This is a genomic window from Bradyrhizobium sp. BR 10289 (genome assembly GCF_019455385.1).
GTDB lineage: Bacteria > Pseudomonadota > Alphaproteobacteria > Rhizobiales > Xanthobacteraceae > Bradyrhizobium.
In genome coordinates this window covers 111,238-164,246 of the sequence record NZ_JACOFR010000017.1, presented here as the reverse complement: position 1 = coordinate 164,246, position 53,009 = coordinate 111,238, and the positions used below count along the sequence as shown (strand labels likewise).

The window sequence follows — 53,009 nt, the reverse complement described above, 5'->3', positions numbered from 1 at the left end:
CCCCGGCTCTGCAGCGCACCGCTGAAGAAGCGCTGCGCTGCGTCCGGGGCACGAGGGGAGAGAGCGGTGCAGCCCTACAAAAAGCTCTGCGGATCGACGTCGACTTCGAGCTTCTGGTTGCCTTTCGGCTTCGGGCACACCGCGAGCCAGTTGCGTAAGTAATCCGAGAGGTCAAAACCGCGCGCCGATTTCACCAGGATGCGGAAGCGGTAGCGGCCCTTGATGACGGCGAGCGGGGCTTCGGCGGGGCCGAGCACCACGACGCGCTCGTCGCGCGGGGCGCGTGCCACGAGCTGGCGGCCGAGGCCCTCTGCGCTCGGACGATCGCCGGCGGAAATGATCAGGCTCGCGAGGCGGCCGAATGGCGGATAGAGCGTGCGTTCACGCAGGTCGATCTCGCTGTCGTAAAAAGCCTCGCGGTCGCAGGCGATCAGCGCCTTCATCACGGGGTGATCGGGCTGGTGGGTCTGGAGATAGCCGACGCCGCGGCCCTGCTCGCGGCCGGCGCGGCCTATCACCTGATTGAGCAATTGCCAGGTACGTTCCGCCGCGCGCGGATCGCCATTGGACAGGCCGAGATCCGCGTCGACCACACCGACCAGATTGAGTCGCGGAAAATTGTGGCCTTTTGCCACCAGCTGCGTGCCGATGATGACGTCGACGCGCCCCTCCGCGATCTCGTTGAGCTCGCTGCGCATCGTCTCGATGGAGGTGATGAGGTCGCTCGACAGCACCATGGTGCGCGCATCCGGGAACAGCGCCGCGGCCTCCTCCTGCAAGCGCTCGACGCCGGGGCCGACGGCGACCAGCGATTCCTCCGCTGCGCAATGCGGGCAAGTCGGCGGGCGCGGCATCGAGAAGCCGCAATGGTGGCAGACGAGGCGCTGGCGAAAGCGATGATCGACCAGCCAGGCATCGCAGATGGTGCAGGCGAAGCGGTGGCCGCAGGCCCGGCATAGCGTCAGCGGCGCATAGCCGCGGCGGTTGAGGAACAGCAGCGCCTGCTCGCGCTTCTCGATCGCCTTTCTGATCTCGCCTGCGAGCCGCGGCGAGATATAGCGGCCGCGCGCCGGCGGCTCGCGGCGCAGGTCAATGGCTTCGATATGCGGCATGTGCTGGCCGCCGAAGCGCGAGGGCAGCGCGATGCGCTGATAGCGGTTCTTTCGCGCGTTGACTTCGGACTCCACCGACGGCGTTGCGGAGGCCAGCACGATCGGAATCTTGGCGATATGCGCACGCACCACCGCCATGTCGCGGGCGTGGTAATGCACGCCCTCGTCCTGCTTGTAGGCCTGGTCGTGCTCTTCATCGACGACGATGAGGCCGAGATTGGCGTAAGGGAGAAACAGCGCCGAACGCGCGCCGACCACGACGGGCGCGGTGCCCTCGGAGATCGCGGCCCAATTGCGCGCGCGGGTGCGCGGTGTCAGCTCCGAATGCCATTCGATCGGCCGCACGCCGAAGCGTTGCGCGAAGCGATCGAGGAACTGGCCGGTGAGCGCGATCTCCGGCATCAGGATCAGCGATTGCCTGCCGCGACGGATCGTCTCCGCAACGGCCTCGAAATAGACCTCGGTCTTGCCCGAGCCGGTGACGCCGTCGAGCAGCGCGACGTGAAACGTGCCGTTGGCAGCGAGCGCGCGCATGGCATCGACGCCGGCGCGCTGCAGCGGCGAAAAATCCGGCCGGCCGAATTCCGGATCGGGCGCGGGCGGCGGCGGAGGCGGCGGCATCGGCTCGACCGTGAGCGTGCCTTCGTCGACGAGGCCGTCGATCACCCCTGCGGAGACGCCGGCTTCCTTCGCCGCCTCGGACTTGCCGTGCAGCAGCCGGTCCGACAACACCTCGATTACGCGCGCCCGCGCCGGCGTCAGCCGTTTGGGAGGATCGCCTGTCAGCCGCACGCCGGGACGGACCCGCTCGGGGCCGAGATTCTCGCCCATCCGCAGGCACATGCGCAGCACCATGCCGCGCGGGCTCAGCGTGTAATTGGCGACCCAGTCGACGACGGAGCGCAGGTCCGGCTTCAGCGGGGCAACGTCGAGCTTCTCGCTGACTTCCTTGAGACGGTTGTGCAGGCGCGGATCGGGATTGGCGTTTTCGCCCCAGACCACGGCGAGGACCTCGCGGGGCCCGAGCGGCACACCGACGAGATCGCCCGCCTTCAACTCCATCCCGCGCGGCACCTTGTAGGAATAGGTCTGGTCGAGCGCGACCGGCACCAGCACGTCGACCATGCGGGTCGCGTTGGCGGGGGCGGTCGTGCTGCGCGACGAATGATCCATGAGGGGAGAATCGGAACCTTGGGCGTTCAGGCTAGCGCGCGAAGGCGCCTTAGCGAACAGTAAACCGGTCTGATGCGATATACTGAGCGGAATCATTCCGTCCAGAGCGCATGAGCAAAGCGGCCGTTCCACAAATCGAGCTCGCCAGCGCCGATCCCTCGATCGCGCAGGAGATGACGCGCTGGCTTTCGCATCTCGGCGCCGAGCGGCGGCTGTCGCCGAAGACGCTGGAAGCCTATGCCCGCGACCTCAGGCAGTGCCTGGATTTCCTCTGCGCCCATTGGGGCGAGCGCGTGACGCTGGCACGGTTCTCCGCGTTAGAGGCCACCGACGTGCGCGCCTTCATGGCGATGCGCCGCGCCGACGACATTGCCGGCCGCTCCCTGATGCGCGCGCTGGCGGGCCTGCGCTCATTCGGCCGCTTCCTCGAACGCGAGGGCAAGGGCAAGGTCGGGGCCTTGTCCGCCATTCGCGCGCCAAAGGTGGCGAAGAGCCTGCCGAAGCCGCTGCCGATGGCCTCGGCAAAGCGTCTGGCCGATGCCGACGAGCGCGCCGGCGAAGAGCGAGAGAGCTGGGTGCTCGCGCGCGACGCCGCGGTGATGGCGCTGCTCTATGGCTCGGGCCTGCGCATCTCCGAAGCGCTGGGATTGAAGCGCCGCGAGGTGCCGCGGCCCGGCGAAGGCGACGTGCTGGTGGTGACCGGCAAAGGCAACAAGACCCGCATGGTGCCGGTGCTGCAGAACGTGCTCCAGCTCGTTCAGGACTACGTGTCGATGTGCCCCTATCCGCTGCCGGCGGAGGGTCCGATCTTCGTCGGCGCGCGCGGCGGCCCCTTGAGCCCGCGCATCATCCAGCTCGCGATGGAGCGGTTGCGCGGCGCGCTTGGGCTACCCGACAGTGCCACGCCGCATGCGCTCAGGCATTCCTTTGCCACGCATCTGCTTTCACGCGGCGGGGACTTGCGCGCGATCCAGGAATTGCTCGGCCATTCCTCGCTCTCGACCACGCAGATCTATACCGGCATCGATTCCGAGCGGCTGCTGGAAGTCTATGCGAGCGCGCATCCAAGGCGCTGACGAGCCGCAAGCGGGGCCCAATCCTGACATCAAGCTGTCATGCCGTGCATGCCTCTTGCGCGGCAGCAGCGGTTCGGTCAATCGTTGCGGAACCGAACCGGAGGGGAATCATGAGCGCACATGAAAGCATGGAGCATGCCGAGCACGCCGAACACGCGTCCGGCTCGAACAAGAAGATCGCCCTGCTGATTGCGGTGCTGGCGCTGTTCCTGGCGATCTCCGAGACGCTCGGCAAGGGCGCGCAGACTGAATCGATCAGCAAGAACGTCGAGGCCGCCAATCTCTGGGCGTTCTTTCAGGCCAAGAGCATCCGCCGCACCGTGGTGCTGACCGCGTCCGAACAGGGCAAGCTGACGCTCGCCGGCACCGCCGACGACGCGCAGAAGGCGCTCGTGCAGAAGCAGGTCGACGACTGGACCAAGACCGCGGCGCGCTATCGCTCCGAGCCCGAGACCGGCGAAGGCACCGAGCAGCTCGCCGAGAAGGCCAAGCATGCCGAGCACGAGCGCGACGAGGCGACCGCGAAGTATCATCATTTCGAGCTGGCCTCGGCCGCCTTCCAGATCGGTATCGTGCTGGCCTCGGCCACCATCATCACCGGCATGTTCGCGCTGGCCTATGTCAGCGGCATCCTGACGCTCGCCGGCCTTCTCATGACCGCGCTCGGCCTGTGGTGGCCGCATCTGGTGCATTTGCATTAATCGGCGTTCACAACGCCGCGCTCTTTATCCCGTCATCCTGAGGTGCGAGGCGCGCGAGGCGGAGCATCGCGCGCGGAGCCTCGAAGGATGAACGGCCGATCTGCCGTCACGCGGAGACAGCCGGGCCGTCGCCCTTCGAGGGCCGCTGAAGAAGCGGCCACCTCAGGGTGACGGGAAAGACATGGTGGCAGCGTTCACCGCGCTTCGTGCACGCTCTTCCTGAAGCGCTGGATCAGACGCAGCGTGCGTGACGACCAGCCTTCGCCGTTGCCGGCGATGAGCTCGCGGATGCGGCGCTTGATGGGATCGACCAGCTCCGCGGCTTTTGCACGCAGCCGCATCACGAGGGCGTAGAGCCGCTCGAACCAGCCCATCTCCATCAGCTTGTCGCGCGTCACGTCGAAGACGAAGGCGGTGACGCCGACGCCGAGCAGCTTTGCGAACAGGAACGTGGAGACGCCGGTCAGCCAGTATTCATGCGTGAGCAGATAGAGGCCGATCAGCTTGAGCGGAAACAGCGGGATGATCGGCACCACGAACACGATCAGCGTCATCGCCGGCGGCAGCGCGTCGACGCGCTCCGTCAGCCATTGCTTGAAACGTGCGAGCGGGATGGCTGCGACAACCCGCGCGACGATCGGTTCGAGATGGTCCCACAGCCAGGCTTCGATCAGGAAGATGATCGCCAGCAGGACCCAGACCGGTTGAAGTAGGCGGCGCAGCATGTGTTGTCCCGCCCGATTCGTCTCGGGCCGAGACTACATATGGATGGCCCGCTTGCCGACCGCAAGCGCGGCTTCCTTGACGGCCTCGGACCGGGTCGGATGGGCGTGGCAGGTGCGCGCGAGATCTTCCGCACTTCCGCCGAATTCCATGAGAACGCAGGCTTCATGGATCATTTCGCCGGCCTCGATGCCGATGATGTGCACGCCGAGCACGCGATCGGTCTTCGCATCTGCGAGAATCTTCACGAACCCATCAGTCGTTTGGTTGACCTTGGAGCGGCCGTTGGCGGTAAAGGGAAATTTCCCGACGGTGTAGGCGACGCCGGCCTGCTTCAGCTCTTCCTCGGTCTTGCCGACGGAGGACACTTCCGGCGTGGTATACACGACGCCCGGGATCACATCGTAGTTCACGTGGCCGGCCTGGCCTGCGATGATCTCCGCGACAGCCACGCCCTCGTCCTCGGCCTTGTGCGCGAGCATCGGGCCTGCGACGACGTCGCCAATCGCATAGACACCCTTGAGGCTGGTGGCGAAGTGCGGATCGATCTGCACGCGGCCGCGCGGATCGAGCGCGACGCCGGCCTCCTTCAACCCGAGCCCATCGGTGTAGGGCACGCGGCCGATGGCGACGAGCACGACGTCGGCCTCTAACGTCTCGGCCGTGCCGCCAGCAGCGGGCTCGACCGTCGCCTTCAGCGTCTTGCCCGACGTATCAATGCCGGTAACCTTGGCGCCGAGCTTGAACGCAAAACCCTGCTTCTCGAGGATGCGCTGGAATTGCTTGGCGATCTCGCCGTCCATGCCGGGCAGGATGCGATCCAGGAATTCGACGACGACGACTTCGGCGCCGAGGCGCTTCCAGACCGAGCCGAGCTCGAGGCCGATCACGCCGGCACCGACGATCAGGAGCTTGCCGGGGACCTTGTCCAGCGCCAGCGCGCCGGTGGACGAGACGATACGCTTCTCGTCGATCTCGATGCCCTTGAGGCGCGCGATGTCCGAGCCGGTCGCGATGACGATGTTCTTGGTTTCGATCACCTGCGACTTGCCGTCGGCGGAGACTTCGACCTTGCCGGACCCGAGGATCTTGCCGGTGCCCTTGAGCACGTCGACCTTGTTCTTCTTCATCAGGAACTCGACGCCCTTGACGTTGCCGTCGATGCCCTGCTGCTTGAAGTTCATCATCGAGGGCAGATCGAGGGTGGGCGCGGAGACCTTGACGCCCATCTTGGCGAAGGAATGTCCGGCCTCCTCGAACATTTCGGAGGCGTGCAGCAGCGCCTTGGACGGCATGCAGCCGACATTGAGGCAGGTGCCGCCGAGGGTGGCGTTCTTCTCGACCACGGCGACTTTCATGCCGAGCTGGCTGGCGCGCACCGCGCAGACATAACCGCCAGGTCCGGTGCCGATGACGACGAGATCGTAGGTAGCCATGAGAGAAAGTCCCGTGAGTTTAGCGTTGTGTGGATGTGTCAGCGTCCGCGCGGCGCGTCAGCGTCCGCCGGACACATCGAGTGTTGCTGCGGTGATGTAGGACGCCTCGTCCGACATCAACCAGATGATGGCGTTGGCGATCTCGTCGGCGGTGCCGACGCGCTTCATCGGCACCATATGGGCGAGACGATGGTGCCGGTCGGGCTCGCCGCCCGAGGCGTGAATTTCCGTATCGATCAGGCCGGGGCGAATACCCGCGACGCGAATGCCTTCACCGGCGACCTCATAGCCGAGGCCGGTGGTGAAGGAGTCGATCGCGCCCTTGGACGCGGCATAATCGACATAAGTGTTGGGCGCGCCGAGCTTGGCCGCGACCGACGACAGGTTGACGATGACACCGCCCTGGCCGCCGTGCCTGGTCGACATCCGCTTGACTGCCTCGCGCGCGCAAAGGATCGAGCCGGTGACATTCACGGCCAGCACGCGCTGGATGCGCTCGGCCGACATCTCGTCGACGCGCACGCCGCTGGTGCCGACGATGCCGCCATTGTTGACGAGCGCGCCAAGCGTGCCGAACTTGTCGGCCTCCTTGAAGAGGTCGATGATGTCGCGCTCCTCCGCGACATCGCATTTCACCGCGATGGCCTTGCCGTTGCTGGCCTCGATCTGGCTGACCACCTCGTCGGCGGCCTTCTTGTTGCTGGCGTAACCGACGACGACGCGATAGCCGCGCGCGGCCGCCGCAAGCGCGGTCGCCCGCCCGATGCCGCGGCTGCCGCCGGTGATGACAACGACTTTATCGGTCACATCCGCCTCCATCATTCGACAAACGCCGTCGCCCATGCAGGCAACGGCGTTTTCAAAGCATTGGGGATCAGAGATCGAGCACCAGGCGCGCCGGATCTTCCAGGCTCTCCTTGACGCGCACCAGGAAGGTGACGGCTTCCTTGCCGTCGATGACGCGGTGATCGTAGGACAGCGCCAGATACATCATCGGGCGGACCTCGATTTTGCCGCCGACGACCATCGGCCGCTCCTGGATCTTGTGCATGCCCAAAATGCCGGACTGCGGCGCGTTCAGGATCGGGGTCGACATCAGCGAGCCGTAGATGCCGCCATTGGTGATGGTGAAGGTGCCGCCCTGCATCTCGTCGATCTTGAGCTGGCCGTCACGGGCGCGCCGGCCGAAGTCGGCGATGCCCTTCTCGATGTCGGCGATCGACTTGTGGTCGCAGTCGCGGACAACAGGCACGACGAGGCCCTTGTCGGTGCCGACGGCAACGCCGATGTGGTAGTAGTTCTTGTAGATCAGGTCGGTGCCGTCGATCTCGGCGTTGACGGCCGGAATGTCCTTCAGCGCCTGCACGACGGCCTTGGTGAAGAAGCCCATGAAGCCGAGCTTGGAGCCGTGCTTCTTCTCGAACGCATCCTTGTAGTGGGCGCGCAGCGCCATCACGTTGGTCATGTCGACCTCGTTGAAGGTCGTGAGCATGGCGGCGGTGTTCTGCACGTCCTTGAGGCGGCGCGCGATGGTCTGGCGCAGGCGGGTCATCTTGACGCGCTCTTCGCGGGCGGCGTCATCGGCCGGCGACGGCGCGCGCACCTGCACGGCGGCGGCGGGCTGGTTGACCGGGGTCGGCGCCGAAGCCGCACGCTCGATCGCAGCCAGCATGTCGCCCTTGGTGACGCGGCCGTCCTTGCCGGAGCCCGGAACGGTCGAGGCGTCGATGCCACTCTCGGCCGAGATCTTGCGCACGGACGGGGCGAGCGGCGCATCGGCCGGTGGCGCCTTCGCGGCCGGGGCCGGCGCGGGAGCAGCAGCCGCGGGCGCCGGAGCAGCAGCGGGCTTGGCGGGGGCGGCGGCGGGCTTGGCAGCGCCGGCACCGTCGGTGATCTGGCCGAGCAGCGCGCCGACCGCGACGGTCGCACCATCGGCGGCGATGATCTCGCTCAGCGTGCCGGCGGAGGGCGCCGGGACCTCGATGGTCACCTTGTCGGTCTCGAGCTCCACCAAGGGCTCGTCGACGGCGACGGCATCGCCGGCCTTCTTGAACCAGCGGCCGATGGTGGCCTCGGTGACGGATTCGCCGAGCGTCGGCACACGAATTTCAGTCATGGTCTTTTCCTTAAGGGATCGCCGGTGCGGTCATGAATTCCAGATGTCAGGCCCGCATAAAAGCAGGCCATCCAGGACACCGGGACGTTTCGCATTCACGAGAACGCCACGATGGACTGGATGCCCCGCCTCATCGACGGGGCATGACGCAGTTCAAAAAGTTCAGCTCAGTGCTTCGTCCAGGAACGCCTTCAACTGCGCCTGATGCTTGGACATCAGACCAGTCGCGGTCGCAGCGGAAGCGGCGCGGCCGACATAACGCGGACGCCGGCTCGCACCGTTCACCTGGTTGAGCACCCATTCCAGATAGGGCTCGATGAAGTGCCAGGCACCCATGTTGCGGGGCTCTTCCTGGCACCACACCACTTCAGCCTTCTTGAAGCGCGACAGCTCGGCCACCAGCGCCTTCAGCGGCACCGGATAGAGCTGCTCGACGCGCATCAGATAGATGTCGTCGATGCCGCGCTTCTCGCGCTCCTCGTAGAGGTCGTAATAGACCTTGCCGGAGCACAGCACGATGCGGCGGACCTTCTCGTCGGGGACGAGCTTGATCGCCTCGTTCGGCAGCATCTGGGCGTCATCGTAGAGGATGCGATGGAACGTGGTGCCCTTCGCGAGCTCCTCGAGACGCGAGACGGCCCGCTTATGGCGCAGCAGCGACTTCGGCGTCATCAGGATCAGCGGCTTGCGGATCTCGCGATGCAGCTGGCGGCGCAGCACGTGGAAGTAATTCGCCGGCGTGGTCGGATAGACCACCTGCATGTTGTCTTCCGCGCACATCTGCAGGTAACGCTCGAGACGCGCCGAAGAGTGCTCCGGACCCTGGCCCTCATAGCCATGCGGCAAGAGGCAGACGAGACCGGACATGCGCAGCCATTTGCGTTCGCCCGAGGAGATGAACTGGTCGAACACGACCTGCGCACCGTTGGCGAAGTCGCCGAACTGCGCTTCCCACAGAGTCAGCGTGTTCGGCTCGGCCAGCGAGTAGCCGTATTCGAAACCGAGCACGGCTTCTTCCGACAGCAGCGAGTTGATGACCTCGTAATGGCCCTGCTCGCTGCCGAGATGGTTGAACGGGGTGTAGCGGCTCTCGTCCTCCTGGTCGATCAGGACCGAGTGACGCTGCGAGAAGGTGCCTCGCTCCGAATCCTGTCCTGAGAGCCGGACGTGGTGGTTTTCGTTGAGCAGCGTGCAGAACGCCAACGCTTCGCCGGTCGCCCAGTCGATGCCGGTGCCGCCGTCGATCGCCTTGGCGCGGTTTTCCAGGAAGCGCTGGATGGTGCGGTGAACGCGGAAACCGTCCGGCACCTTGGTGATCTTCCGGCCGATGTCCTTCAGGATCGGAAGGTCGACGCCGGTGACGCCGCGACGCGCGTCCTCTTCCTGGTCGGCGATCTTGAAGCCCGCCCATTTGCCGTCGAGCCAGTCGGCCTTGTTCGGCTTGTAGGAGGTGCCGGCCTCGAACTCGGCATCGAGCCGGGCGCGCCAGTCGGCCTTGGCCTTGTCGACCTCGCCCTGGGTCATCACGCCTTCGCTGATGAGGCGGCGGGCGTAGAGCTCGAGCGTGGACGGATGCGCCGCGATCCGCTTGTACATCACCGGCTGGGTGAACGCCGGCTCGTCGCCTTCGTTATGGCCATGCCTGCGGTAGCAGAACATGTCGATGACGACGGGCTTGTGGAACTTCTGGCGGAATTCGGTCGCGACCTTGGCCGCGAACACAACCGCTTCCGGATCGTCGCCGTTCACGTGGAAGATCGGCGCGTCGATCATCTTCGCCACATCCGATGGATAGGGCGAGGAGCGCGAGTAACGCGGATAGGTGGTGAAGCCGATCTGGTTGTTGACGATGAAGTGCACGGAGCCGCCGGTGCGGTAGCCCTTCAGGTCGGAGAGGCCGAAGCACTCTGCAACGACGCCCTGGCCGGCGAACGCCGCGTCGCCATGCATCAGCAGCGGCATGACGGAGATGCGCATATCAGGCGGATCGCCGTGCTGATCCTGCTTGGCGCGCACCTTGCCGAGCACGACGGGATCGACGATCTCGAGATGCGAGGGATTGGCGGTCAGCGACAGATGGATGCGGTTGCCGTCGAACTCGCGGTCCGAGGAGGCGCCGAGATGATACTTGACGTCGCCGGAGCCTTCGACCGCGTCGGGATTGGCCGAGCCGCCCTTGAACTCGTGGAACAGCGCGCGGTGCGCCTTGCCCATCACCTGGGTCAGCACGTTGAGGCGGCCGCGATGCGGCATGCCCAGCACGATTTCCTTCACGCCCAGATTGCCGCCACGCTTGATGATCTGTTCCAGCGCGGGGATCAGCGACTCGCCGCCGTCGAGGCCGAAGCGCTTGGTGCCGGTGAACTTGGTGTCGCAGAATTTTTCGAAGCCCTCGGCTTCGACCAGCTTCTGAAGGATGGCTCTACGGCCTTCACGGGTGAAGGAGATTTCCTTGTCGGGCCCCTCGATGCGCTCCTGGATCCAGGCCTTCTGCGCGGCATTGCTGATATGCATGAACTCGACGCCGAGCGTCTGGCAGTAGGTACGCTCGCAGATCGCGGTGATCTCGCGCAGCGTGCCGTATTCGAGGCCGAGCACGTGATCGAGGAAGATCTTGCGGTCGAAATCGGCTTCGGTGAAGCCGTAGGTGCGCGGATCGAGCTCTTCGCGGTTGCGCGGGGCTTCGATGCCGAGCGGATCGAGCTTGGCGTGGAAATGACCGCGCATGCGGTAGGAGCGGATCAGCATCAAGGCGCGGACGGAGTCGCGCGTCGCCTGGAGCAGATCGGCGGAGGAGATGTCGGCGCCCTTGTCGCCTCCCTTGGCCTGCGCCTTGGCGGCGATCTTGGCACCGACCGCCTTCTCGACCTCGGCCCAATTGCCGTCGAGGGCGGAGGTGAGGTCGTCCTTCGGGGTCAGCGGCCAGTTGTCGCGCTCCCAGGACGGCCCTTCCGCGTTCTTGCGGACGTCAGCGGGCTGGTCGTTGAGGCTCTTGAAGAACTCCTGCCATTCGGCGTCGACCGAAGACGGGTCCTTCTCGTAGCGGGCGTAGATTTCGTCGATATAGGTGGCGTTGGTGCCCTGCAAAAAGGATGACAGGGCAAAGGCTGCGTTCGCGTCCTGGCGAGACATACTTGAGTTCCTGGCGATTTCGGTTCGCGCATAACAAACGGCGCTGGCGCCGAGCTCCCCGGCAGAGGCTCGGCGCGACAGGCACCCTTTACCCTATTTGCTGCGAAACTTCGCCCGGAAAAGCACGAAGAACTGAATTAGCCCTTCAATTTTTCGGCAAGCGTGTGGCCGAGGCGGGCGGGAGACGGGGATACTGTAATCCCTGCGGATTTCATCGCCTCGGTCTTGGAACCGGCGTCGCCCTTGCCGCCCGAGATGATCGCGCCAGCATGGCCCATGCGACGGCCGGGAGGAGCGGTGACGCCGGCGATGAAACCGACCATCGGCTTCTTGCGGCCGCGCTTGGCTTCGTCCTTGAGGAACTGGGCGGCGTCTTCCTCGGCGGAACCGCCGATCTCGCCGATCATGATGATCGATTCGGTCTTGGGGTCGCCGAGCAGCATTTCGAGGACGTCGATGAATTCGGTGCCCTTGACCGGATCGCCGCCGATGCCGACCGCGGTGGTCTGGCCGAGGCCTTCCTGGGAGGTCTGGAACACGGCTTCATAGGTCAGCGTGCCCGAGCGGGAGACGATGCCGACCGAGCCGGTCTTGAAGATATTGGCGGGCATAATGCCGATCTTGCACTCGCCGGCGGTCATGACGCCCGGGCAGTTCGGCCCGATCAGACGCGACTTGGACCCGGCCAGCGAGCGCTTCACGCGCACCATGTCGAGGACGGGAATGCCCTCAGTGATGCAGACGATCAGCGGGATCTCGGCGTCGATGGCTTCGCAGATCGCATCGGCCGCGCCCGGCGGCGGCACGTAGATCACCGAGGCGTCGGCACCGGTTTTCTCGCGCGCCTCGCGCACGGTGTCGAACACCGGCAGGTTCAGGTGGGTCGAGCCGCCTTTGCCCGGCGAGGTGCCGCCGACCATCTTGGTGCCATAAGCAATCGCAGCCTCGGAATGGAAGGTGCCGTTCTTGCCGGTGAAGCCCTGGCAGATGACCTTGGTGTTCTTGTCGATCAGGATGGACATGAGGTCTGCTTTCGCGAAACTAACGGAGTGAGAGGTCAGTGGATGCGGTGGTAGACGCCGGTGAGCACGTCGGCCCAGCCTTCCGCATCCGGCGAGAACTGAATCTTCAACGAGTAGGAATCCTCATTGATGATCTCGTAGACGTGGCGCGCATTGCCGCGGAGCGAGCCGCGCACCAGCGTCAGGGTCTTGCCGACCCACCCGCCGGAAGCAGGCGAGGGCGGCGTGTAGCCGAGCGAGTCGTACCAGAACAATTTGTAGGTCCGGTCGTCGCGGTCGTAGGTGAAGATGCCATGGGTGGCGAAGGCCTGCTTGCCGTCGCGCATCTGGACGCTGTCCTGGATCAGATAGAATCCATTGAGGTCCATGCGCGCGACGGTGCGCGAGGTCGCCGGCCCGCCTTCCGTCCAGCGGGACGGAAAGACCATCTCTTCGCCATTCCATTCGCCGGCGAACGCGGCGAGACGCGCGTGCTCGGCAAGCGGGGATGATGCGGAAAGATGGTCCTGGGTCATGGCCTCAGCCTCCCTTGACGGCCTTCACGATCTTCTGCGCGGCGTCGTCGAGATTGTCCGCCGGCACCACGTTGAGGCCGGATTCACGGATGATCTTCTTGCCGAGCTCGACATTGGTACCTTCGAGGCGAACCACCAGCGGCACGCTGAGGCCGACTTCGCGAACCGCCGCCGTGACGCCCTCGGCGATCACGTCGCACTTCATGATGCCGCCGAAGATGTTGACCAGGATGCCCTTCACATTGGGATCGGCGGTGATGATCTTGAAGGCGGCCGCCACCTTCTCCTTGCTGGCGCTGCCGCCGACGTCGAGGAAGTTCGCCGGTGCCATGCCGTAGAGCTTGATGATGTCCATCGTCGCCATGGCAAGGCCGGCGCCGTTGACCATGCAGCCGATGTTGCCGTCGAGGGTGACGTAGTTGAGGTCGTATTTCGACGCCTCGATTTCCTTGGCGTCTTCCTCAGTCTCGTCACGCAGCGCGAGCACTTCGGGGTGACGGAACAGCGCATTGTCGTCGAACGACACCTTGGCGTCGAGCACGCGGAGCTGGCCCTGCTTGGTCACGACCAGCGGGTTGATTTCCAGCATGGCCATGTCCTTGGCGATGAACGCCGCGTAGAGCTGCGCGGTGAGCTTTTCCGCCTGCTTGGCGAGATCGCCCGAGAGTTTCAGCGCGTTGGCGACGGTGCGTCCGTGATGGCCCATGATGCCGGTGGCGGGATCGACCGAGAAGGTCACGATCTTCTCAGGGGTGTTGTGCGCGACGTCCTCGATGTTGACGCCGCCTTCGGTCGAGACGACGAAGGAGACGCGCGAGGTCTCGCGATCAACGAGAAGCGAGAGATAGAACTCCTTGTCGATGTCGGAGCCGTCTTCGATGTACAGGCGGTTGACCTGCTTGCCGGCGGGACCGGTCTGGATCGTCACGAGGGTGGCGCCCAGCATCTGCTTGGCGAACTCGGTGACCTCGGTGGCCGACTTGGCGATGCGGACACCACCCTTGTCGCCGGCGGAGGCTTCCTTGAACTTGCCCTTGCCGCGGCCGCCGGCATGGATCTGGCTCTTCACCACATAGACCGGACCCGGCAGCGCCTTGGCGGCGGCTTCCGCGTCTGCAGCCTTGAGAACCGGGACGCCCTTGGAGATCGGCACGCCGAACTCACCCAGCAGCGCCTTGGCCTGATATTCATGGATATTCATATGGTCGCTCCCTGAACCCGCGGGCGGTGACCTCTCAGGCCCACCTCAGTCTTGTGGCTGGCATACCATATACCACAGGAACTGCAACCCGGATTCTCTGACATCGATCTCTGGATTAGCGAGCCGGACCCCCATCCCGGTCAGGGGGTGCCGGAAGTGAAACCGCCGAAGACCGGGTTTCGGTCTTCGGCGGGGATTGGTTTGCCTTAGCGGCCGAGAAGATCGGGTGCGATCTTCTTGCAGGCGTCGACCAGGCCCTGCACTGCGCCGACCGACTTGTCGAAGGCTTCGCGGTCCTTGCCGGCGAGCTCGATCTCGACGACGCGCTCGACGCCCTTGGAGCCGATCACAACGGGCACGCCGACATACATGTCCTTCACGCCGTATTCGCCGTTCAGGTACGCAGCCGACGGCAGCACGCGCTTCTTGTCACGCAGATAGCTCTCGGCCATCGCAATGGCGGAGGCAGCCGGGGCGTAGAAGGCCGAGCCAGTCTTGAGCAGGTTGACGATCTCGGCGCCGCCGTTGCGGGTGCGGTCTACGATCTCGTCGAGGCGGGCCTGCGAGGTCCAGCCCATCTTGACGAGGTCGGGCAGCGGGATGCCGGCAACGGTGGAGTACTTCACCAGCGGCACCATGGTGTCGCCATGGCCGCCGAGCACAAAGGCGGTGACGTCTTCGACCGAGACGTTGAACTCGTCGGCCAGGAAGTAGCGGAAGCGCGCGGAGTCGAGCACGCCGGCCATGCCGACGACCTTCTTGTGCGGCAGGCCGGAAGCCTTCTGCAGCGCCCAGACCATCGCGTCGAGCGGGTTGGTGATGCAGATAACGAAGGCGTCGGGAGCGTACTTCTTGATACCGGCACCGACCTGCTCCATGACCTTGAGGTTGATGGAGAGGAGGTCGTCGCGGCTCATGCCGGGCTTGCGCGGCACGCCGGCGGTGACGATGCAGACCTTTGCGTTGTCGAGCGCCTCATAGGAGTTGGCGCCGGTGTAGTGGGCGTCGAAGCCATCGACCGGCGAGGACTGCGCGATGTCGAGCGCCTTGCCTTGTGGCACGCCTTCGGCGATGTCGAACATCACGACGTCGCCCAGTTCCTTCAGGCCGATGAGGTGAGCCAGCGTTCCGCCGATCTGACCGGAGCCAATCAAAGCAATCTTGTCGCGCGCCATGTGAACCTGTCCTTTAGACATCCGAAGGAGGGAAAACTGATAGGGTGGTTATCCCTTTCGCTTTCCCCGTTCAAGTCGGTGGATGCCCAATTGTCGGGCTTGGCGCCGCCTCGGGCAAGCAGCCCTGTCATTCCGGGGCGCGACGAAAGTCGCGAGCCCGGAATCCATCGGGCGGCAGCGCGCGCCGATAGATGGATTCCGGGCTCGCGCTCCGCGCGCCCCGGAATGACAGCGCATAGGACTTAAGTCTCGACCAGGCCCTTGGTGGAGCCGCTGGCGGTGGAATCCTTGCGGCCGTGGGGCAGCGCCAGATAGGATTCCGAGCTCATCTCGATCAGGCGCGAGGCTGTCCGCTTGAACTCCATGGCCTCGGTGCCCTCGTGGGCGAGGTAGAGCGAGATCGGGTTGGCGTCGGCCGAAGCCATCAGCTTCACGGCATTGTCATAGAGCGTGTCGATCAGCGTGATGAAACGTTTGGCGGCGTTGCGCTGGGGGAAGTCCATCACTGGAATATGGTCGACCAGGATGGTGTGGTAGTCATGCGCCAGCCTGAGGTAGTCGGATGCGCCCAACGGTTTCTCGCAGAGATCGGCGAAGCCGAAGCGTGCGACGCCATGGGCCGAGCACGGCACGTGCAGGGTGCGCCCCTTGATCTGGATGTGGCGCGACTTGCACGCGGCATTGCCGGTCATTTTCGACCAGGCGCGGTTGAGCGCTTCATCGGCATCGCCATCCGCCGGCGTCAGCCACATCGGCACGCCCTGCAGCTTTTCCAAACGGAAATCGGTGCGCGCATCGAGCCGCGCGACGTCCATGTGGTCGGTGATCTGCTTGATGAAGGGCAGGAACAGCGAACGGTTGAGGCCGCCCTTGTAGAGATCGTCGGGCGCCACGTTGGAGGTTGCAACCACGACGGTGCCGAGCTCGAACAGCTTTGCGAACAGGCGTCCGAGGATCATCGCATCCGCGATGTCGGTGACGTGGAATTCGTCGAAGCAGAGCAGCCAGCTCTCCTCGAAGATCGCCTGCGCGGTCAGCGCGATGACGTCGCCGTCCGGAATCTGCCCGCGCGCGATGCTCTGGCGATAATCGTAGATGCGCTCGTGCACATCGGCCATGAATTCGTGGAAATGCGCACGGCGCTTGTGTTCGACGTCGGAGTGCTGAAAGAACAGGTCCATCAGCATGGTCTTGCCGCGGCCGACCTCGCCATGGATGTAGAGCCCGTGCGGCGCCTCGTCCTTGTCGCTGCTGAACAGGCGCGCGAGCAGGCCCTGCTTGCGCCTCGGGCTGTAGTTCGCAAGCCGCAGGTCCAGCGCCGAATAGGCTTCGGCAACTTCGGCCTGCGCAGCATCGGCCTCGATCGCGCCGGACGCGATCTGGGCCTGATAGGCTTCGCTGAAGGAGGAATTTTGGGTGGAGAGCATGGCTCTTTACCGCCAGAGACCGGCGGAAATTGCAAGCCGTGAATTGGTGCGGGGCGCTATGCGTTCCGTGTCCCGGGCGCGCTACAGCGCGAACGCTGCTGCGCAGAACCGGGACCCACTGTTTCGTTCATTACTCGGGGCGAACTGGGCCCCGGCTCTGCAGCGCACCGCTACGCGCTGCGCTGCGTCCGGGGCACGAGAGCAGTGTCACTCACACAGCTCGTAGGCGTCCTCGACCACATACGGGCCGCCGCCGGTGGAGGCGCGCGACGAGAACAGCACGAAACGCTCCGCCATGAACGCCTTGCTGGGAAAATAGCCGCGGATCGAGAGATAGTCGGCGACGTCGCGGTCGGTGGCGTCGTGCAGGCGGGCGAGCGTGACATGCGGGATGAACTTGCGCCCTTCGGGATCGAGGCCGATCCGCTGCATCATGCGTTCGAGCTCGGCCTGCAACTCCATCAACGGCTTGCTCGGTGCAATCGTCGCAACGACCGCCCGCGGTTTGCGGCCGCCGAAACTGGTCAGCCCCTGCACCTTCACCTCGAACGGCTTGCGGTCGACGCGAAACAGCATCGAGGCGATCTCGTTGGCGGAGGCGCCGTCGATATCGCCGATGAAGCGTAAGGTGACGTGATAATTTTCGGGATCGATCCACCGGGCGCCGGGAAGGCCACCCCTAAGATTGGAAAGCGACTGGCCGATCTCGGCCGGAATTTCCAGACCAGTGAACAAACGCGGCATCGTTTCGCACTCCCGATGCTTGGGTACAGTCCTCGCGACGAAGACCATATCCAAATTAGAGCCGGCGACGAATCACCGGTACAATGATTCCTATCGCAGTTGTGTGACTCTGCGAAGCAGTGCGCGCCCTCCCCCGGGAAAACCCTGGGAATTAGGGTTAGCGCTGCCTGCTTTTCAACGTCGCTGCTCGCTTATGTTGCGCAAGAATGCCTCCACTGTGGGCATGATGTTGCCGACGATGATGTCGACGCCTTCCGCAGTCGGATGAATGCCGTCGGCCTGGTTGAGTTTGGCATCGGCCGCGACGCCGTCAAGGAAGAACGGATACAGCGGCACGTCGAATTTTTTCGCAAGATCCGGATAAATCGAATTGAAGCGCGCAGCATAGTCGGCGCCGTAATTCGGCGGCGCCAGCATGCCGCACAGCATCACCGGAATCTGGCGCGCCTTGAGACGCTGCACGATCTCGGTAAGCGCTGCGCGCGTCAGATCAGGATCGATGCCGCGCAGCGCGTCGTTGGCGCCGAGCTCGACGATCACGCCTTCGGTTCCATCGGGCACCGACCAGTCGAGCCGGTCGCGGCCGCCGGAGGAGGTATCGCCGGACACCCCGGCATTGGTCATGTCGATCTCTATGCCCTTGGCCTGCAAGGCTTTTTGGAGCTTGGCGGGGAACGCCTGCTGGGCCGGGAGGCCAAGGCCGGCACTCAAGGAATCGCCGAGAACGACAAGCTTGATCGGTTTTGTCGCCTCCGCCCAAGCCGGGTTCGCGACCGTCATCAAAACGAGCATCAACACGGCTATGTGCATGAACAATCCGTAACGCCTCTCGACCGGGCGTGCGGAGTTGCCATATGACCGGACCATGGACACTCGCATCGATCCCTCTTCGCTCACCGCCGCGGCGGATACCATCGCCATCTCCAACGTCAATCTGTCATTGGGCACGGGAGCGGCACGCGTTCACATCCTCAAGGATATCAGCTTGCGGGTCGCCTCCGGCGAGACGATTGGCCTGATCGGCCCGTCAGGCTCGGGCAAATCCACGCTGCTGATGGTGATGGCGGGGCTGGAGCGTCCTGATAGCGGAGAGGTGGTGGTGTCGGGCACCGCTTTCAATGCCCTCGACGAGGACGCGCTGGCCCGCTTCCGCGGCCGTCAGGTCGGCATCGTCTTCCAGTCGTTCCACCTGATCCCGACCATGACGGCGCTGGAGAATGTCGCGGTGCCGCTCGAGCTCGCCGGCAATCCCGATGCTGCGAAGCGCGCCGCGCAGGAGCTGCAATCGGTCGGGCTCGGCGACCGCCTGCATCATTATCCGACGCAGCTCTCCGGCGGCGAGCAGCAGCGCGTCGCGCTTGCCCGCGCGCTGGCGCCCGATCCCGCCATCCTCGTTGCCGACGAGCCGACCGGCAATCTCGACGAGGCTACCGGCAAGCAGATCGTCGACCTGCTCTTCACCAAGCATGCCGAGCGCGGCATGACGCTTGTGCTGGTGACGCACGATTCCTCGCTCGCGCATCGCTGCGATCGCGTCATCCGCCTGCGTTCGGGCCGTATCGACACCCAGTCCGCGCCCGCATGAGCATCGCTGTCGAGCCGTTCGCGAAGCCGAACGCCGCCGCGCTGTCGCTGCGTTACGCGCTGCGCGAATTGCGTGGAGGCCTCCGCGGCTTCTACGTCTTCATCGCCTGCATCGCGCTCGGCGTCATGGCGATCGCCGGCGTCGGCTCGGTGTCGGCGAGCCTCTCCGACGGTCTCGCCCGCGAGGGCCGCACGCTGCTCGGCGGCGATGTGTCGTTCGTCTTGTTTCAGCGCGAGGCCAGGCCGGAAGAGATCGCCTTCCTGCGCTCGCGTGGCACCGTCTCGACCGCCGCCACCCTGCGCGGCATGGCGCGCTCGGCCGACGGCCAGCTCGCGCTGGTCGAGATGAAGGCGGTCGACGACACCTATCCGATGCTCGGCCAATTGACGCTGGCGCCGCCACTGCCGATGTCCGAGCTGCTCGCGGAGCGAGACGGCGCGTTCGGCGCCGCCGCCGATCCGGCGCTGCTGGCGCGGATGTCGCTGAAGACCGGCGACCGCGTCACCATCGGCTCCGCAACGTTCCAGATCCGCTCGACCGTCGAAGCCGAGCCCGACAAGCTCGCCGGCGGCATCGGCTTCGGGCCGCGCTTCCTGATCAGCGAGGCCGGCCTGAAGGCCACCGGCCTGATCCAGCCCGGCAGCCTGGTGCGCTGGGTCTACCGGGTCAAGCTGCCCGACACCGGCAACAGCGAGCGCGCCACCGACGCCTTCATCGCGGATGCGCGCAGCGCCGCGCCGCAGGCCGGCTGGGAGATCCGCAGCCGCTCCAACGCCTCGCCACAGCTCGAGCGCAATATCAACCGCTTCACGCAATTCCTGACGCTGGTTGGCCTCGCCGCGCTGCTGGTCGGCGGCGTCGGCGTCGCCAACGCCGTGAAGAGCCACATCGACCGCAAGCTCGAAGTGATCGCGGCCTTCAAGGCCGTCGGCGCGACGGGGCGCGACGTGTTCGGAATTTACCTCGCCCAGGTCCTGCTGCTCGCCGCGATCGGCTCGGTGATCGGGCTCGCACTTGGCGCCGCCATGCCGTTCGCCATCGTCGGCCTGTTCGGAAAACTGCTGCCGCTGCCGGTGGTGCCGGCGGTGCATGTCGACGAGCTGGCGCTGGCCTTCGTCTACGGCCTGCTCACCGCGCTGGCTTTCGGCCTGTGGCCGCTCGGCCGGGTGCATGACGTGCCGGTCGCCGCGCTGTTCCGCGACACCATCAGCTCGGAATGGCACCGTCCGCGCCCCGGCTATCTCGTGTTCATGGGCGTGGTGGTCGCGCTGCTGATCGCGGTGGTGATCGGGCTCTCCTTCGACAAGCGGATCGCCGCGGTGTTCGTGGCCTCCTCAATCGTCGTGTTCGCGCTGCTGCGCGGCATCGCCGCGCTGCTGATGACGATCGCACGGCGGCTGCCGCGCTCGCGCCTGCCGATGCTGCGGCTGGCGGTCGCCAACATCCACCGGCCGGGCGCGCTGACGCCCTCCGTCGTGCTGTCGCTCGGTCTGGGCCTGGCCGTGCTCGTCACCATCACCCAGATCGACGGCAATCTGCGCCGGCAGTTCCTGGCGGCCCTGCCCGACCGCGCGCCGTCGTTCTTCTTCATCGACATCCCGAGCACGCAGGCCGAACAGTTCGACGCCTACCTCCGCAAGATCGCGCCCGAGGCCAAGGTCGACGACGTGCCGATGCTGCGCGGGCGCATCGTCGGCGCCCGCGGCGTACGCGCCGAGGACCTCAAGCCCACCACCGATTCCGAATGGGTGCTGCAGAGCGACCGCGGCCTGACCTACACCGCGGATCTGCCGAAGGGCTCCAAGGTGGTCGAGGGCGAGTGGTGGAAGGCGGATTATTCCGGCCCGCCATTGGTCTCGATGGAGAAGAAGATCGCCGACGGGCTGGACCTCAAGCTCGGCGACGAAATCGTGGTCAACGTGCTCGGCCGCGACATCCCGGCCAGGATCGGCAATCTGCGCACCATCGACTGGCAGGGCATGGGCATCAATTTCGTGCTGGTGTTCTCGCCGAACGCCTTCAAGGGCGCGCCGCACACCCACATCGCGACGCTGACCGAAAGCGGCGGCAGCGCCGAGGCCGACGGCAGGATCATCAAGCAGGTCGCCGACGCCTACCCGATGGTGACCAGCGTACGCGTGCGCGAGGTGATGGAGACAGTCGGCTCGGTCGTGACCAACCTGGCCCTCGCGATCCGCGGCGCCAGCGCCATCACGCTGATCTCGGCGGTCCTGGTGCTGGGCGGCGCGCTCGCCGCCGGCCATCGCCATCGCGTCTATGATGCCGTGATCCTGAAGACGCTCGGCGCGACGCGGCTGCGGCTGCTTGGCGCCTATGCCCTCGAGTACCTCCTCATTGGCCTTGCCACCGCGGTGTTCGGGGTGATCGCCGGCAGCTTAGCTGCCTGGATGATCGTGACGCGGCTGATGACCTTGAGCTTCGTCTGGCAGGCCGGCAGCGCGGCCGGGGTGGTCGTGGCCGCGCTGATCGTCACCGTCGGGCTGGGGCTCGCTGGAACGCTTCTGGCGTTGAACAAAAAGCCCGCCACGGTGTTGCGGAATTTGTGACAAATGGTAGCGGCTGCCGGTGCGGGAGCGAAATCGCACGATTCCTGCGATTAACCACGTCTGCGCGTCTGAATTGCCGGTAAGGGCGACATTCAGCCGCGCGTGGACGGTTGCAGCGAATGTGTTAGTTTCCCACATATCGAGTGGGTTCGGAGCCCCGATTGTGAGCCAGAATTTAGTCGGCAGACATCGGTATCCGAGATAGAATTTGACGAACCGGCGGCATGGCGACCCTCGTGCCGGACCGGACCAACCAACGGGAATTCGACCATGTCGGACCTAGACCGTAACTACGCTTCTCCTTTCGGCAGGGCCGCCGGGCGTGTTGACGCCGCGACGGTCGACGCCGGCCTGCGCGCCTACATGCTGCGCATCTACAACTACATGAGCATCGGCCTTGCCATCACCGGCCTTGCCGCGCTCGGCGTCTACATGGCCGCCGTGACCGACGTCCCGACGGCGGATGCCGTTCGGGTCGGCAAGATCTTCCTGACGCCGTTCGGCTACGCGATGTTCGTCAGCCCCCTGAAGTGGCTGTTCATGCTCGCGCCGCTCGCCATGGTGTTCGTGATCTCGGCGGGCATCAACCGTCTCGCCCCCTCGACCGCCCAGATCCTGTTCTGGGTGTTCTCGGCGCTGATGGGCATCTCGCTGTCGTCTATCTTCCTGGTGTTCACCCACACCTCGATCGTGCGGGTGTTCTTCATCACCGCGGCGACCTTCGGTGCGCTCAGCCTCTACGGCTACACCACCAGGCGTGACCTGACCGGCATGGGCTCGTTCCTGTTCATGGGCCTGATCGGCATCATCATCGCGAGCCTGGTGAACCTGTTCCTGGCGAGCTCGATGCTGCAGTTCATCGTGTCGGTGGTCGGCGTGCTGGTGTTCGCGGGCCTCACCGCCTGGGATACGCAGCGCCTGAAGAACGACTACATCTACGGCTACGCGTCGGCCGGCGGTGACATCGCGGAGCGTGCGGCCATCACCGGCGCCCTGTCGCTGTACCTGAACTTCATCAACCTGTTCACGCTGCTGCTGCAGCTCCTCGGCCAGCGCGATTAAGCGATAGCCCAGAGTGAACGACACGAACCCCGGCTGAGAGGCCGGGGTTTTTGTTTGAGCCCTGCCCCCACATACTCGCGGTCATCGCCCGCCTTGTGCGCAATTGCGCACTGGGGCAGGCGATCCAGTATTCCAGAGGCAGTCCTGATGGACCGAAAGGCCGCGGCGTATTGGATTCCCCGCCTTCGCGGGGAATGACAGTGGAGAAAATGGAGGCTCCTCGCAATGACGGAGGATGTGGGATGCGCCGGGGCCCCTTCCGGCGGCCGTAGGAACGCTCTAATCTTCTCCCATGTCCGCACCCGAAATCAGGCCCACCACCGAGGCCGACCTCCCCGCCATCACCGCCATCTATCAGCAGGCCGTCCGCGAGGGCACGGCTACGTTCGAGCTGGATCCGCCTGACCTTGCAGAGATGACGCGCCGCTACCGCGCGCTGGTCGATGGCGGCTATCCCTATTTCGTCGCGATCGTCGAGGGACGCGTCGCCGGCTATGCCTATGCCGGGGCCTACCGGCCGCGGCCAGCCTATCGCTTCACGGTCGAGAACTCGATCTATCTCGATCCCTCGTTCCACCGTCGCGGCATCGGCTCACTGCTGCTGGACCGACTGATCACCGAATGCGAGGCGCGCGGCTTTCGCCAGATGGTTGCTGTGATCGGCGATTCCGCCAATGCCGGCTCGATCGGCGTGCACACCCGAGGCGGCTTCAAAATGATCGGCACGCATCCCAATGTCGGCCTGAAATTCGGCCGCTGGCTGGATACGGTGATGATGCAGCGCGACCTCGGCGAAGGCGCGAAGACGGTGCCGACAAAATAGGTGCCGTAGGGTGGGCAAAGCGAAGCGTGCCCACGCATTTGTTGCGATCGAGAAAGAACGTGGGCACGGCGCAAAGGCGCCTTTGCCCACCCTACGGCACCGTTCGTTTCGTCAGACCACCGCCAATTTCCGATCGATCACCAGCAGCACGCGCTCGAGCTCGTGGCCGCGGCGCAGGATCAGGCCGGTGGCCGAGATCACGCTGTACATGCCCTGTTTGCGCGCGAGGCGCGGGTCCTTCTCGATGCGATAGATCGGCACTTCCGAGGCACGGCGGAAGACCGAGAACACGGCGCGGTCCTTCAGGAAGTCGATGGCATAATCGCGCCACTCGCCGTCGGCGACCATGCGGCCATAGAGATTGAGAATTCGGTGCAGCTCGATTCGGTTGAACGTCACCCGGTTCGGCTGGACATTCGCAGCGGCGGAGTGCGCCACTGCGCGCTGCCCGCTCGGATCGGCATCCTCCGGCGTCAAACTCATGGCAAGCGCCTCCTGTCGCACAGTACCCTTGGCATACCTTTGGCCGCGCAGACCGTCCCCGGAACCGCGGATCATGACAATTACATGATTGCGCCAACCGTTCCCGGCCGCAAGAGGCCCCGTACGCAACCGATCGAATCGGTCGCGAATCAGGACACACGCAACGGTGGAACTCTGTCGCGACGAACCGTCACGGGATCGTTAGCAGGAATCACAGGATCGCCGCTTTTCCGCCCAGCGCCTGCCGCCCTGCATTGCGATAAGAGTTGCGTGCGTTGACCCGGTCCTTTCGGTTCCGGATTCCTCAGCCCCCAGCCCCCCGGGGTCGAACAGGATCGGGTCTGTACGCACGGCAAGGAGGGCCAACGCAAGTTGGTCCTTTTTTGTTTGCGGCGGGATGTTTCTGTTTTTCTCCGTCATTCCGGGGCGCGCGAAGCGCGAACTATGGTGCGCAATTGCGCACCATAGTTCGCGCCAAGAGGCGCGCCCCGGAATGACGAAGGCAAGCAGAGATGTTTTACGCCTGCTTCAGTGCAGCGACGTATACGCCGCACCCAGCATCGGGCCCGGCTTTTCGCGGCTGCCGTCCTGGACATAGACCACCGCGCCGTCGACTCCGTCGCGCGTGAGGTTTTCCAGCGGCACCGTCCAGCTCTCCGGATGGCCGTTCCAGTCGCCGACTTTGAGCAGGTTGCGCACCACGTTGTGATAGGTGAGCTGCTGTCCGCGATTTTCGCCCTTGGCGATCGAGATCGGCACCGACTTCGTGATCGAGCAGATCCAGACCTCGCCGTGCGAGACCGCCGGCTCTTTGCTCGCGGCCACCGAGACGTTGATCTGCTTGCCCGAAAGCGACATCGTCACCGGCACGCTCATCACGCCGGCACTCTTGTCGGTCTTGCCGATCGCGCTCTCGATTCCCGTGCGGTCGCTGCCGATGACATGCACGGAGCCGTTGACCACGACCTGGGGCGTGTAGATCTCGCGGTCGCCGCGCATGCGCGAATAGGCGCGCTGCCGCGCCGTGAAGCGCGAATCCGCCAGCGTGTCCTTCCAGCCGAGATAATCCCAATAGTCGATCGGCATGCTCAGCGCGATGATCGAGGGATCGTTGGAGAGATCGCCGATGACCTTGTCGGCGGGCGGGCAGGAGGAGCAGCCCTGCGAGGTGAAGAGCTCGACCACGGCACGCGGATCAGCAGCCTCGGCGGGACGGATGACGGCGACGATGGCGCATAGGCCGAGTGCTCCCGACCAGAAGGCACCGGACCAACGCGAAACCGAATGAGAAGCCGTCATTGCTGTCATGTCGAACGCCGCACACCATTGCTCGTGAAAGGGAAATCTTATCGCCTGATGGTCACCGTAGTCTTACGGGCGCGGCACATTCAACCGTCCTGAAGCGGATTTCCGCCGGGCGCGCCCATCTGAATCGTACCGCAAACGCGCGAAGGCGGCCTTGTGATAGGCCGCCTTCATTTAACCTTCTACTCACGTGCCGGTGAGCCACCGTTCACAAATTCGCGCTTACGCGGCGAGCTTGCGCAGCACGTAGTGCAGGATGCCGCCGTTCCGGTAGTAATCGAGCTCGTCCAGCGTATCGATGCGGCAGAGCAGCGAAACGCGCTGCAACGAACCGTCGCTGGAGACGATCTCCGCGGTCAGCTTCTGGCGCGGCTTGAGGTCACCGACGAGACCACGCAGCGTGACCTTCTCGTCGCCCTTGAGGCCGAGCGAGGACCACGAGGTGCCTTCCTCGAAGGTCAGCGGCAGCACGCCCATGCCGACCAGATTCGAGCGATGGATGCGCTCGAAGCTCTGGCAGATCACGGCGCGCACGCCGAGCAGGCGGGTGCCCTTCGCCGCCCAGTCGCGCGAGGAGCCGTTGCCGTATTCGGCGCCGGCGAACACGACGAGCGGCACCTGCTCCTGCTGGTACTTCATCGCGGCGTCGTAGATCGACATCTGCTCGCCGTCGGGCCAGTGCTTGGTCAGGCCGCCCTCGGGGATGTTTCCGTCCGCGCCCTTGAGCATGAAATTCTTGATGCGGATGTTGGCGAAGGTGCCGCGCATCATGACTTCGTGATTGCCGCGGCGGGTGCCGTACTGGTTGAAGTCGGCGGGGCGCACCTGATGCTCGCTGAGATATTTGCCGGCGGGCGAAGTGAGCTTGATCGAACCGGCCGGCGAGATGTGGTCAGTGGTGATCTTGTCGCCGAACATGGCGAGGATGCGCGCCTCGACGATATCGGTGACCGGCTCCGGCTCCTTCTTCATGCCTTCGAAATAGGGCGGGTTCTGCACATAGGTCGAAGACATGTTCCAGCGATAGGTCTCGCTCTCGGTGGTCTTGATCTTGCGCCAGTTGGTGTCGCCCTTGAACACGTCGGCATACTTCTTCTTGAAGATCGACGCGGTCACGAACTTCTTCATGAAGGCGTTGATCTCCTTGGTCGTCGGCCAGATGTCCTTCAGATACACCGGCTTGCCGTCCTTGCCTTCGCCGAGCGGCTCGACGGCGAGGTTCTTGGTGACGCTGCCGGCGAGCGCATGCGCGACGACGAGCGGCGGCGAGGCCAGATAGTTCGCCTGCACGTCCGGCGAGACGCGGCCCTCGAAGTTGCGGTTACCCGACAGCACGGCGGCGGCGACGATGCCGTTGTCGTTGATCGACTTCGAGATCTCTTCCGGCAGCGGACCGGAATTGCCGATGCAGGTGGTGCAGCCGAAGCCGACCAGGTTGAAGCCGACCTTGTCGAGATCGGCCTGGAGACCCGAATCGGCGAGATAGCCCGCGACGACCTGGCTGCCCGGAGCGAGCGAAGTCTTGACCCACGGCTTTGCCTTCAAGCCCTTCGCGGCGGCGTTGCGCGCGAGCAGGCCGGCGCCGATCAGCACGCTCGGATTCGAGGTGTTGGTGCAGGAGGTGATGGCGGCGATCACGACGTCGCCGTGACCGAGATCGAAATTCTTGCCTTCGACCGGGAAGCGCTTCGCCGGCTCTTCAGCCTTCTTGTACTCGCTGCTGAGCGCCAGCGAGAAGCCTTCGGCGACCGAGGGCAGCGCGATGCGGCCTTCCGGGCGCTTCGGACCGGCCATCGACGGCACGACATCGGCGAGGTCGAGCGTCAGCGTTTCCGTGAACACGGGATCAGCCGATTTGGCGGTGCGGAACAAGCCCTGCGCCTTCGCATAGGCCTGCACCAGCGCGACGCGCGGTGCGGCGCGGCCGGAGGTCTTGAGGTAATCGATCGCAGCGGCGTCAACCGGGAAGAAGCCGCAGGTCGCGCCATATTCGGGTGCCATGTTGGCGATGGTCGCCTTGTCGGCGACCGAGAGGTTGTCGAGGCCGGGGCCGAAGAACTCGACGAACTTGCCGACCACGCCGAGCTTGCGCAGCATCTGCGTCACGGTGAGCACGAGGTCGGTCGCGGTGACGCCTTCCTTCATCGCGCCCTTCAGCTTGAAGCCGACGACGTTGGGCAGCAGCATCGACAGCGGCTGGCCGAGCATGCAGGCTTCCGCCTCGATGCCGCCGACGCCCCAGCCGAGCACGGCGAGACCATTGACCATGGTGGTGTGGGAGTCGGTGCCGACGAGCGAGTCAGGGTAAGCGACCTCGAAGGTGCCGGTCTTCTTGCCGACCGTCATCTTCTCCTTCTTGGTCCAGACCGTCTGGGAGAGATATTCGAGATTGACCTGGTGGCAGATGCCGGTGCCGGGCGGCACGACCGAGAAGTTCGAGAACGCCTTCTGGCCCCACTTCAGGAACTCGTAGCGCTCCTGGTTCTGCTTGTATTCTTCCGTGACGTTCTTGGCGAAAGCCTTGTTGTCGCCGAAGAAGTTCACGATCACGGAATGGTCGATGACGAGGTCGACCGGCACCAGCGGATTGATCTTCTCAGCGTCGCCGCCGAGCTTCTGCATGGCGTTGCGCATCGCAGCGAGATCGACCACCGCGGGAACGCCGGTGAAATCCTGCATCAGCACGCGGGCCGGGCGGAACGCGATCTCATGCTCCAGCGACTTCTTGCGCAGCCATTTCGAGACCGCGACGATGTCCTCCTTCTTGACCGAGCGGCCGTCCTCATTGCGGAGGAGGTTCTCGAGCAGGACCTTCATCGAATAGGGGAGTTTCGAAATTCCCTTCAGACCATTCTTCTCGGCCGTGGGCAGGCTGTAATAGACATAGGTCTTGGCGCCGACCTTGAGGGTCTTTTTGCATTTGAAGCTGTCGAGCGAGGTCATGTAGGAAATCCCAATTGTTAGTTATACCCGGCAGGGTATCTTAACACCGTCAGCGTGGCAGGCTGGGTCGCTTGCAGGGGCAGGTTGAGTTGCTGCATCAAGTGGTTCCGGGCTTATAGAAGCTTTCTAACCGCGCCGCCACAGCCACAAACATACCCCAGCAAGTCGCGAGCCAAAAATTCTGATGCGCTACCCCAAGATTTCCTGAGGCCCGGCTGTGAACGGGTTGGTACCAGGCCAGATCAAGCTGTCCGGACGCGGGGTGACGTGCGTGCGCGGCGGCCGCGAGGTGTTTTCCGGGCTCGATTTCGAGGCGGTCGCGGGCGAAGCCGTGGCGGTGGTCGGGCGCAACGGCGCGGGCAAGACCTCGCTGCTGCGGCTGATCGCGGGGCTGCTCATTCCGGCAGGCGGAACAATCGCGCTGGATGGGGGCGACGCGGAGTTGACGCTGCCGGAGCAGTGCCACTATCTCGGCCATCGCGACGCCCTCAAGCCGGCACTGAGTGTGGCCGAAAATCTGGCATTCTGGGCTGATTTCCTAGGCGGCGAGCGCCGTGACACCGCCGAGAGCCTCGCCACCGTCGGGCTCGACCATGCCACCCACCTGCCCGCCGCCTTCCTCTCCGCCGGCCAGCGCCGCCGGCTGTCACTGGCCCGGCTCCTGACGGTCCGCCGCCCGGTCTGGCTGCTGGACGAGCCGACCAGTGCGCTGGACGTGGCGGGACAGGACATGTTCGGCGGGCTGATGCGGGAGCATCTCGGCCGGGGCGGGATGATCATCGCAGCGACCCATGGTCCGCTGGGGATTGATTCGCGGGAGCTCAGGATCGGGGGTGTGGCGTGAACCGGGCGGACCCTCAGCTTTTCGAGCGGCTACCGTTGTCGCTCCGAGTGCCCTTGCCTCTCCCGGTTGCGGGAGAGGTCGGCGCGCAGGTCCGGGTGAGGGCTCTCTCCTCTGGGGGAGTCTTCGTTGACGAGACACCCTCTCCCCGACCCTTCCCCGCAAGCGGGGGAGGGAGCGCACCGCCGTTGGGGCATGATGGGGGTCCCCCATGACCGCCCTCTCCGCCCTGATTCGCCGGGACATCCGGATCGCGCTTCGCGTTGGCGGCGGGGCGTTGATCGGCGTGCTGTTCTTCCTCACCGTCGTCGTGCTGATGCCGTTTGCGGTGGGGCCGGACCTGGCGCTGCTGTCGCGGCTGGGGCCGGCGATCCTCTGGCTCGGCGCTCTGCTGGCGAGCCTGTTGACGCTGGACCGGCTGTTCATGGCCGACCATGAGGACGGCTCGCTCGATCTGATCACGATGAGCCGGACGCCGCTGGAACTCGCCTGTGCCGCCAAGGCGCTGGCGCACTGGCTGGCCGCGGGCCTGCCGCTGATTGTCGCAACCCCGGTGCTCGGCCTGCTGCTCAACCTCGACATGGTGGCCACGGCCGCGGTGGCGCTGACGCTACTGGCGGGCACCCCGGCCCTCACCTTCACCGGCATGATCGGCGCGGCGCTGGCGGTGACGCTGCATCGCGGCGGGCTGTTGATGGCGGTGCTGGTGCTGCCGCTGTCGATCCCGGTGCTGATTTTCGGCGTGGCAGCCTCGCAGGCGGTGATTGTCGGCCCCATGAATTTCGGCGCGCCGTTCTCGATCCTCTGCGCGCTGTCTCTGGTCAGCCTGGTGATCGGTCCGTTCGCGGCGGCGGCGAGCCTGCGGCACGGACTTGATTGACCTTGACCCCGATCAACTTTCGCTGCGCGCTTTCATGCTGATTGCGTGAGCAGCCACCGGTGATTATCAGAATACCATGTCGCTGATCGATCTCGCCAATCCCACAAGGTTCCTCGCGCTCTCGGCGCGGCTGCTGCCATGGCTTGCGGGTGCGACCATCATCCTGCTCGCGATCGGCCTCTATCAGTCCGCGCTCGCGCCCGACGACTACCAGCAGGGCGCGACCGTCAAGATCATGTTCATCCACGTGCCCAATGCCTGGCTGTCGATGTTCGTGTGGGGCGTGATGAGCATCGCCTCGCTCGGCACGCTGGTGTGGCGGCATCCGCTCGCCGACGTCGCGGCGAAAGCGGCGGCGCCGATCGGGGCCAGCTTCACCTTCCTTGCGCTGCTGACGGGCTCGCTGTGGGGCCGGCCGATGTGGGGCACCTATTGGGAATGGGATGCGCGCCTGACCTCGGTGCTCATCCTGTTCCTGATGTATCTCGGCCTGATGGCGCTGTGGCGCGCGGTCGACGATCCCTCGCGCGCGGCGCGTGCGGCCGCGGTGCTGACGCTGGTCGGCGCGATCAACCTGCCGATCATCAAGTTCTCGGTCGACTGGTGGAACACGCTGCACCAGCCGGCCTCGGTGATGCGGATGGGCGGCTCGACGCTCGACAAATCCTTCCTGATCCCGCTGCTGGTGATGGCGATCGCGTTCACGCTGCTGTTCGTCACGCTGCACCTGGCCGCCATGCGCAACGAGATTTTGCGCCGGCGCGTCCGCTCGCTGCAGATGATGCAGGCGAGCCGCGTCGCGTTTTCGAGCGAGTTAAGCACCGGTTCGCGTGAAGAGAACGCGTCAAAGGGGGCGGCGTGATGATGTCGCTCGGTCCCTACGCGCCCTTCATCGTGACGTCCTACGCGGCAGCCGCCCTCGTGGTCGTGATCCTGATCGGCTGGATCGTGCTGGACTATCGCAGCCAGACCGGGCGCCTGCGCGAGCTCGAGCGCAGCGGCGTCACCCGCCGTTCGGCGCGCAGCTCGACAGACCGGCCATGAGCGATCAATCGACGACCACGCCGCCGCAGCGCCGCACCTTCCTGATGGTGCTGCCGCTGCTCGCTTTTATCGGCCTTGCGCTGCTGTTCTGGTTCCGGCTCGGCAGCGGCGATCCCTCGCGGATTCCCTCCGCACTGATCGGCCGCCCTGCGCCGCAGACCACACTGCCGCCGCTCGAGGGATTGCTGGCCGACAACGCGCAGGTGCCCGGGCTCGATCCCGCGGCGTTCAAGGGCAAGGTCAGCCTTGTCAATGTCTGGGCGTCCTGGTGCGTGCCCTGTCACGACGAAGCGCCGCTGCTGACCGAACTGGCAAAAGACAAACGCTTCCAGCTCGTCGGCATCAATTACAAGGATGCGTCCGACAACGCCCGCCGCTTCCTGGGGCGCTATGGCAACCCGTTCGGCCGCGTCGGCGTCGATGCCAATGGCCGCGCCTCGATCGAGTGGGGCGTCTATGGCGTGCCGGAGACGTTTGTGGTCGGCCCTGAGGGCACCATTGTCTACAAGCTGGTCGGCCCGATCACGCCGGATAATCTGCGCACGGTGCTGTTGCCGCAGATGGAGAAAGCGCTGAAGGCGGCGGGGTCCTAGCACCGCTCTCGGGAGTGAAGAGGCGCGCCTCACACACCGCTGTCATGCCCCGGCTTGACCGGGGCATCCAGTACGCCGCGGCCTCTCCGCATCTCTCTACTGTCTCTGGAATACTGGATCGCCCGATCAAGTCGGGCGATGACAGTTGAGTGTGTGGCTACGTCTCGGCTCGCAATGACGAGCGGAGAGAGTTCTCAGCCTTTCCTCACATCCCCCGCTTCCGCCTCGCTCGCCTCCAGCGACACCGGTTCGACGCCGTAGCGCTTGGTCAGCGGCATCTGGGCGATCGCAAAGATCATCGTGATCGGCGTGACGCCGAATACCTTAAAATTCACCCAGAAATCCGTGCTCTGGGTGCGCCAGACGATCTCGTTCAGCACCGCCATGCCGGCGAAGAACAACGCCCAACGCAGGGTGAGGATGCGCCAGCCCTGCGGGGTCAGATTGAACATCTGGTCGAACATCACGGCGATGAAGGAGCGGCCGAACAGCAGGCCGCCGCCGAGGATCGCGGCGAACAGGCCGTAGATGATCGTCGGCTTGACCTTGATGAAGGTTTCGTCGTGCAGCACCAAGGTCAGCGTGCCGAACACCAGCACGATCACGCCCGTCACGATCGCCATGATCGGGATGTGCCGCGTCACCACATAGGAAGCGGCCATCGCCGCCACGATCGCAACCATGAAGGCGCCGGTCGCGGCAAACAGGTTGAACTTCGCATTGACGAAGAAAAACACGAGCAGCGGACCGAGCTCGGTCGCGAGCTTGAACAGCGGATGCGGCTGGGTCTTGTCCATCTCTAGCCTTCGATTCCGGCGATGGCGCGGGCGAAATCGCGCGCGGTGAACGGCGCGAGATCGTCGACGCCTTCGCCGACGCCGATGAAATGCACCGGCAGTTTGAATTTCTCCGCGAGCGCCACCAGGATGCCGCCGCGGGCGGTGCCGTCGAGCTTGGTCATCACAAGGCCGGTGACCCCGGCGGTGCGATGGAAGGCCTCGACCTGCGACAATGCGTTCTGGCCCACCGTCGCATCGAGCACAAGCAGCACGGCATGCGGCGCAGTGTCATCGACCTTGCGGATCACGCGCACGACCTTTTCGAGCTCGTTCATCAGCTCGGCCTTGTTCTGCAGCCGGCCGGCGGTGTCGATCAGCAGCACGTCGACGCCCTGCTCCTTCGCGGCCGTCAGCGCGTTGAAGGCGAGGCTCGCCGAATCCGAGCCCTGTGCGCCCGCGATCACAGGCGTCTTCGTCCGCTCGCCCCAAACCTTCAGCTGCTCGATCGCGGCGGCGCGGAACGTGTCGCCGGCGGCGAGCATCACCTTGCGGCCTTCGGAGGTGAATTTCTGCGAGAGCTTTCCGATGGTCGTGGTCTTGCCGGAACCGTTGACGCCGACCACGAGGATCACGAACGGCTTTTTCGCCGCATCGATCACGAGGGGCTTTGCGACCGGCGCCAGCACTTTCTCGACCTCGGTCGCGACCACGTCCTTGACTTCGTCGGCCGAGATCGCCTTGTCGTAGCGCCCGGCGCCGACGGCGTCCGCGATCCGCACCGCGACCTGCGTGCCGAGATCGGCGCGCAGCAGCACGTCCTCGATGTCGTCGAGCATGGCGCGGTCGAGCTTGCGCTTGGTGACGAGGTCGGCGACCGCGGTCCCGAGCGAGGACGAGGTGCGCTTCAGCCCGTTCGACAGGCGGCGCCACCAGCTCAGCTTTGGGGTCTCGGAGGTGGTATCGTTCATGGTGGCGTGTTAGCCGTTCCGGCTCGCAAACGAAAGCCTTGACCGAAAGTCTTGCAATTGCTCGATGTTCCCCAATTGACCGCCGACGAGATCCTGGGCCGCGTGCTCCATCGCGACGGGCTGATGCTGGTCATCGACAAGCCGGCCGGCCTTCCCGTGCATCGCGGCCCCAAGGGCGGGCCCAATCTGGAGGATTCTTTCGAGGCGCTCCGCTTCGGCCTGCCGCGGCCGCCGGTGCTGGCCCACCGGCTGGACAAGGACACCTCCGGCTGCCTCGTGCTCGGCCGCCATCGCAAGGCCACCGCCTCGCTCGGCCTGCTGTTCAAGCACGGCAAGATCGGCAAGACCTACTGGACCGTGGTCGAGGGCGGCCCTGCCGAAGATGAAGGCACGATCGACATGCCGCTCGGCCGGCTCAATGCCGAACGCGGCTGGTGGCAGAAGCCCGACCCGGAAGGGCAGAAGGCCGTCACCAACTGGAAGGTGATGGGCCGGGGCGAGGGTTTCACCTGGCTCGCCATGGAGCCGGTGACGGGGCGGACCCATCAATTGCGGGTGCATTCGTCGGCGACGGGATGGCCGATCTTCGGCGATAACATTTACGGCAACGGCCCGCGCTTCGGCGAGCCGAAGCTGCATCTGCATTCCCGCGAGATCGTGGTGCCGATCTCCCGCAACAAGGAGCCGGTCCGCGTCGTCGCGCCGGCCCCGCCGCACATGCGCGACAAGCTCCGTGCCTGCGGCTGGAACGGGGAATAGCGGCTTCTCCGAAGCATGGTTTACGAAACCTTCAGGGCTCGTCTCTAATGATAGCGGTTGCTTAGAACAAGCTTCCGTCAATCCGCTCAGGACGAGCAACGCGTCATGTCCACGGCCGAGCTATCGATCATCGACGAGGTCGAATCCGCGATCCGGACCGGCTCGGCAGAGAAGGGCATGGAGACCGCCCGACGCGTCACCGACCTGTTCCTGTCCTCCGCCGGAAGCTTCAACGAGGAGCAGATCGCACTGTTCGACGACGTGCTCGAGCGCCTGATCGGCACCATCGAGCTGCGCGCCATCGCCGATGTGGCAGCGCGCATTGCGCTCGCCGAGATCAGCGCGCAACTGGCGCCGGTCGCGCAGGCGCCGCCCTCCGTGATCCGCCGCCTCGCCAACAATGACGAGATCCGCATCGCCGGGCCGGTGCTGCAGGAATCCGCGCGGCTCGACGACGGCGAACTGGTGAAGATCGCATCGAGCAAAAGCGAGCCGCATCTGCTCGCGGTCGCCGGACGCTGGTGGCTGAAGGAGATCGTCACCGACGCGCTCCTGGCGCGGCGCTATCCCAGTGTCAGCCGGCGCATCGCCGCCAATCCCGGCGCGCGCGTCTCCGGCAACGGATTTGCCATCATCGTCAGCCAGGCCGAAAGCGATCCCGAGCTCGCCGTCAGCGTCGGCGTTCGCGTCGACCTGCCGTCGGATTTGCGCCGCCAGTTGCTGCGCTCGGCGACCGATACAGTTCGCACCCGCCTGCTGTCGCGCGCCCCGCCGCATCTGTTCGAGGAAATCCAGAGCGCGATCGCCGCCGTCACCGTCGGCGTCGAGCGCGAAATGTCGGGCGTGCGCGACTTCGAAGGCGCCAAGCGGGCGATTGCCAATCTCAAGGCGAGCGGCCAGCTCACGGAGGCGACGCTGTTCGGCTTTGCGAAGCAGCGGCGCTACGAGGAAGCCGTCGCGGCGCTGGCGGCATTGTCCGCTTCGACTGTGGAGGTGATTCGCCCGCTGATGCAGAGCCTGCGCGAGGACGGACTGCTGGTGCCGTGCAAGGCGGCGGGCCTCAGCTGGGAGACGACAGCCGCCGTGCTCGAAAGCCGCTTTGCCACCGGCGCGATGAAACCGACGGATCTCGCGCGGGCGCAGGAGCATTACGCGCGGATGACGCCGGAGAACGCGCGGCGGACGCTGCGATTCTGGCAGGTGAGGGCGTCGTAGGGCCGCGCTGTTCATCAAGCTAACGGTGTCACTCCGCGAAGGCGGGGGATCCAGTATTCCAGAGACGGTTGTGGGATACGGAGAAGCCGCGGCGTACTGGGTCCCCCGGGTCAAGCCGGGCGACGACACCTGTTATGTGGTGAGCCGCTCCCCATCGCTGCCGATGATCCGGCGCGGCACGACGCTTCCAACGCACTCGCCCACAATCGCGACCGGCAGATAATGCTCCGTGCGGCCGAGACTACCCCTCTCGATCAGCACATCGCGCCTCGCGCCGATCTCGGCTTGTAGCCGCCGCCGCAACGCTGCTTCGCCCGCTGCCCGCAGCCGCTTCGCGCGTTCCTTGATCACGCCGCCCGCAACCTGCGGCATCCGCGCGGCGGGCGTGCCGGGGCGCGGGGAATAGGGAAAGACGTGGAGGAAGGTCAGGCCGCACTCTTCGACCAGATCGAGCGAGCGCGAGAACATCTCTTCCGTCTCGGTCGGAAAGCCTGCGATGATATCCGCGCCGAAGACGATATCCGGCCGCAGGCGGCGAGCCTGGTCGCAGAAGCGAATCGCATCGCTGCGCGAATGCCGGCGCTTCATCCGCTTCAAAATCATGTCGTCGCCGGACTGCAGCGACAGATGCAGATGCGGCATCAGGCGCGAATCGTCCGCGATGGCATCGAGCAGATCGCTGTCCGCCTCGATCGAATCGATCGAGGAGATGCGCAGCCGCTTCAGCTCCGGCACGTGCCGCAGGATCTGCTTGGTCAGCAGGCCGAGCTTCGGCGCGCCCGGCAAATCAGTGCCGTAGCTGGTGAGATCGACGCCGGTCAGCACGATCTCGGCATGGCCGCGTTCGGCCAGCGCGCGCACCTGATCGACCACCGCGCCCATCGGCACCGAGCGCGAATTGCCGCGGCCATAGGGGATGATGCAGAAGGTGCAGCGATGGTCGCAGCCGTTCTGGACCTGCACGAACGCGCGGGGTAGGCCGCTGGCAAAGCCGTCGATGAGATGCGGCGCCATCTCCCTGACCGCCATGATGTCGCTGACGGCGATTTTTTCGCCGGCGCCAAGATCGAACGCATTTCGCGCCTCGCGCCACGCGTCGCTGCGCATCTTGTCGTCATTGCCGACGACGCGATCGACCTCTTCCATGTCGGCGAACATCGCGCTTTGCGTCTGCGCCGCACAGCCGGTGACGACGATGCGCGCGCCGGGCCGCTCGCGCTTCAATTTGCGGATCGACTGGCGCACCTGCGCCACCGCCTCGTTGGTGACAGCGCAGCTGTTGATGACGATGGTGTCGGACAGCCCCGCGCCTTCCGCCTCACGGCGGATCACCTCGGCCTCGAACGCGTTGAGGCGGCAGCCGAAGGTGACGATATCGACGGACATCAGCCGACCGGCGCGAACAGCGCCGGATCGAAATGGCCTTCATATTCGAAGGTCGCGGTGCCCGTCATCAACACGTGGTCGTCGCGCTCGCGCCACTCGATGCCGAGCTTGCCGCCCGGCAAGGTCATCTCGACCTTGCGCTCGGTGCGCTTCAGCCGCGCCGCCGCGACAGCAGTGGCACAGGCCGCCGAGCCGCAGGCTCGCGTCAAGCCAGCGCCGCGCTCCCAGGTGCGCATGATAATGTGCTCGCGATCGACGATCTGCGCGAGCGTGATGTTGGCGCGATCGGGGAAGATCGGGTGATTTTCCAGCAGCGGGCCGAAGCGCTCGAGATCGTAGGCGTTGACGTCGTCGACCCAGAAGATCGCATGCGGATTGCCCATGCTCACCGCGGAGGGCGAATGCAGGATGGGATTGTCGATCGGCCCGATCTGCAATTCGATGTAGCGGGTGTCGCGAAACTCTTCCGCCAGCGGAATGTCCTGCCAGCCGAACTTCGGCGCCCCCATGTCAACGGTGTAGAGATCGGCCGCCGGACCCTGCCAGGCATTGAGCAGGCCCGCGGCAGTCTCGAAGGTCGCCGCGGTCTGGCCACTCTTCTCGAAGATGCGGCGGACCACGCAGCGCATGCCGTTGCCGCAGGCACCGGCTTCGGAGCCGTCATTGTTGTAGATCTTGATGAAGGCTTCGGTGCCGTCGAGCCGCGGCTTCTGCAGCACCATGAGCTGGTCGTAAGGTACGCCGCCTTTCGCGGACGCCACCGCGCGGGCATCGTCCGGCGTGATCTTTCCGGCGGAATCGCGCATGTCGACAACGACGATCTCGTTGCCGATGCCGTTCATCTTGGCAAATGCGTGGTTGGCCAGCGCGCTCATGAAAATTCCTGAATTTCGCCTGCCTTATATGGCGATCCTTGGCGGCTTGGCCAGTGATTTGGCGGTCGAGCCCATGAAGTGTGCCATGACGCATCTGTCATGGGACGAATTCGGCGCTCGCGTGTTAGAACGGCGCGGTTCGCGCGAGCTGGGATGCGCGGCCGGGTTAAGGCCTTGGTGGGCAAGGTCTGGGGAGAATAAAATGAGCACTTTCCGTCGTCTGGTTCTGGCCGCGCTGATCCCGGCAGCGGCCTTGTCGCTCGGACTGTCCGGCGCCCTGGCGCAAAGCCCAAGCCAGAGTCAAAGCCCAAGCCAAAGCCCAAGTCCCGCGCCGGCCGCCTCGGCGAGCCCTTCGCTAGCGCCGTCCGCTTCGCCCGCCCCGGCCGCAAGTGCCTTGCCCGCTCCCGTGGCAACCCCTTCGCCGGCAGTAAGCGCCTCGCCCGCTCCCGCGGCGTCGCCCTCGCCCGCCGCCAGTGCCTCCCCCAGCCCAAGCGCTCCAGCAGTCGCCGCCACCCCTGCCCCGGTGCAGACCGCGGACCCCTTTGGCCTCGAAACCACGCTCGAGCCGAAGAAGGTCCTGATGATCAAGGGCACAGCCAATTGGGATTCCGCCTTCGACACGCTGGTCGACGCCTTCAAGGCGCTGAACACGCTGCTGGACAAGCAGGGCATCAAGCACGCCGGCAATGCGATGATCGTCTACACCTCGACCGACGACACCGGCTTCACCTTCCTCGCCGAGATCCCGATCGACCAGGATCCGCAGAAGCTGCCCAAGGACATGAGCATCGGCAGATCGCCGGAGGGCAAGGCGCTGAAATTCGTCCATCGCGGCTCCTACGACAACATGGACAACACCTATGAGGCGATCACCAATCACCTCGACGACAAACGCCTGGAAGCCAAGGACACCTTCATCGAGGAGTACCTCACCGATCCCCTGAAGACGGCGGAGGACAAGCTCGTAATCAATGTTTTTGTGCCGTTGAAGTGAGACTGATGAAAAAGCCTGCCGTATTCGCTGCCGTATTTGCCGCCACGCTGCTGGCAATGCCTGCGCTTGCCGATGATTTTCCGTCCGCCATCTCGGTGAGCGGCGAGGCCACGATCACCGCGGCGCCCGATCTCGCGCAGATCGATGCCGGCGCCGCCAGCGACGCCAAAACCGCAAAAGAAGCCTCCGACGCCAACAATTCCGCGATGAACAAGGTGCTGGCGGCGCTGAAGGGCGCCGGGATCGCCGAGAAGGATTACCAGACATCGCGCCTGTCGCTTCAGCCACAATACGGCCAGAACAAATCCACCGGCGCCACGCCCCTGGTCGGCTTCCGCGCCTCTAATCGTGTCACCGTGAAAATTCGCGATGTGACCAAGGTGGCTGGCATCATCGACACCCTCGTCGGTGCGGGCGCCAACGACATCGGCAACATCTCGTTCGAGGTGACGCAGGCCTCAAAGCTGCTCGACGATGCGCGCGTGCAGGCGGTGGCGGATGCGCGGCGCAAGGCGGAAATCTATGCCAAGGCCACCGGCGTGACGCTGGGCGCGCCGCTGAGCGTCACCGAAGGCGGCGCGCCGGTACCGCTGTTCAAGGGACGCATGGCCGCCGCACCAATGGCCGCACCTGCTGCCGTTGCGCCGGGTGAGGAGACGCTGTCGGTGACGGTGAATGTGAGCTGGGCGATCAAGGCGAAAGAATAACAGATCTCGTGTCCCGGACGCGCTGCGGCACGCAGTGACGCTGCGCAGAGCCGGGACCCAGAAGACTGCAAAGTGCAGCGCCGCGACATGGGCCCCGGCTCTGCAGCGCACCGTCGAAGAGACGCTGCGCTGCGTCCGGGGCACGAGCGGTGTGGGTTGGAGAGAGCTAAATCTCCACCACCTGCCGGATCAATCATTCACGCTGATGTCAGTGAAAAGGAACCCCGCCGGCGTCTTGGTAAAGACGAAGATGTCCTCGTAGCAGAAGATGTAGTAAGTGTCAGTCTTGCCTTCCTCGCGCTCGTAGCGGGCCTTGCTGCGCTGGATACAAGCGCGATTCTTCGCCGTGAACGAGGTCCGATAGGTCTTGGCGCCAAATTGTGCGGCGTCGCTAATGGCCTTGTCGTTCATGAACGGCAATTGCGTCATAGCGGCGACGGCGGTCGGATCGTTTGCCTTCAGCGCTGCGCGAAACTTCTCGATGAAGCCATCGAATTCCTTCTGCACGGCAGGAGAAGCGACGGGGTCCTTCGCCTGGGCGACGGCCGGAGCAAGATTCACGAGAGCGGTTGCAAGCACAATTCTCAGCAAAAATCCCACAGGCCGGCTCCATCCATCGATCAATCAAGGTCTTCGGACCCAGCAAATCCATGGTGTTTTGTTGCCTCACGGGCTTTCTGGTTCAAAGGCGCAGAGCCGCACGAACTTGTCGCGACAGGAGCAAGGCGGAGATCGCTTTCGTCGCATCACGCCACCGGGTTGATGGAGACATGACCTAAATCTCCACCACCTGTCCCGGCTTCATCGCCACGAACCGCTCCTGCGGAATCTTCGCGGCATCGAGCGCCTCCACCAGCGCCTTGGCCGGCGCGTCGATCGCTTCATCCGTCAGCTGGAACGTGCCGTGATGATGCCCGAGCGCGGCTTCCGCGCCGCAATCGGCCAGCGCCTTCACCGCGTCTTCCGGATTCATGTGCTGGTCGCGCATGAACCAGCGCGGCTCGTAGGCGCCGATGGGAAGGATCGCGAGACGCAGCTTGCCGTGCTTCTCGGCAACGCGGCGGAAGTGGGTGCCGTCGCCATAGCCGGAATCGCAGACCACGTAGATCTTGCCCGCCGGCGTCTCCAGCACAAAGCTCGCCCATAGCGCCTTGTTGCGATCGAACATGCCGCGCGCGGTCCAGTGCCGTGTCGGCACCAGCGTCGCGGCGATGCCGTTACCAAGCTCGACGCGATCGTGCCAATCGAACGCCTCCGCCTTGATCGACGCGTCGCTGCCGCGCATCGTCACGTCATTGCCGAGCGGGGTGATAACGCGCGGGCCAAAATTCTTGGCGAGCCGCGACAGCGTCGCGAGATCGAGATGGTCGTAATGGCCGTGCGACACCAGCACGACGTCGATCTTCGGCAGCTTCTCGAACGCGATGCCGGGATCATTGTGCCGCTTCGGCCCAGCGAAGCTGACCGGCGAAACCCGTTCGGACCAGACGGGATCGACGAGAATGTTGAGGCCGCCGGCCTGGATCAGCCAGCTCGCGTGCCCGACAAAGGAAAGCCGCACCTTGTCGCCCTCGACGCGCTCCGGCGGGGTGTCGGCGTGGGGGCTCGGGACCCACTCCGGCCAAGCCGCGCGCTGCCGCTTGCCGCTGAACTGCCAGCGCAGCACCTCACGCAATGATTTCGGCGGCGAGCCGTCCGGGTCGAAGAAGGTCAGGCCGTCGAAATGGTCGGAGACCGGGCCGTCATACGTTTTCATGAAGGACATCCAGAGGGAGGGCGCGCCGACCAATGCGCCGGCCCCGGCGAGCAGTCCGAAAAGGCGGCGGCGGGTGATCGGCACGGGCGGGCTTTTAGGGATGATCGGGACGGTAAGACATCACCGCCCTATATGGGCGGCGCCGTGGGAAAAGGAACCCGGCGCGGGAAACGCCGTGATTCCAAGGGCTTGCCTTGGCAAAGCCGCCGCGACACCCTAACTTTCCTTGACTTTTGGGCGGGAGCGGCGTTTAACCCCGCCACTTTCTCGGAAAGGCTTTCTTTTCGACCCGCCGACCGGTCCTTGAGGCCGGAGGTCAACGCCCGACAGCGCTGTGCGCCCTCGGGCGCAAAGGTGTTTGGAAGATCGTTTGCCAAGGAAGCGGTCATCGCCCGACTTGATCGGGCGATCCAGTATCCCAGAGGCGGCTCGGCTGGAACCGAGGAGCTGCGGCGTACTGGATACCCCGGTCAAGCCGGGGCATGACAGCGGAGAGTAACGGAGCGTTCCTCCCCTCGGGAGGGCAGCAACAGGACAATTGCATTGTTCGACAATCTGTCGGAACGGCTTGGAGGCATTCTCGATCGTCTGACGGGGCGCGGTGCGCTGACCGAAAAGGACGTCGACGCCGCGATGCGCGAAGTGCGCCGCGCGCTGCTCGAGGCCGACGTTGCGCTCGAAGTCGTGCGCAGCTTCACCGAGCGCGTCCGCGAGCAGGCGATCGGTGCGACCGTCGTCAAGTCGGTCACGCCCGGACAGATGGTGGTCAAGATCGTCCATGACGAGCTGGTCAATACGCTCGGCGCGGAAAGCCAGACCATCGACGTCAATTCCGTGCCGCCGGTGCCGATCATGATGGTCGGTCTGCAAGGCTCCGGCAAGACCACCACCACCGCCAAGCTCGCCCGCCGCCTGGTCCAGCGCGACAAGCGCAAGGTGCTGATGGCCTCGCTCGACGTCTACCGTCCGGCCGCCATGGAACAGCTGGCCGTGCTCGGCCGCGACCTCGACATTCCGACCCTGCCGATCGTCGCCGGCCAGCAGCCGCCGCAGATCGCGAAGCGTGCGCTGGAAGCCGGCAAGCTCGGCGGCTACGACATCGTGCTGCTCGACACCGCCGGCCGCACCACGCTCGACGAAGAGATGATGGCGGAAGCAGCGGCGATCAAAGCTGCTGCGAACCCGCACGAAGTGCTGCTGGTCGCGGACTCTCTCACCGGCCAGGACGCCGTGAACCTCGCGCGCTCGTTCGACCAGCGCGTCGGCCTCACCGGCATCGTGTTGACACGCGTCGATGGCGACGGCCGTGGCGGCGCCGCACTGTCGATGCGTGCCGTCACCGGCAAGCCGATCAAGCTGATCGGTACCGGTGAAAAGACTGACGCGCTGGAAGACTTCCATCCCGACCGTATCGCCGGCCGCATCCTCGGCATGGGCGACGTGGTCTCGCTGGTCGAGCGCGCTGCCGCCAATATCGACGCCGAGAAGGCCGCACGCACCGCCGAGCGCATGCGCAAGGGTCAGTTCGACCTCAACGACATGCGCGAGCAGTTGCTGCAGATGGCGAACATGGGCGGCATCAGCGGGCTGATGGGCATGATGCCCGGCATCTCCAAGATGAAGAACCAGATCGCGGCGGCCGGCATCGACGACAAGATCTTGAAGCGCCAGGTCGCGATCATCGATTCCATGACGCGCGACGAGCGCCGTCATCCGGACCTGCTCAAGGCCAGCCGCAAGAAGCGTATCGCGGCCGGCAGCGGCCAGAGCGTCGAGCACGTCAACAAGCTGCTGAAGATGCACCGGAACATGGCCGACGTCATGAAGGCCATGGGCTCGGGCAAGCGCGGCCCGCTCGCCGGCATCGCGCAGGCGATGGGCTTTGGCGGCGGCATGAAGATGCCCTCGCCCGAAGAGATGAAGGCGATGCAGGAGAAGATGCAGGCCGGCGGCGGGCAAGGTCTGCCGAGCCTGCCGAAGGATCTGCCGCCCGGTCTTCGCACGGGCCTGCCGAATTTGCCGGGGCTTACGGGCCTCAGCGGCAAGCCAACCCTTCCGGGGCTCGGCGGCTTCCCCGGCAAGAAGAAATGAGGAATTCGTCGCGAGGGCCGTCAATGTCCCGCGCGGCGCGAAAATACCAATCAACCGAACAAAACGTACTTTGAAGGAGAACTAGATGTCCGTCGTTATCCGCCTCGCCCGCGCAGGCACCAAGAAGCGTCCCGTCTATCACGTCGTCGTCGCCGATTCGCGCTTCCCCCGCGATGGCCGCTTCATCGAGCGTCTCGGCTATTTCAACCCGCTGCTGCCGAAGGACAACGAAGCCCGCCTCAAGCTCGACATGGAGAAGGTGAAGGCCTGGGTCGCCAAGGGCGCGCAGCCGTCCGACCGCGTGTCGCGTTTCCTCGACGCCGCCGGCGTCAAGAAGCGTGAAGCCCGCAACAACCCGCAGAAGGCCGTGCCGCGCAAGGAGCGCAAGGCGCAGGCCGAAGCCGCCGCCAAGGGCTAAGGCCAGGTCATGTCGGCGCTGGTCTGCGTCGCGCGGATCGGCGCCGCGCATGGTGTGCGCGGTGCGGTCAAATTATGGACCTTCACCGAAGATCCCTTTGCCATCAGGCACTATGGCCCGCTGCTGTCCAAGGATGGCAAGCGCCAGTTCGAAGTGGCGACGGCGCGCGAGGCCAAGGATCATCTGGTCGCGACGTTCAAGAACGTCACGACCCGCGATGAGGCCGAGCGCCTCAACGGCACCGAACTCTACGTCGCACGCGACAAGCTGCCTGCGACGGACGAGGACGAATATTACCACACCGACCTGATCGGGCTCGACGCCGTCACCACCGAAGGCGACGCGCTCGGCCGCGTGCTCGCGATCCATAATTTCGGCGCCGGCGACATCATCGAGATCGCGCCGCTCAGGGGTGCGACGATGCTGTTGCCGTTCTCCAACGCAGTGGTGCCGGAGGTCGATCTCAAGGGCGGGCGCGTCGTGATCGCGCTGCCGCAGGAGATCGAGGGCGAGGAGCGCTAGCTCGTCTGCCGTCCCTGCTGCTCGAGCCAGTCGCAGAACACCGCGCGATGCGGATCGTCGTCGCGCCCCTCCGGGAAATACGCAAAATAGCTGCGGGCCGGCAGGCGGATATCCGGGAACGGGGTCACCAGGCGCCCGGCGGCGAGATCGTCGGCGATCAGCGCCGTCGGCCCCATCGCGACGCCGAGGCCGTCCAGCGCCGCCTGAAGCGTCAGATAGAAATGATCGAAGGTCAGCGACGCGGCGCCCTCCAGCGCGGACTCGCCCGCGTCGGTCAGCCAGTCGCGCCACAGCCGCGGCATCGAGGTGACGTGCAGCAACGTATGCCGGCTGAGATCCGCGACCTCCGTCAGCGGCAGTTTTGCGAGCAAAGCGGGACTGCACACCGGCAGCCGCTGCTCCGACAGCAGCAAGCGCGACGCAAAGCCGTGGAAGGTGTCAGGCCCGCCCCGGATCACCACGTCGAACAACTCGGGCAGCGCGTCGACCGGATCGTTCGACGTCGACAGCCGCACCTCGATATCGGGGTGCTCCGTGCGAAACTTCGTCATGCGCGGCAACAGCCAGCGCAGGCTGAAGGTCGCGAGCGCATTGACGCGCAGCACCGCCGCCGGCGCCTCGCCGCGGCGCTTGCGATGCTGCTGCACAGCGGTCGAGACGCGATCGAGCGCGGGCGCGAACTCCTGGAGCAATGCTGCGCCCGCCGGCGTCAGCACGACGCGTCGCACCGATCGCCGAAACAGCGCGGGCGGCCCGAGCCAGCTCTCGAGCAGCCGGATCTGCTGGCTGACCGCGCCATGCGTCACGCCGAGCTCGACGGCGGCTTCCTTGAAGCTGCCGAGACGGGCGGCGGCTTCGAAGGCGCGGACCGCATTCAGCGGCGGCAGGCTGCGGCGGGGAACGAACATGGAGCCATACAATAGAATTTCTAGCGCATTATCCGATTATTACTGGTTTGTGACAGTTTCTTGAAGGCTCCATAGTGAGCTTGAAGCGCTGACACGGCTTCATTCTTTCGACCAGTTTAGGTTCGCGCCTTGGCAATTCCTCGCTCAAATTTTCTATCGCAATCGCGGACAACTGCCCCCGACGGGGACACGCTGAGCAAGCCGCGCCGCACGCTGACGGCGACCGGCGTCAACCACGCCCTGCACGATGGCTATACCGACCTCATCTACGTGCTGCTGCCGGTCTGGCAGACCGAATTCGCACTCAGCTACGGGCTGCTCGCCGTGATGCGCGGGCTCTACTCCGGCGCTATGGCGGGATTGCAGATCCCGGTCGGCCGCCTCGCTGAACGGATCGACGGCAAGATCCTGCTCGCACTCGGCACGATGCTCGCCGCGCTCGGCTATGTCCTGGCCGGATTGTCCGGCGGTGTGGTGGGTCTAGGGCTTGCGCTCCTGATCTCGGGCGCGGGATCGAGCACACAGCATCCGCTGGCCTCTGCCGCGGTGTCGCGCGCCTATGGCAAGGCGGCGCGTGGACCGCTCGGCCTCTACAATTTCAGCGGCGATCTCGGCAAGGCCGCACTCCCCGCGCTGATGGCGATGCTGCTGGTGGTCATGTCCTGGCGCCACGCGTTGCTTCTGGTTGCTGCCGCAGGCCTGCTCGTTGCAATGGGTCTTGCATTGCTGATGCCGGCCGTCGGCAAAGGCTTTGCGCGGAAGTCCGCGGTCACGACGCAAGGCACGCAGGCGGGCCGCGGCGGCTTCCCCTGGCTGCTCGCGATCGGAATTCTCGACAGCGCGGTGCGGATGGGTTTTCTCACCTTCCTGCCCTTCCTGCTGCGTGACAAGGGCGCCTCGCTGCCGACCAGCGGCGTTGCGCTTGCGATGCTGTTCATCGGCGGTGCTGCCGGGAAATTCACCTGCGGCTGGCTTGGCGAACGCGTTGGCACGATCCGCACCGTGCTGCTCACGGAAGGTGGAACGGCGTTGCTGATCGCGGCCGTGCTGGTGCTGCCGCTGGCTCCAGCCATCATCGTGCTGCCGCTGCTCGGCGTGATGCTCAACGGCACGTCCTCGGTGCTCTACGGGACCGTCCCCGAGCTCACCTCGCCCGATCGCACCGAGCGCGCCTTCGCGCTGTTCTACACCGGCACGATCGGATCGGGCGCGATCGCGCCGGTGCTGTACGGCCTGTTCGGTGATGCCCTTGGTCCGACGCTGGCGACAGTCGCAACGGCCGCCACGGCGCTGGTCATCTGTCCGCTCGCATTCATGCTGGCCTCGCATCTCGCCGACGACCAGCAAGCCTGACGGAGCAAGGTCTCGACCTCCCGGCCGCAATGCCCTAACCAGCGGCCATGACGACTTCCCCACCCTGGCGCGCGACGGTGCTGACACTGTTTCCGGAGATGTTTCCGGGGCCGCTCGGCGTGAGCCTGGCCGGCCGGGCGCTGGCCTCCGGGCTGTGGGAGATCGAAGCGCGCGACATCCGGGCCTCCGCGACCGACCGCCACCGCAGCGTCGACGACACCCCGGCCGGCGGCGGCCCGGGCATGGTGCTGCGGGCCGATGTTCTGGCAGCGGCCATCGATGCCGCCGGGATCGCCCCGGACCGGCCAAAACTGCTGATGAGCCCGAGGGGTCGGCCATTGACCCAGGCGCGCGTCGCCGAGCTCGCAAAAGGTCCGGGCCCCCTGATCGTCTGCGGACGATTCGAGGGCATCGACCAGCGGGTGATCGATGGGCGGGGCCTGGAGGAGGTCTCGATCGGGGATTACGTGCTCTCAGGCGGCGAAATCGCGGCCCTGGCGCTGATTGACGCCTGTGTCCGGCTGCTGCCGGGGGTGATGGGCAAAGAAGCCTCTGGAACCGAAGAGAGCTTTTCGGATGGCCTGCTCGAATACCCCCAATACACCCGCCCGCAGCTGTTCGAGGGAACCCCGATCCCGGAGGTCCTGACCTCGGGCGACCACGCCAAGGTCGCGGCGTGGCGGCGGGCGCAGTCCGAGGCTCTCACAGAGGCCCGGCGGCCCGATTTATGGGCCCAAATCCCGCCGAAAGCCCCGAATCGGGCCGGACGCCAAAAAACGCCAAAAAACAAGACAGACGGGTGACAAACGCTCCGGCTTGCCTTATAGGAGCGGCCACATCCGCAATGGCTGGATAACCGAATTTCACGCAGCCCCCGTTTCGAAGGCTGGGCGCGCCGATGGAGATTTACCCATGAACCTGATCAAGCAGCTCGAGCAAGAGCAATTCGACAAGCTGTCCACCGGCAAGGACATTCCGGAATTCGGTCCCGGCGACACCGTGATCGTCAACGTGAAGGTCGTCGAAGGCGACCGCACCCGCGTGCAGGCCTATGAAGGCGTCTGCATCGGCCGTTCCGGCGGTGGCCTCAACGAGAGCTTCACCGTCCGCAAGATCTCCTACGGCGAAGGCGTCGAGCGCGTGTTTCCGGTGATGTCGCCGATGATCGACTCGATCAAGGTGGTGCGCCGCGGCAAGGTGCGTCGCGCCAAGCTCTATTACCTCCGCAACCTTCGCGGCAAGTCCGCGCGCATCGTCGAGAAGCAGGACCGCCAGGCCGCCGCCAACGAGTAATCTCGGGCAACCAGGCCAGTTTTTCGAAAAGCGCGGGGCTCGGCTCCGCGCTTTTTTGTTGCGTCAGCCGTGCGCGTCAAAGCACTCGCGATTCCAATTCGGCCTGCTATATATCCTTGGAATGTTTCCAGATCCGACCAGCCTCGTCCCCGCCAAGCGCATCGTCATCGACGATCGCTCGCGGCTGCCTGGCCGGTTCTTCGGACGCTTCGCGACCTCGGCAACGTCAGAGCTTAGTCCCGCAGCTTAAAGGCTGCGCTGAAGATCACTCTGTTGCCCCGCGCGTGACCGCGCTCATCCGTTACCAACATTCCCGGAGCTGAAGCTCATGTCCAAGCCCACCACTCTGTATGACAAGATCTGGAACGACCATCTGGTGCACGAAGCCGAGGACGGCACCTGCCTGCTCTATATCGACCGTCATCTGGTGCACGAGGTGACCTCGCCGCAGGCGTTCGAAGGCCTGCGCGCCACGGGGCGCAAGGTGCACGCGCCCGAGAAGACGCTGGCCGTCGTCGACCACAACGTGCCGACCACCGACCGCACCAAGCCGAATCCCGACCCCGAAAGCATCGAGCAGATCAAGGCGCTGGCGGAGAACGCCAAGGAATTCGGCATCGAATATTACAACGAGTTCGACAAGCGCCAAGGCATCGTCCACGTCATCGGCCCCGAGCAGGGTTTTACGCTGCCCGGCACCACCATCGTCTGCGGTGACAGCCACACCTCGACGCATGGCGCGTTCGGCGCGCTCGCGCACGGCATCGGCACATCGGAGGTCGAGCATGTGTTGGCGACGCAGACGCTGATCCAGAAGAAGGCGAAGAACATGCGCGTCACCGTCGACGGCAAATTGCCCGACGGCGTGACCGGCAAGGATATTATTCTGGCCATCATCGGCGAGATCGGCACTGCGGGTGGTACCGGCTACGTGCTGGAATATGCCGGCGATGCAATCCGCGCGCTCAGCATGGAAGGCCGCATGACCGTCTGCAACATGTCGATCGAAGGCGGCGCGCGCGCCGGCCTCGTTGCGCCCGACCAGAAGGCCTACGACTTCCTGCGCGATCGTCCGAAGTCGCCGAAGGGCGCGGCCTGGGACGCCGCTATGCGCTATTGGGAGAAACTGCGCTCCGACGAAGGCGCGCATTTCGACCATGAGCTGCGTCTCGACGCGGCAAAACTGCCGCCGATCGTGACCTGGGGCACCAGCCCCGAGGACGTCATCTCGGTCACCGGCATCGTGCCCGATCCCGACAAGATCGCCGACGAGGCCAAGCGCATCTCCAAGCACCGCGCGCTCAAATATATGGGCCTGACCGCCGGCACGAAGATCACCGACATCAAGCTCGACCGCGTCTTCATCGGCTCCTGCACCAACGGCCGCATCGAAGATCTGCGCGCGGCAGCGAAGATCGCTGAAGGCAAGACCGTGTCGGCGAACGTCAACGCCATGGTCGTGCCGGGCTCCGGCATCGTCAAGGAGCAGGCCGAGGCTGAGGGTCTGGACAAGATCTTCATCAAGGCCGGCTTTGAATGGCGCGAGCCCGGTTGCTCGATGTGCCTTGCGATGAACCCGGACAAGCTGAAGCCGGAAGAGCGCTGTGCCTCGACCTCGAACCGCAATTTCGAGGGACGCCAGGGTTTCAAGGGCCGCACGCATCTGGTCTCGCCGGCGATGGCGGCAGCCGCCGCGATCGCGGGTCATTTCGTCGATGTCCGCGACTGGCGGTAAGCCGCCGCACGCGCACGTGCAAAACGCATGTCATGAAAAGGGCGCCGCTGGGCGCCCTTTTTGCGTCAACCGTTGCGTCTCACATCACCAATAGTAGCGGTACGGATGGTGCCAGCGATGCCAGCGGCAGATGCGGCGCGGGCCGTAATAGGTCCAGATGACCCGGCAGCGGCGCGGGTAGTGGTAATAGGGATAGTAGCCGCCGTAATAATAGCGCCGGTGGAAATGGCGATAGCCGTAGTGCGGGCGATAGATCCCGTAGTGATGATAACCGCCGCCATAGTGGCGGAAGCCGCCGTAGCGGTAGCCGCCGCCGTGAAAGGCCGGCGCGGCGCGGAAGCCGCCGCCATGAAAGCCACCGCCGCGGAAGCCGCCGAAATGTCCGCCACCACCGTGGAAGCCACCTCCGCCGTGGAAACCGCCGCCATGGAAGCCGCCACCGTGTCCGCCGCCGAAATGTCCGCCGCGCACCTGGATCATGTCGTCATTTGCAGCCTTCGCCGCCGGCAGCGCAGTCGGATTGATCGGCGTCATCGCCTCGGCGCGTTGCGCGGTGCCGGCCGACAGCATCAGCGTGGCAACGGCCGCAAGCCCAAGCAGGCGCATCGGGCTTGTCCCGAGACCCAACATCCTCAGCATGGCATTCTCCCTGAATCTCGACAGCGGAGTTGCGACGCTCGTTCCCGGCCCGCGTCATCGCTGTTCGTTGACAGTCGCTCCCGAGATTAAATTAAAGCGAGCGACGTGAACGCCTCGTGAATGAACGATCGCAGCGCGCGGCGTCACCAGAACGGCCCGTAGCCGAACACGAACGGCGCGGGCACGCCGTAAGGATAGGGACGGTAGTAAACCGGCCGCGCGTAATAAGGCGGATCATGTCGCGCAACCGGCTGCCTGATCTCGACGTATCGCGCGTGCCGCCGTCCATCGAAGACAGCGCGCCCTGCCGAGGCATCCGGTGTCGTCATCCTCTGTGCCGCGGTAGCGTAAGGCGAAGCCGCTGCGAGCCCAAAGACGACGGCGAGTGCAAACCATCGCATCATGACGACCTCCGCTCTCGACATGCGGGCAGCAGGCTCAGCCCCGCCGCCAATAGCAGCTCATATGCGGCACGATCACCGTGCCGCTGGGCCGGTATTCCTGCACATAGGTGGCGTTGCACTCGCGGACCGCATCGGGTCCGGGATTGTAGCGGGGATAGACGCCATCAGGGCTGTAATAGGGCGTGACGCGCAGGCGGGACCGCTTGCGCGGCGGCGGAGCGTCCTCAGGCGAGACCGCCTGGGCCATGCGGATCTCGGGGTCAGCTGTCAGGGCTTGGGCGTTCGCGCCAACGCAAAACTGCGAAAACAACCCCATGCACAGTAGAACCAGTGTCGCTGTTCCCGCCCGCATCGTACCACCACCAAATGAGCCAACCCCTTGAGGCGCCGTACGCTCCTCGTTTTCGCGCGCGACGTCAACGCTCCTTCTTGGGCCGATCCTATAAAGCCGGATGCATCGGCAGGGAAGCCACGCTAAGAGGGACGGCATGTGGACGGACCTGAAAGCACCCTCGCTGGCCGAGATGGAAGCGGCGGCTCATGACATCTTCGAGCGCCTGCCGGCGGAATTTCGCGGCCTCTGCGAGGGCGTGATCCTGCGCGTCGACGACTTCCCGACCGAGGAGGTTCTGGACGAGATGGAATGCGAGAGCGAGTTCGACCTGCTCGGCCTGTTCCAGGGCGTGGGGCTGCCCCAGCAAAGCCTCGGCGACGTGGCGCGGCTGCCCAATATGGTTTGGCTCTACCGCCGCCCGATCCTGGACTACTGGGCCGAGCACGACGAGAGCCTCGGCCGCATCGTCCGCCACGTCCTGATCCACGAGATCGGCCACCATTTCGGCCTCTCGGACGACGATATGGCGGCGATCGAGGCTCAGGCAGAATCCGGCGCGGACTGATCAGGGCGCGGCGCAGGAAGCAACATCGTCAGCCGATAATCCGACCATCCCGCGAGCGACAGCGACACCTGCTGATAATGCAGCAGCCCCATGGCCGGATGATTGAACGCACGCGCGCCGCCCTCGCGCGCCAAGACCCCCTGCGTGTCCCAGCAGCGTTCGAACTCGGGGCTTCCCAGTCTCAGCTCCTCGACCAGCCGGCGAATCCCGGGATCGTCGGAGTAGGCTGTCACCGCGGCGCGGAACTCCGCGACGACGCGCCGTGCGCGGGTGGCCCAGTCCAGGATCAGGGTTTTGGCTTCAGGCCTGAGGAAGATGTAGCGCAGCAGATTTTTTTCACCGTCTGCATCGAGCCATCCCGCAAACAGCAGCGACGCTTTCGCATTCCAGCGGCGCGCGCGCCATGTGCGATCGAGGATGTAGGCGGGACCATCGATCGCATCGACGCAGGCCAGGATCTCGTCGGGCGGATCATCCCTGACGCCGGGACGTTCAGGATCGCGCTTGCCGGCGACTTCGAACAAATAGCTGCGCTCGGCCCGCGACAGGCGCAATCCGCTGGCGAGGCGCGCAAGCGCCGAGGCAGAGACGGACACATCGCGCCCCTGCTCGATCCACGTGTACCAGGTGACGCTCAATCCGCAGAGCTGGGCGACCTCCTCGCGGCGCAGGCCGGGCGTGCGCCGCCTTGGGCCCGCCGCGAGGCCGAATTCCGCCGGCGACTGCCGCTCGCGGAGCGCACGCAGGAAGGCGCTCAGTGACAGGGCCGGGGCGATCGGGTCTGTTCCCTTCATGGTGGTTTTTATACCAGCATAAACAGCATTATTAAACGGGTATACTAAATATACTAGCTTGTTGTCGCAGCGGCGGCGCTGCGCAAAGGACGCACGGACATGGGCAAGCAATTCGCGAGGATCGAGCCCGAGCACAGGGCTTTCATCGAGCGGCAAAAAATCTTCTTCGTCGCGAGCGCCCCGCCGAAGGGACGCATCAACGTGTCCCCCAAGGGCCTGTCCTCGTTCCGGGTGCTCGGGGACAACGATGTCGCCTATCTCGACTGCACCGGCAGCGGCAGCGAGACCCGCGCGCATCTGATCGCCTGCGACGACAAGCGGCTGACCATCATGTTCTGCGCCTTCGAAGGCCCTCCGATGATCCTGCGGCTCTATGGCCAGGGTCGCTCGCTGATGCGCGGTACGCCTGAATACGCCGATCTCGCCGCTGGGTTCGAGGACATGACCGGGGCACGCCAGATCGTGCGCCTCTCGGTCGAGCTCGTGCAGACATCGTGCGGCATGGGCGTGCCGCTGTTCGACTACAAGGAGGAGCGGAGCAGCCTCGTGCGCTACTGGACGAAGCAGGGCCTCGACAATCTGCGAAAATACTGGGGCCTGAAGAACAACAAGAGCATCGACGGCCTGCCGACGGGCTTTGTCCCTGAGGCCATGGCTCCGCCCCTCTGACAGACCAAGATTGCCGAATCCGGCCTAGGATTTACACCCCAACCGGGCTAAACAGCCCTCCCCTGACGACAAACCGGGAAGCCCACAATGGACAAGTTCACCACGCTGGAAGGCGTCGCGGCGCCGCTGAAGATCATCAATGTCGATACCGACATGATCATTCCGA

General features: G+C 65.1%; 52 protein-coding genes (1 of these 52 running past the window's edge). 25 read left to right on the top strand and 27 right to left on the bottom strand.

Translation table 11 applies throughout. The features are described 5' to 3' along the window. Positions 1-74: 74 nt before the first annotated feature. Positions 75-2,285 carry a primosomal protein N' gene (locus HYH08_RS25495; RefSeq protein ID WP_220012582.1) on the bottom strand — a complete coding sequence of 737 codons (2,211 nt, stop codon included), beginning with the start codon at positions 2,283-2,285 and terminating at the stop codon, positions 75-77. Between the two features lie 110 nt (positions 2,286-2,395). Between HYH08_RS25495 and HYH08_RS25490 the strand changes: the two genes are divergently transcribed. After that, a complete protein-coding gene (locus tag HYH08_RS25490) occupies positions 2,396-3,361 on the top strand; it encodes a tyrosine recombinase XerC (RefSeq protein WP_220012581.1) in 966 nt (321 codons plus the stop codon). Between the two features lie 110 nt (positions 3,362-3,471). Further along, a complete protein-coding gene (locus HYH08_RS25485) occupies positions 3,472-4,062 on the top strand; it encodes a DUF4337 domain-containing protein (protein ID WP_220012580.1) in 591 nt (196 codons plus the stop codon). Between the two features lie 194 nt (positions 4,063-4,256). Here HYH08_RS25485 and HYH08_RS25480 read toward each other — a convergent pair whose 3' ends face one another. The 12 genes from HYH08_RS25480 to HYH08_RS25425 all read right to left on the bottom strand — a co-directional run bounded on the left by HYH08_RS25480 (position 4,257) and on the right by HYH08_RS25425 (position 18,363). Continuing rightward, positions 4,257-4,787 carry a hypothetical protein gene (locus HYH08_RS25480; RefSeq protein WP_220012579.1) on the bottom strand — a complete coding sequence of 177 codons (531 nt, stop codon included), beginning with the start codon at positions 4,785-4,787 and terminating at the stop codon, positions 4,257-4,259. 33 nt (positions 4,788-4,820) lie between these two features. Further along, positions 4,821-6,221 (bottom strand): dihydrolipoyl dehydrogenase, encoded by a 1,401-nt coding sequence (gene lpdA, locus HYH08_RS25475; protein WP_220012578.1) that lies wholly within the window; start codon positions 6,219-6,221, stop codon positions 4,821-4,823. A 57-nt stretch (positions 6,222-6,278) separates the two neighbouring features. Continuing rightward, positions 6,279-7,040: an SDR family oxidoreductase gene (locus HYH08_RS25470; protein ID WP_220012591.1), complete on the bottom strand. Its 762-nt coding sequence runs from the start codon at positions 7,038-7,040 to the stop codon at positions 6,279-6,281. Positions 7,041-7,095: 55 nt separating this feature from the next. Then, a complete protein-coding gene (gene odhB / locus HYH08_RS25465) occupies positions 7,096-8,337 on the bottom strand; it encodes a 2-oxoglutarate dehydrogenase complex dihydrolipoyllysine-residue succinyltransferase (RefSeq protein ID WP_220012577.1) in 1,242 nt (413 codons plus the stop codon). Positions 8,338-8,499: 162 nt separating this feature from the next. Continuing rightward, positions 8,500-11,469, bottom strand: coding sequence for a 2-oxoglutarate dehydrogenase E1 component (locus HYH08_RS25460; protein WP_220012576.1), 2,970 nt, complete (start codon positions 11,467-11,469; stop codon positions 8,500-8,502). A gap of 137 nt (positions 11,470-11,606) precedes the next feature. Continuing rightward, positions 11,607-12,491, bottom strand: a complete 885-nt coding sequence (gene sucD, locus HYH08_RS25455; protein WP_220012575.1) for a succinate--CoA ligase subunit alpha — start codon at positions 12,489-12,491, stop codon at positions 11,607-11,609. 35 nt (positions 12,492-12,526) lie between these two features. Further along, positions 12,527-13,006, bottom strand: coding sequence for a DUF1579 family protein (locus HYH08_RS25450; protein WP_220012574.1), 480 nt, complete (start codon positions 13,004-13,006; stop codon positions 12,527-12,529). Between the two features lie 4 nt (positions 13,007-13,010). Beyond that, positions 13,011-14,207, bottom strand: coding sequence for an ADP-forming succinate--CoA ligase subunit beta (gene sucC / locus HYH08_RS25445; RefSeq protein ID WP_220012573.1), 1,197 nt, complete (start codon positions 14,205-14,207; stop codon positions 13,011-13,013). A 206-nt stretch (positions 14,208-14,413) separates the two neighbouring features. Further along, positions 14,414-15,382 (bottom strand): malate dehydrogenase, encoded by a 969-nt coding sequence (gene mdh / locus HYH08_RS25440; protein WP_008145224.1) that lies wholly within the window; start codon positions 15,380-15,382, stop codon positions 14,414-14,416. A 242-nt stretch (positions 15,383-15,624) separates the two neighbouring features. Further along, positions 15,625-16,809, bottom strand: coding sequence for a cell division protein ZapE (gene zapE, locus HYH08_RS25435; RefSeq protein ID WP_220012572.1), 1,185 nt, complete (start codon positions 16,807-16,809; stop codon positions 15,625-15,627). A 207-nt stretch (positions 16,810-17,016) separates the two neighbouring features. Continuing rightward, a complete protein-coding gene (thpR, locus tag HYH08_RS25430) occupies positions 17,017-17,553 on the bottom strand; it encodes an RNA 2',3'-cyclic phosphodiesterase (protein WP_027561862.1) in 537 nt (178 codons plus the stop codon). 174 nt (positions 17,554-17,727) lie between these two features. Continuing rightward, positions 17,728-18,363, bottom strand: coding sequence for an arylesterase (locus tag HYH08_RS25425; protein WP_220012590.1), 636 nt, complete (start codon positions 18,361-18,363; stop codon positions 17,728-17,730). Between the two features lie 55 nt (positions 18,364-18,418). On the opposite strand from HYH08_RS25425, the gene HYH08_RS25420 reads away from it, so the two are divergent. The 4 genes from HYH08_RS25420 (at position 18,419) to HYH08_RS25405 (ending at position 23,590) form a co-directional block, all read left to right on the top strand. Then, complete coding sequence (locus HYH08_RS25420; protein ID WP_220012571.1) at positions 18,419-19,138, top strand: ABC transporter ATP-binding protein; 720 nt, start codon at positions 18,419-18,421, stop codon at positions 19,136-19,138. Continuing rightward, entirely contained in the window at positions 19,135-21,705 is a 2,571-nt protein-coding gene (locus HYH08_RS25415) for an ABC transporter permease (protein ID WP_220012570.1), read from the top strand. The genes HYH08_RS25420 and HYH08_RS25415 overlap by 4 nt, the downstream gene beginning before the upstream one ends. A 270-nt stretch (positions 21,706-21,975) precedes the next feature. Next, entirely contained in the window at positions 21,976-22,767 is a 792-nt protein-coding gene (locus HYH08_RS25410; protein ID WP_220012569.1) for a Bax inhibitor-1/YccA family protein, read from the top strand. Positions 22,768-23,059: 292 nt separating this feature from the next. After that, on the top strand, positions 23,060-23,590 hold the full coding sequence (locus HYH08_RS25405) for a GNAT family N-acetyltransferase (protein ID WP_220012568.1): 531 nt from the start codon (positions 23,060-23,062) through the stop codon (positions 23,588-23,590). 111 nt (positions 23,591-23,701) lie between these two features. Here HYH08_RS25405 and HYH08_RS25400 read toward each other — a convergent pair whose 3' ends face one another. The 3 genes from HYH08_RS25400 to acnA all read right to left on the bottom strand — a co-directional run bounded on the left by HYH08_RS25400 (position 23,702) and on the right by acnA (position 28,321). After that, positions 23,702-24,073, bottom strand: a complete 372-nt coding sequence (locus tag HYH08_RS25400) for a DUF2794 domain-containing protein (RefSeq protein WP_220012567.1) — start codon at positions 24,071-24,073, stop codon at positions 23,702-23,704. A gap of 528 nt (positions 24,074-24,601) precedes the next feature. After that, positions 24,602-25,381 carry a DUF1223 domain-containing protein gene (locus HYH08_RS25395; RefSeq protein ID WP_220012566.1) on the bottom strand — a complete coding sequence of 260 codons (780 nt, stop codon included), beginning with the start codon at positions 25,379-25,381 and terminating at the stop codon, positions 24,602-24,604. A 219-nt stretch (positions 25,382-25,600) separates the two neighbouring features. After that, complete coding sequence (gene acnA / locus HYH08_RS25390) at positions 25,601-28,321, bottom strand: aconitate hydratase AcnA (protein WP_220012565.1); 2,721 nt, start codon at positions 28,319-28,321, stop codon at positions 25,601-25,603. A gap of 241 nt (positions 28,322-28,562) precedes the next feature. Here acnA and ccmA point away from each other — a divergent pair, with 241 nt between their 5' ends. From ccmA to HYH08_RS25365, 5 genes are all read left to right on the top strand, one after another. Beyond that, positions 28,563-29,165, top strand: a complete 603-nt coding sequence (ccmA, locus tag HYH08_RS25385) for a heme ABC exporter ATP-binding protein CcmA (RefSeq protein ID WP_220012589.1) — start codon at positions 28,563-28,565, stop codon at positions 29,163-29,165. 208 nt (positions 29,166-29,373) lie between these two features. Beyond that, positions 29,374-30,042: a heme exporter protein CcmB gene (ccmB, locus tag HYH08_RS25380; RefSeq protein ID WP_220012564.1), complete on the top strand. Its 669-nt coding sequence runs from the start codon at positions 29,374-29,376 to the stop codon at positions 30,040-30,042. Between the two features lie 76 nt (positions 30,043-30,118). Then, the gene (locus HYH08_RS25375; RefSeq protein WP_220012563.1) at positions 30,119-30,904 is read left to right on the top strand and encodes a heme ABC transporter permease; all 786 of its coding nucleotides are present in this window, start codon (positions 30,119-30,121) and stop codon (positions 30,902-30,904) included. Continuing rightward, the gene (ccmD, locus tag HYH08_RS25370) at positions 30,901-31,086 is read left to right on the top strand and encodes a heme exporter protein CcmD (RefSeq protein ID WP_220012562.1); all 186 of its coding nucleotides are present in this window, start codon (positions 30,901-30,903) and stop codon (positions 31,084-31,086) included. Before HYH08_RS25375 ends, ccmD begins: the two co-directional genes overlap by 4 nt. Next, positions 31,083-31,679 (top strand): DsbE family thiol:disulfide interchange protein, encoded by a 597-nt coding sequence (locus HYH08_RS25365; protein ID WP_220012561.1) that lies wholly within the window; start codon positions 31,083-31,085, stop codon positions 31,677-31,679. Before ccmD ends, HYH08_RS25365 begins: the two co-directional genes overlap by 4 nt. Positions 31,680-31,873: 194 nt before the next feature. Here the strand turns inward: HYH08_RS25365 and HYH08_RS25360 are convergent, their stop codons facing one another. Both HYH08_RS25360 and ftsY read right to left on the bottom strand, forming a co-directional pair. Continuing rightward, positions 31,874-32,476: a septation protein A gene (locus tag HYH08_RS25360; protein WP_220012560.1), complete on the bottom strand. Its 603-nt coding sequence runs from the start codon at positions 32,474-32,476 to the stop codon at positions 31,874-31,876. Between the two features lie 2 nt (positions 32,477-32,478). Continuing rightward, the gene (gene ftsY, locus HYH08_RS25355; RefSeq protein ID WP_220012559.1) at positions 32,479-33,426 is read right to left on the bottom strand and encodes a signal recognition particle-docking protein FtsY; all 948 of its coding nucleotides are present in this window, start codon (positions 33,424-33,426) and stop codon (positions 32,479-32,481) included. Between the two features lie 57 nt (positions 33,427-33,483). Between ftsY and HYH08_RS25350 the strand changes: the two genes are divergently transcribed. Together HYH08_RS25350 and HYH08_RS25345 are read left to right on the top strand one after the other, a co-directional pair. Further along, positions 33,484-34,185, top strand: a complete 702-nt coding sequence (locus tag HYH08_RS25350) for an RluA family pseudouridine synthase (protein WP_220012558.1) — start codon at positions 33,484-33,486, stop codon at positions 34,183-34,185. Between the two features lie 105 nt (positions 34,186-34,290). After that, positions 34,291-35,400 (top strand): DUF2336 domain-containing protein, encoded by a 1,110-nt coding sequence (locus HYH08_RS25345; protein WP_220012557.1) that lies wholly within the window; start codon positions 34,291-34,293, stop codon positions 35,398-35,400. 132 nt (positions 35,401-35,532) lie between these two features. On the opposite strand, the gene mtaB is transcribed toward HYH08_RS25345, so the two are convergent. Further along, positions 35,533-36,786, bottom strand: coding sequence for a tRNA (N(6)-L-threonylcarbamoyladenosine(37)-C(2))-methylthiotransferase MtaB (gene mtaB, locus HYH08_RS25340; RefSeq protein WP_220012556.1), 1,254 nt, complete (start codon positions 36,784-36,786; stop codon positions 35,533-35,535). Beyond that, positions 36,786-37,661, bottom strand: a complete 876-nt coding sequence (dapF, locus tag HYH08_RS25335) for a diaminopimelate epimerase (protein ID WP_220012555.1) — start codon at positions 37,659-37,661, stop codon at positions 36,786-36,788. The genes mtaB and dapF overlap by 1 nt, the downstream gene beginning before the upstream one ends. 202 nt (positions 37,662-37,863) lie before the next feature. Between dapF and HYH08_RS25330 the strand changes: the two genes are divergently transcribed. Both HYH08_RS25330 and HYH08_RS25325 read left to right on the top strand, forming a co-directional pair. Further along, positions 37,864-38,655 (top strand): GyrI-like domain-containing protein, encoded by a 792-nt coding sequence (locus HYH08_RS25330; RefSeq protein WP_220012588.1) that lies wholly within the window; start codon positions 37,864-37,866, stop codon positions 38,653-38,655. A gap of 5 nt (positions 38,656-38,660) precedes the next feature. Beyond that, a complete protein-coding gene (locus HYH08_RS25325; protein WP_220012554.1) occupies positions 38,661-39,362 on the top strand; it encodes an SIMPL domain-containing protein in 702 nt (233 codons plus the stop codon). A gap of 189 nt (positions 39,363-39,551) precedes the next feature. On the opposite strand, the gene HYH08_RS25320 is transcribed toward HYH08_RS25325, so the two are convergent. Together HYH08_RS25320 and HYH08_RS25315 are read right to left on the bottom strand one after the other, a co-directional pair. Then, positions 39,552-39,962 carry a hypothetical protein gene (locus HYH08_RS25320; RefSeq protein WP_349631463.1) on the bottom strand — a complete coding sequence of 137 codons (411 nt, stop codon included), beginning with the start codon at positions 39,960-39,962 and terminating at the stop codon, positions 39,552-39,554. Between the two features lie 175 nt (positions 39,963-40,137). Next, positions 40,138-41,202: an MBL fold metallo-hydrolase gene (locus tag HYH08_RS25315; protein WP_220012553.1), complete on the bottom strand. Its 1,065-nt coding sequence runs from the start codon at positions 41,200-41,202 to the stop codon at positions 40,138-40,140. A 459-nt stretch (positions 41,203-41,661) separates the two neighbouring features. Between HYH08_RS25315 and ffh the strand changes: the two genes are divergently transcribed. The 3 genes from ffh to rimM all read left to right on the top strand — a co-directional run bounded on the left by ffh (position 41,662) and on the right by rimM (position 44,149). Continuing rightward, the gene (gene ffh / locus HYH08_RS25310) at positions 41,662-43,209 is read left to right on the top strand and encodes a signal recognition particle protein (protein WP_220012552.1); all 1,548 of its coding nucleotides are present in this window, start codon (positions 41,662-41,664) and stop codon (positions 43,207-43,209) included. Between the two features lie 85 nt (positions 43,210-43,294). Further along, positions 43,295-43,627: a 30S ribosomal protein S16 gene (gene rpsP / locus HYH08_RS25305; protein ID WP_011083313.1), complete on the top strand. Its 333-nt coding sequence runs from the start codon at positions 43,295-43,297 to the stop codon at positions 43,625-43,627. A 9-nt stretch (positions 43,628-43,636) separates the two neighbouring features. Further along, entirely contained in the window at positions 43,637-44,149 is a 513-nt protein-coding gene (rimM, locus tag HYH08_RS25300) for a ribosome maturation factor RimM (RefSeq protein WP_220012551.1), read from the top strand. Here rimM and gcvA read toward each other — a convergent pair. Next, positions 44,146-45,057, bottom strand: coding sequence for a transcriptional regulator GcvA (gene gcvA / locus HYH08_RS25295; protein ID WP_220012550.1), 912 nt, complete (start codon positions 45,055-45,057; stop codon positions 44,146-44,148). The two genes, rimM and gcvA, sit on opposite strands and share 4 nt — an antisense overlap. A 129-nt stretch (positions 45,058-45,186) precedes the next feature. Between gcvA and HYH08_RS25290 the strand changes: the two genes are divergently transcribed. From HYH08_RS25290 to leuC, 4 genes are all read left to right on the top strand, one after another. Then, on the top strand, positions 45,187-46,410 hold the full coding sequence (locus HYH08_RS25290; RefSeq protein ID WP_220012549.1) for an MFS transporter: 1,224 nt from the start codon (positions 45,187-45,189) through the stop codon (positions 46,408-46,410). A 47-nt stretch (positions 46,411-46,457) separates the two neighbouring features. Beyond that, a complete protein-coding gene (trmD, locus tag HYH08_RS25285; protein WP_220012548.1) occupies positions 46,458-47,213 on the top strand; it encodes a tRNA (guanosine(37)-N1)-methyltransferase TrmD in 756 nt (251 codons plus the stop codon). Between the two features lie 109 nt (positions 47,214-47,322). Continuing rightward, entirely contained in the window at positions 47,323-47,703 is a 381-nt protein-coding gene (rplS, locus tag HYH08_RS25280) for a 50S ribosomal protein L19 (protein WP_220012547.1), read from the top strand. 328 nt (positions 47,704-48,031) lie between these two features. Further along, complete coding sequence (gene leuC, locus HYH08_RS25275; RefSeq protein ID WP_220012546.1) at positions 48,032-49,438, top strand: 3-isopropylmalate dehydratase large subunit; 1,407 nt, start codon at positions 48,032-48,034, stop codon at positions 49,436-49,438. An 84-nt stretch (positions 49,439-49,522) separates the two neighbouring features. Here the strand turns inward: leuC and HYH08_RS25270 are convergent, their stop codons facing one another. From HYH08_RS25270 to HYH08_RS25260, 3 genes are all read right to left on the bottom strand, one after another. After that, positions 49,523-50,077, bottom strand: a complete 555-nt coding sequence (locus HYH08_RS25270) for a hypothetical protein (protein WP_220012545.1) — start codon at positions 50,075-50,077, stop codon at positions 49,523-49,525. Between the two features lie 143 nt (positions 50,078-50,220). Then, entirely contained in the window at positions 50,221-50,481 is a 261-nt protein-coding gene (locus HYH08_RS25265; protein WP_220012544.1) for a hypothetical protein, read from the bottom strand. A 34-nt stretch (positions 50,482-50,515) separates the two neighbouring features. After that, entirely contained in the window at positions 50,516-50,797 is a 282-nt protein-coding gene (locus HYH08_RS25260) for a hypothetical protein (RefSeq protein WP_220012543.1), read from the bottom strand. A gap of 172 nt (positions 50,798-50,969) precedes the next feature. On the opposite strand from HYH08_RS25260, the gene HYH08_RS25255 reads away from it, so the two are divergent. Continuing rightward, the gene (locus HYH08_RS25255) at positions 50,970-51,380 is read left to right on the top strand and encodes a metallopeptidase family protein (protein ID WP_220012542.1); all 411 of its coding nucleotides are present in this window, start codon (positions 50,970-50,972) and stop codon (positions 51,378-51,380) included. Here HYH08_RS25255 and HYH08_RS25250 read toward each other — a convergent pair. Beyond that, complete coding sequence (locus tag HYH08_RS25250) at positions 51,356-52,174, bottom strand: helix-turn-helix transcriptional regulator (RefSeq protein WP_220012586.1); 819 nt, start codon at positions 52,172-52,174, stop codon at positions 51,356-51,358. The two genes, HYH08_RS25255 and HYH08_RS25250, sit on opposite strands and share 25 nt — an antisense overlap. A gap of 99 nt (positions 52,175-52,273) precedes the next feature. Here HYH08_RS25250 and HYH08_RS25245 point away from each other — a divergent pair, with 99 nt between their 5' ends. Both HYH08_RS25245 and leuD read left to right on the top strand, forming a co-directional pair. Further along, complete coding sequence (locus HYH08_RS25245) at positions 52,274-52,843, top strand: pyridoxamine 5'-phosphate oxidase family protein (RefSeq protein ID WP_220012541.1); 570 nt, start codon at positions 52,274-52,276, stop codon at positions 52,841-52,843. A gap of 87 nt (positions 52,844-52,930) precedes the next feature. Then, positions 52,931-53,009 carry the beginning of a 3-isopropylmalate dehydratase small subunit gene (leuD, locus tag HYH08_RS25240; protein ID WP_027573022.1) on the top strand. Its footprint extends 527 nt past the window's final position, so only the first 79 of its 606 coding nucleotides appear in the window; its start codon is at positions 52,931-52,933; its stop codon lies beyond the right edge, outside the window.

What these genes read in the sequence shown, in the direction of transcription:
- HYH08_RS25495 (WP_220012582.1), bottom strand. Translation starts at nt 2,285, where the DNA reads ATGGATCATTCGTCGCGCAGCACGACCGCCCCCGCCAACGCGACCCGC.
- HYH08_RS25490 (WP_220012581.1), top strand. Translation starts at nt 2,396, where the DNA reads ATGAGCAAAGCGGCCGTTCCACAAATCGAGCTCGCCAGCGCCGATCCC.
- HYH08_RS25485 (WP_220012580.1), top strand. Translation starts at nt 3,472, where the DNA reads ATGAGCGCACATGAAAGCATGGAGCATGCCGAGCACGCCGAACACGCG.
- HYH08_RS25480 (WP_220012579.1), bottom strand. Translation starts at nt 4,787, where the DNA reads ATGCTGCGCCGCCTACTTCAACCGGTCTGGGTCCTGCTGGCGATCATC.
- lpdA (WP_220012578.1), bottom strand. Translation starts at nt 6,221, where the DNA reads ATGGCTACCTACGATCTCGTCGTCATCGGCACCGGACCTGGCGGTTAT.
- HYH08_RS25470 (WP_220012591.1), bottom strand. Translation starts at nt 7,040, where the DNA reads ATGGAGGCGGATGTGACCGATAAAGTCGTTGTCATCACCGGCGGCAGC.
- odhB (WP_220012577.1), bottom strand. Translation starts at nt 8,337, where the DNA reads ATGACTGAAATTCGTGTGCCGACGCTCGGCGAATCCGTCACCGAGGCC.
- HYH08_RS25460 (WP_220012576.1), bottom strand. Translation starts at nt 11,469, where the DNA reads ATGTCTCGCCAGGACGCGAACGCAGCCTTTGCCCTGTCATCCTTTTTG.
- sucD (WP_220012575.1), bottom strand. Translation starts at nt 12,491, where the DNA reads ATGTCCATCCTGATCGACAAGAACACCAAGGTCATCTGCCAGGGCTTC.
- HYH08_RS25450 (WP_220012574.1), bottom strand. Translation starts at nt 13,006, where the DNA reads ATGACCCAGGACCATCTTTCCGCATCATCCCCGCTTGCCGAGCACGCG.
- sucC (WP_220012573.1), bottom strand. Translation starts at nt 14,207, where the DNA reads ATGAATATCCATGAATATCAGGCCAAGGCGCTGCTGGGTGAGTTCGGC.
- mdh (WP_008145224.1), bottom strand. Translation starts at nt 15,382, where the DNA reads ATGGCGCGCGACAAGATTGCTTTGATTGGCTCCGGTCAGATCGGCGGA.
- zapE (WP_220012572.1), bottom strand. Translation starts at nt 16,809, where the DNA reads ATGCTCTCCACCCAAAATTCCTCCTTCAGCGAAGCCTATCAGGCCCAG.
- thpR (WP_027561862.1), bottom strand. Translation starts at nt 17,553, where the DNA reads ATGCCGCGTTTGTTCACTGGTCTGGAAATTCCGGCCGAGATCGGCCAG.
- HYH08_RS25425 (WP_220012590.1), bottom strand. Translation starts at nt 18,363, where the DNA reads ATGCACATAGCCGTGTTGATGCTCGTTTTGATGACGGTCGCGAACCCG.
- HYH08_RS25420 (WP_220012571.1), top strand. Translation starts at nt 18,419, where the DNA reads ATGGACACTCGCATCGATCCCTCTTCGCTCACCGCCGCGGCGGATACC.
- HYH08_RS25415 (WP_220012570.1), top strand. Translation starts at nt 19,135, where the DNA reads ATGAGCATCGCTGTCGAGCCGTTCGCGAAGCCGAACGCCGCCGCGCTG.
- HYH08_RS25410 (WP_220012569.1), top strand. Translation starts at nt 21,976, where the DNA reads ATGTCGGACCTAGACCGTAACTACGCTTCTCCTTTCGGCAGGGCCGCC.
- HYH08_RS25405 (WP_220012568.1), top strand. Translation starts at nt 23,060, where the DNA reads ATGTCCGCACCCGAAATCAGGCCCACCACCGAGGCCGACCTCCCCGCC.
- HYH08_RS25400 (WP_220012567.1), bottom strand. Translation starts at nt 24,073, where the DNA reads ATGAGTTTGACGCCGGAGGATGCCGATCCGAGCGGGCAGCGCGCAGTG.
- HYH08_RS25395 (WP_220012566.1), bottom strand. Translation starts at nt 25,381, where the DNA reads ATGACAGCAATGACGGCTTCTCATTCGGTTTCGCGTTGGTCCGGTGCC.
- acnA (WP_220012565.1), bottom strand. Translation starts at nt 28,321, where the DNA reads ATGACCTCGCTCGACAGCTTCAAATGCAAAAAGACCCTCAAGGTCGGC.
- ccmB (WP_220012564.1), top strand. Translation starts at nt 29,374, where the DNA reads ATGACCGCCCTCTCCGCCCTGATTCGCCGGGACATCCGGATCGCGCTT.
- HYH08_RS25375 (WP_220012563.1), top strand. Translation starts at nt 30,119, where the DNA reads ATGTCGCTGATCGATCTCGCCAATCCCACAAGGTTCCTCGCGCTCTCG.
- HYH08_RS25365 (WP_220012561.1), top strand. Translation starts at nt 31,083, where the DNA reads ATGAGCGATCAATCGACGACCACGCCGCCGCAGCGCCGCACCTTCCTG.
- HYH08_RS25360 (WP_220012560.1), bottom strand. Translation starts at nt 32,476, where the DNA reads ATGGACAAGACCCAGCCGCATCCGCTGTTCAAGCTCGCGACCGAGCTC.
- ftsY (WP_220012559.1), bottom strand. Translation starts at nt 33,426, where the DNA reads ATGAACGATACCACCTCCGAGACCCCAAAGCTGAGCTGGTGGCGCCGC.
- HYH08_RS25345 (WP_220012557.1), top strand. Translation starts at nt 34,291, where the DNA reads ATGTCCACGGCCGAGCTATCGATCATCGACGAGGTCGAATCCGCGATC.
- mtaB (WP_220012556.1), bottom strand. Translation starts at nt 36,786, where the DNA reads ATGTCCGTCGATATCGTCACCTTCGGCTGCCGCCTCAACGCGTTCGAG.
- dapF (WP_220012555.1), bottom strand. Translation starts at nt 37,661, where the DNA reads ATGAGCGCGCTGGCCAACCACGCATTTGCCAAGATGAACGGCATCGGC.
- HYH08_RS25330 (WP_220012588.1), top strand. Translation starts at nt 37,864, where the DNA reads ATGAGCACTTTCCGTCGTCTGGTTCTGGCCGCGCTGATCCCGGCAGCG.
- HYH08_RS25325 (WP_220012554.1), top strand. Translation starts at nt 38,661, where the DNA reads ATGAAAAAGCCTGCCGTATTCGCTGCCGTATTTGCCGCCACGCTGCTG.
- rpsP (WP_011083313.1), top strand. Translation starts at nt 43,295, where the DNA reads ATGTCCGTCGTTATCCGCCTCGCCCGCGCAGGCACCAAGAAGCGTCCC.
- rimM (WP_220012551.1), top strand. Translation starts at nt 43,637, where the DNA reads ATGTCGGCGCTGGTCTGCGTCGCGCGGATCGGCGCCGCGCATGGTGTG.
- gcvA (WP_220012550.1), bottom strand. Translation starts at nt 45,057, where the DNA reads ATGTTCGTTCCCCGCCGCAGCCTGCCGCCGCTGAATGCGGTCCGCGCC.
- trmD (WP_220012548.1), top strand. Translation starts at nt 46,458, where the DNA reads ATGACGACTTCCCCACCCTGGCGCGCGACGGTGCTGACACTGTTTCCG.
- rplS (WP_220012547.1), top strand. Translation starts at nt 47,323, where the DNA reads ATGAACCTGATCAAGCAGCTCGAGCAAGAGCAATTCGACAAGCTGTCC.
- leuC (WP_220012546.1), top strand. Translation starts at nt 48,032, where the DNA reads ATGTCCAAGCCCACCACTCTGTATGACAAGATCTGGAACGACCATCTG.
- HYH08_RS25270 (WP_220012545.1), bottom strand. Translation starts at nt 50,077, where the DNA reads ATGCTGAGGATGTTGGGTCTCGGGACAAGCCCGATGCGCCTGCTTGGG.
- HYH08_RS25265 (WP_220012544.1), bottom strand. Translation starts at nt 50,481, where the DNA reads ATGATGCGATGGTTTGCACTCGCCGTCGTCTTTGGGCTCGCAGCGGCT.
- HYH08_RS25260 (WP_220012543.1), bottom strand. Translation starts at nt 50,797, where the DNA reads ATGGGGTTGTTTTCGCAGTTTTGCGTTGGCGCGAACGCCCAAGCCCTG.
- HYH08_RS25255 (WP_220012542.1), top strand. Translation starts at nt 50,970, where the DNA reads ATGTGGACGGACCTGAAAGCACCCTCGCTGGCCGAGATGGAAGCGGCG.
- HYH08_RS25250 (WP_220012586.1), bottom strand. Translation starts at nt 52,174, where the DNA reads ATGAAGGGAACAGACCCGATCGCCCCGGCCCTGTCACTGAGCGCCTTC.
- HYH08_RS25245 (WP_220012541.1), top strand. Translation starts at nt 52,274, where the DNA reads ATGGGCAAGCAATTCGCGAGGATCGAGCCCGAGCACAGGGCTTTCATC.